At 65.1% G+C, this 57,671-nt stretch carries 38 protein-coding genes, 7 pseudogenes and 1 other annotated feature (1 of these 46 running past the window's edge); of the genes and pseudogenes, 28 read left to right on the forward strand and 17 right to left on the reverse strand.

Annotation, left to right across the window (positions count from 1 at the left end):
- A pseudogene (locus SPHPHY_RS20635) lies at positions 1–390 on the reverse strand (hypothetical protein); the annotation flags it as partial.
- Between SPHPHY_RS20635 and SPHPHY_RS0118170 the strand changes: the two are divergent.
- From SPHPHY_RS0118170 to SPHPHY_RS0118180, 3 genes are all read left to right on the forward strand, one after another.
- On the forward strand, positions 389–2,383 hold the full coding sequence (locus tag SPHPHY_RS0118170) for an energy transducer TonB (protein ID WP_156025185.1): 1,995 nt from the start codon (positions 389–391) through the stop codon (positions 2,381–2,383). The pseudogene SPHPHY_RS20635 and the gene SPHPHY_RS0118170 sit on opposite strands and share 2 nt — an antisense overlap.
- 593 nt (positions 2,384–2,976) lie before the next feature.
- Positions 2,977–4,536 (forward strand): cryptochrome/photolyase family protein, encoded by a 1,560-nt coding sequence (locus tag SPHPHY_RS0118175; RefSeq protein ID WP_022688114.1) that lies wholly within the window; start codon positions 2,977–2,979, stop codon positions 4,534–4,536.
- Positions 4,537–4,611: 75 nt separating this feature from the next.
- Positions 4,612–5,892 carry an O-antigen ligase family protein gene (locus SPHPHY_RS0118180; protein WP_022688115.1) on the forward strand — a complete coding sequence of 427 codons (1,281 nt, stop codon included), beginning with the start codon at positions 4,612–4,614 and terminating at the stop codon, positions 5,890–5,892.
- A gap of 10 nt (positions 5,893–5,902) precedes the next feature.
- On the opposite strand, the gene SPHPHY_RS0118185 is transcribed toward SPHPHY_RS0118180, so the two are convergent.
- The 3 genes from SPHPHY_RS0118185 to SPHPHY_RS0118195 form a co-directional block, all read right to left on the reverse strand.
- Complete coding sequence (locus SPHPHY_RS0118185) at positions 5,903–7,429, reverse strand: amidase (RefSeq protein WP_156025186.1); 1,527 nt, start codon at positions 7,427–7,429, stop codon at positions 5,903–5,905.
- Between the two features lie 111 nt (positions 7,430–7,540).
- Positions 7,541–7,957 carry a cupin domain-containing protein gene (locus SPHPHY_RS0118190; RefSeq protein ID WP_022688117.1) on the reverse strand — a complete coding sequence of 139 codons (417 nt, stop codon included), beginning with the start codon at positions 7,955–7,957 and terminating at the stop codon, positions 7,541–7,543.
- 106 nt (positions 7,958–8,063) lie between these two features.
- Positions 8,064–15,038: an autotransporter outer membrane beta-barrel domain-containing protein gene (locus tag SPHPHY_RS0118195; RefSeq protein WP_231370502.1), complete on the reverse strand. Its 6,975-nt coding sequence runs from the start codon at positions 15,036–15,038 to the stop codon at positions 8,064–8,066.
- Between the two features lie 747 nt (positions 15,039–15,785).
- Between SPHPHY_RS0118195 and SPHPHY_RS20640 the strand changes: the two are divergent.
- The 13 genes and pseudogenes from SPHPHY_RS20640 to SPHPHY_RS20655 all read left to right on the forward strand — a co-directional run.
- A pseudogene (locus SPHPHY_RS20640) lies at positions 15,786–16,097 on the forward strand (integrase core domain-containing protein); the annotation flags it as partial.
- 236 nt (positions 16,098–16,333) lie between these two features.
- Positions 16,334–17,593 (forward strand): hypothetical protein, encoded by a 1,260-nt coding sequence (locus SPHPHY_RS0118205; protein ID WP_156025187.1) that lies wholly within the window; start codon positions 16,334–16,336, stop codon positions 17,591–17,593.
- Positions 17,590–18,720 carry a glycosyltransferase family 4 protein gene (locus SPHPHY_RS21585; protein ID WP_156025188.1) on the forward strand — a complete coding sequence of 377 codons (1,131 nt, stop codon included), beginning with the start codon at positions 17,590–17,592 and terminating at the stop codon, positions 18,718–18,720. The genes SPHPHY_RS0118205 and SPHPHY_RS21585 overlap by 4 nt, the downstream gene beginning before the upstream one ends.
- A gap of 70 nt (positions 18,721–18,790) precedes the next feature.
- Entirely contained in the window at positions 18,791–19,567 is a 777-nt protein-coding gene (gene rfbF / locus SPHPHY_RS0118215) for a glucose-1-phosphate cytidylyltransferase (protein WP_022688121.1), read from the forward strand.
- Complete coding sequence (gene rfbG / locus SPHPHY_RS0118220; RefSeq protein WP_231370503.1) at positions 19,564–20,613, forward strand: CDP-glucose 4,6-dehydratase; 1,050 nt, start codon at positions 19,564–19,566, stop codon at positions 20,611–20,613. The genes rfbF and rfbG overlap by 4 nt, the downstream gene beginning before the upstream one ends.
- Positions 20,614–20,625: 12 nt before the next feature.
- A complete protein-coding gene (locus tag SPHPHY_RS0118225; RefSeq protein WP_022688123.1) occupies positions 20,626–21,177 on the forward strand; it encodes a dTDP-4-dehydrorhamnose 3,5-epimerase family protein in 552 nt (183 codons plus the stop codon).
- Positions 21,177–22,403, forward strand: a complete 1,227-nt coding sequence (locus SPHPHY_RS0118230) for a class I SAM-dependent methyltransferase (RefSeq protein ID WP_022688124.1) — start codon at positions 21,177–21,179, stop codon at positions 22,401–22,403. Before SPHPHY_RS0118225 ends, SPHPHY_RS0118230 begins: the two co-directional genes overlap by 1 nt.
- The gene (locus SPHPHY_RS0118235) at positions 22,400–23,500 is read left to right on the forward strand and encodes a DegT/DnrJ/EryC1/StrS family aminotransferase (RefSeq protein ID WP_022688125.1); all 1,101 of its coding nucleotides are present in this window, start codon (positions 22,400–22,402) and stop codon (positions 23,498–23,500) included. The genes SPHPHY_RS0118230 and SPHPHY_RS0118235 overlap by 4 nt, the downstream gene beginning before the upstream one ends.
- Position 23,501: 1 nt before the next feature.
- Positions 23,502–24,152 (forward strand): NeuD/PglB/VioB family sugar acetyltransferase, encoded by a 651-nt coding sequence (locus SPHPHY_RS0118240; RefSeq protein ID WP_022688126.1) that lies wholly within the window; start codon positions 23,502–23,504, stop codon positions 24,150–24,152.
- Positions 24,149–24,772: a hypothetical protein gene (locus SPHPHY_RS20650; RefSeq protein ID WP_022688127.1), complete on the forward strand. Its 624-nt coding sequence runs from the start codon at positions 24,149–24,151 to the stop codon at positions 24,770–24,772. Before SPHPHY_RS0118240 ends, SPHPHY_RS20650 begins: the two co-directional genes overlap by 4 nt.
- Entirely contained in the window at positions 24,750–26,288 is a 1,539-nt protein-coding gene (locus SPHPHY_RS0118250; RefSeq protein WP_022688128.1) for a lipopolysaccharide biosynthesis protein, read from the forward strand. The genes SPHPHY_RS20650 and SPHPHY_RS0118250 overlap by 23 nt, the downstream gene beginning before the upstream one ends.
- A 17-nt stretch (positions 26,289–26,305) precedes the next feature.
- Positions 26,306–27,439, forward strand: coding sequence for a glycosyltransferase family 2 protein (locus tag SPHPHY_RS0118255; protein WP_081645460.1), 1,134 nt, complete (start codon positions 26,306–26,308; stop codon positions 27,437–27,439).
- Positions 27,440–27,833: 394 nt separating this feature from the next.
- Positions 27,834–28,795: pseudogene (locus SPHPHY_RS20655) on the forward strand (IS481 family transposase).
- Here the strand turns inward: SPHPHY_RS20655 and SPHPHY_RS21590 are convergent.
- Positions 28,784–29,708, reverse strand: a protein-coding gene (locus tag SPHPHY_RS21590; RefSeq protein WP_156025190.1) for an IS630 family transposase whose coding sequence is annotated in 2 segments (ribosomal slippage) — positions 28,784–29,371 and positions 29,373–29,708 — 924 coding nt in all. Because the reading frame shifts where the segments join, the coding sequence is not laid out codon by codon here. The pseudogene SPHPHY_RS20655 and the gene SPHPHY_RS21590 sit on opposite strands and share 12 nt — an antisense overlap.
- A gap of 154 nt (positions 29,709–29,862) precedes the next feature.
- A complete protein-coding gene (locus SPHPHY_RS20660) occupies positions 29,863–30,990 on the reverse strand; it encodes a glycosyltransferase (RefSeq protein ID WP_022688130.1) in 1,128 nt (375 codons plus the stop codon).
- A 159-nt stretch (positions 30,991–31,149) separates the two neighbouring features.
- Here SPHPHY_RS20660 and SPHPHY_RS0118280 point away from each other — a divergent pair, with 159 nt between their 5' ends.
- Both SPHPHY_RS0118280 and SPHPHY_RS0118285 read left to right on the forward strand, forming a co-directional pair.
- A complete protein-coding gene (locus SPHPHY_RS0118280) occupies positions 31,150–32,679 on the forward strand; it encodes a glycoside hydrolase family 55 protein (RefSeq protein ID WP_231370504.1) in 1,530 nt (509 codons plus the stop codon).
- Positions 32,654–33,211 carry a DUF4214 domain-containing protein gene (locus SPHPHY_RS0118285; RefSeq protein WP_022688132.1) on the forward strand — a complete coding sequence of 186 codons (558 nt, stop codon included), beginning with the start codon at positions 32,654–32,656 and terminating at the stop codon, positions 33,209–33,211. Before SPHPHY_RS0118280 ends, SPHPHY_RS0118285 begins: the two co-directional genes overlap by 26 nt.
- 110 nt (positions 33,212–33,321) lie before the next feature.
- On the opposite strand, the gene SPHPHY_RS0118290 is transcribed toward SPHPHY_RS0118285, so the two are convergent.
- Positions 33,322–34,590: a sugar transferase gene (locus SPHPHY_RS0118290; protein WP_022688133.1), complete on the reverse strand. Its 1,269-nt coding sequence runs from the start codon at positions 34,588–34,590 to the stop codon at positions 33,322–33,324.
- 211 nt (positions 34,591–34,801) lie between these two features.
- Here SPHPHY_RS0118290 and SPHPHY_RS0118295 point away from each other — a divergent pair, with 211 nt between their 5' ends.
- From SPHPHY_RS0118295 to SPHPHY_RS22115, 5 genes are read left to right on the forward strand one after another with little or no spacing between them, the layout of a single operon-like run.
- Entirely contained in the window at positions 34,802–36,205 is a 1,404-nt protein-coding gene (locus SPHPHY_RS0118295; RefSeq protein ID WP_022688134.1) for an O-antigen ligase family protein, read from the forward strand.
- Positions 36,206–36,243: 38 nt separating this feature from the next.
- A complete protein-coding gene (locus SPHPHY_RS0118300; RefSeq protein WP_022688135.1) occupies positions 36,244–36,954 on the forward strand; it encodes a polysaccharide biosynthesis/export family protein in 711 nt (236 codons plus the stop codon).
- A gap of 9 nt (positions 36,955–36,963) precedes the next feature.
- Complete coding sequence (locus SPHPHY_RS0118305; RefSeq protein WP_028057125.1) at positions 36,964–39,156, forward strand: GumC family protein; 2,193 nt, start codon at positions 36,964–36,966, stop codon at positions 39,154–39,156.
- Positions 39,156–40,412, forward strand: coding sequence for a hypothetical protein (locus SPHPHY_RS0118310; protein ID WP_156025191.1), 1,257 nt, complete (start codon positions 39,156–39,158; stop codon positions 40,410–40,412). The genes SPHPHY_RS0118305 and SPHPHY_RS0118310 overlap by 1 nt, the downstream gene beginning before the upstream one ends.
- Before the next feature lie 13 nt (positions 40,413–40,425).
- Positions 40,426–40,725: a hypothetical protein gene (locus SPHPHY_RS22115; protein ID WP_156025192.1), complete on the forward strand. Its 300-nt coding sequence runs from the start codon at positions 40,426–40,428 to the stop codon at positions 40,723–40,725.
- A 220-nt stretch (positions 40,726–40,945) separates the two neighbouring features.
- Here SPHPHY_RS22115 and SPHPHY_RS22605 read toward each other — a convergent pair.
- The 8 genes and pseudogenes from SPHPHY_RS22605 to SPHPHY_RS20680 all read right to left on the reverse strand — a co-directional run.
- Positions 40,946–41,077 (reverse strand): annotated as a pseudogene (locus tag SPHPHY_RS22605) (integrase core domain-containing protein); the annotation flags it as partial.
- Between the two features lie 211 nt (positions 41,078–41,288).
- Entirely contained in the window at positions 41,289–42,311 is a 1,023-nt protein-coding gene (locus SPHPHY_RS20665) for an IS110 family transposase (RefSeq protein ID WP_231370505.1), read from the reverse strand.
- A 128-nt stretch (positions 42,312–42,439) separates the two neighbouring features.
- Positions 42,440–43,064 (reverse strand): annotated as a pseudogene (locus tag SPHPHY_RS22610) (DDE-type integrase/transposase/recombinase); the annotation flags it as partial.
- A 120-nt stretch (positions 43,065–43,184) separates the two neighbouring features.
- Positions 43,185–44,621, reverse strand: a complete 1,437-nt coding sequence (locus SPHPHY_RS0118325) for a glycosyl hydrolase family 28-related protein (protein ID WP_022688138.1) — start codon at positions 44,619–44,621, stop codon at positions 43,185–43,187.
- 542 nt (positions 44,622–45,163) lie between these two features.
- On the reverse strand, positions 45,164–45,349 hold the full coding sequence (locus tag SPHPHY_RS20675) for an integrase core domain-containing protein (protein ID WP_051148473.1): 186 nt from the start codon (positions 45,347–45,349) through the stop codon (positions 45,164–45,166).
- Positions 45,350–45,356: 7 nt separating this feature from the next.
- Positions 45,357–45,476, reverse strand: a pseudogene (locus SPHPHY_RS22840) (IS481 family transposase); the annotation flags it as partial.
- A gap of 38 nt (positions 45,477–45,514) precedes the next feature.
- Positions 45,515–46,743, reverse strand: a protein-coding gene (locus SPHPHY_RS0118335) for an IS3 family transposase (RefSeq protein WP_156025195.1) whose coding sequence is annotated in 2 segments (ribosomal slippage) — positions 45,515–46,455 and positions 46,455–46,743 — 1,230 coding nt in all. Because the reading frame shifts where the segments join, the coding sequence is not laid out codon by codon here.
- Positions 46,346–46,462 (reverse strand) — a sequence feature (AL1L pseudoknot). Its footprint overlaps the gene before it by 117 nt.
- Before the next feature lie 54 nt (positions 46,744–46,797).
- Positions 46,798–47,669, reverse strand: a pseudogene (locus SPHPHY_RS20680) (IS481 family transposase); the annotation flags it as partial.
- 233 nt (positions 47,670–47,902) lie between these two features.
- On the opposite strand from SPHPHY_RS20680, the gene SPHPHY_RS20685 reads away from it, so the two are divergent.
- From SPHPHY_RS20685 to SPHPHY_RS0118360, 3 genes are all read left to right on the forward strand, one after another.
- Entirely contained in the window at positions 47,903–48,493 is a 591-nt protein-coding gene (locus SPHPHY_RS20685; RefSeq protein ID WP_022688139.1) for a hypothetical protein, read from the forward strand.
- A gap of 83 nt (positions 48,494–48,576) precedes the next feature.
- On the forward strand, positions 48,577–50,973 hold the full coding sequence (locus SPHPHY_RS21090) for a M10 family metallopeptidase C-terminal domain-containing protein (protein WP_022688140.1): 2,397 nt from the start codon (positions 48,577–48,579) through the stop codon (positions 50,971–50,973).
- Between the two features lie 331 nt (positions 50,974–51,304).
- Positions 51,305–54,394: a TonB-dependent receptor domain-containing protein gene (locus SPHPHY_RS0118360; protein ID WP_231370506.1), complete on the forward strand. Its 3,090-nt coding sequence runs from the start codon at positions 51,305–51,307 to the stop codon at positions 54,392–54,394.
- 110 nt (positions 54,395–54,504) lie between these two features.
- Here the strand turns inward: SPHPHY_RS0118360 and SPHPHY_RS0118365 are convergent, their stop codons facing one another.
- Positions 54,505–55,062 carry a septal ring lytic transglycosylase RlpA family protein gene (locus SPHPHY_RS0118365; RefSeq protein ID WP_022688142.1) on the reverse strand — a complete coding sequence of 186 codons (558 nt, stop codon included), beginning with the start codon at positions 55,060–55,062 and terminating at the stop codon, positions 54,505–54,507.
- A gap of 82 nt (positions 55,063–55,144) precedes the next feature.
- Here SPHPHY_RS0118365 and SPHPHY_RS0118370 point away from each other — a divergent pair, with 82 nt between their 5' ends.
- Positions 55,145–56,056, forward strand: a complete 912-nt coding sequence (locus tag SPHPHY_RS0118370) for a DNA/RNA non-specific endonuclease (RefSeq protein ID WP_022688143.1) — start codon at positions 55,145–55,147, stop codon at positions 56,054–56,056.
- Between the two features lie 26 nt (positions 56,057–56,082).
- On the opposite strand, the gene SPHPHY_RS21095 is transcribed toward SPHPHY_RS0118370, so the two are convergent.
- Positions 56,083–56,805: a LuxR C-terminal-related transcriptional regulator gene (locus SPHPHY_RS21095; protein ID WP_028057130.1), complete on the reverse strand. Its 723-nt coding sequence runs from the start codon at positions 56,803–56,805 to the stop codon at positions 56,083–56,085.
- A gap of 168 nt (positions 56,806–56,973) precedes the next feature.
- Between SPHPHY_RS21095 and SPHPHY_RS0118380 the strand changes: the two genes are divergently transcribed.
- Positions 56,974–57,671, forward strand: the 5' portion of a protein-coding gene (locus SPHPHY_RS0118380; RefSeq protein WP_022688144.1) for a hypothetical protein. The gene runs 310 nt beyond the window's last position; 698 of the gene's 1,008 nt are visible here — the first part of the coding sequence; the start codon lies at positions 56,974–56,976; its stop codon lies off the right edge, out of view.

Genomic DNA, 57,671 nt, shown 5'->3' on the forward strand with positions numbered 1-57,671 from the left:
CGCCAGCGCGTCGCTGCGGTAGCGGCGCTCCTCGCCGGGCGGGGGCGTCCAGCGATAGGCCTCGGGAACGTTGCGCCACATCGCGCGGGCGCGCGGGCCGTCCTCGACCATGAACACGCGCACCGCGCGCGGGCGCGCCGCAGCGGCGATCGTGTCGATCCGCGCCAGCTCGGCATGGCACGGCGCGCACCACGGCGCGACGAGCAGCAGCACGCTGTCGGGCGGATAACGCAGCGGCGACTCCGCGGCGGACGCGGGCAGCGCCGCCAGTGTTGCCAGTGCCGCGAGCGTTGCGACGAACCGCGGCGCGATCGTCCGCTTCGGGCCGCTTCCCCCCTCGACAGCCCGCGGCGGCCGTGATGTGTTCGCCGCGACAAAGGGAGGCTTCATGTCCGTATCCATGCTCGCGCTGGCGCTTGCCGGTCAAGCCGCGACCGCGGCGCCCGCGCCGGCGCCGCCCCCGCCTGCACCGCCCCCGCCTGCACCGCCCCCGCCTGCACCGCAAAGTGCGCAGGCGCGCTTCGACGCCGCCAGCCTGGCCGCGGCCGAGGGGCGGTGCAGCGAGGCGGTGCGGGGTTTCGCGACGCTGACCGTCAGCCGCAACCCGCTGCTCGCCGCGACGGTGGACGTGCGCAACGGGCGCTGCCTGGTCGAGCTGGGGCGCGTCGACGAGGGCAAGGCGGCGATCGCGCGCGGGCTGCCGGTGCTGGTCGCGAAGGGCGAGGCGTTCACCGGCGACGTCTATGATGCGCATCTGACGCTGGGGCGCGCGGCGCAGCGCGGCTTCGACTATGACACCGCGGCACGCGAATATCGCACCGCGGTCGAACTGGTGAAGGGCGGCGCGCGCATCCCGGTGCTGCTGCGGCTGGCGCAGGTGACGATGTTCGACCGCGACGGGCGCGCGCTGGCCGCGGCGGAGGAGGCGCGCACGCTGGCGCTCGCCGAACCCGATCTCGGCAAGAAGAACCTCGCCGCGGTGCAGACCGTCCATGCGCGCGTGCTGCTCAACGAAGGCCGCACCAGGGAGGCCTATGCCGAGCTGAAGGACAGCCTGGCCAAGCAGGGCGGGCTGACCAGCCGCGTCGGCGCCTCCGACATCACCACGCGGTCCGACCTCGCGATCGCGGCGCTGAAGAACAAGGATCGCGACAATGCGCGGCTGTACCTTGCCTACACCGGCGCCGGGCGGATGCGCGACACGCCGTTCACCACCGCCGCGGCGATGAACCCGCCGGCGTGCGGCGAAGGCGGGCTGCTGCCAGAGGACGAAGCGATCGTCGAATTCTCGCTGGAGAGCGACGGGCATGTCGCGGGGGTCGCGCCGATCTACACCAACGGCGGGCGCGCCAAGGCGCTGGCGTTCGCACGCGCGGTCGCCGACTGGTCGTGGCGCGCCGAGGATGCCGCGAAGATCCCGCCGCTGTTCCGCTACACCACGCGCGTCGAGCTGCGCTGCGTGAAGGCCGATGGCGCGCCGGGCACGATGCGCCCGCTGGCGGAGGCGTTCGACGCGTGGCTGGCGGACAAGGGCGCGGGCACGCCGGCATGGGACGAACGGCCGGCGGCGCTGGCGCTGCCGATGCAGCGCGCCGCGCTGGCCGCGGCGACCGCGAAGCGCGACGCCGCCGCACAGCTGCAGGCCGCGCTGGCGCTGGGCGGCAACCCGGTGGTCGACGGGAAGGAGAAGCCGGCATTCTACGCGACCGCGCGCGCCGCGGCCGCGTCGCTGTCGCCGCCGGTGCCGGCGCGCACCTTCGTGGCGATCGCCGCGCCCGAGGATGACGACGAGCACGGCGACGCGCGGCGCACGCGACTGCGCACGCTGCTGGCGCAGCCCGACGTGGCGCGCGATCCGCTGTCGGCGGCGACGCTCAGGCTGCTGATCGCGCAGCCCGATTACCGCAAGGGGCCGCCCGCCGATGCCGGCGCGCTGCTGGCGGCGGTCAGCGGCGATGCGGCACTGCCCGCGCGTCACCCGCTGAAGATCGCGGCGTTGCTGGCGGAGGCGAACGTGCTGGCGGCAAAGGGCGACCTGCCCGGCGCGCGCGCGGTGTTCGACCGCACCGGGCTGACCGCCGAGCAATGCGCGACGATCGGGGTGCAGCCGGCGGTGCAGCGGATGAGCGCGGGGGCGAGCGACTTCCCGATGGAGGCGCAACGGCTGGGGTTCGAGGGCTGGGTGCGCACCGCGTTCGACATCGCCGCGGACGGGCGGACGGTCGCACCGCGCGCGGTGATCGCCTATCCGCCGTTCATCTTCGACGAAGCCGCCAACGGCATCATCCGCGGCGCACGCTTCAGCAGCACCTTCCGCCCCGAAGGCGCGCTGGCCTGTTCGGGGCAGCAGCAGTCGGTGCGGTTCCTGCTGCCGGGGGGATGAGGGCGCGGGTGCGTCGTTTCGACGACGCGCCGCGGTGACGGATCGAGTGCCGGTCGACAGCCGGATCGGGCATCGAGGTCAGCTGGTTTCACGACCCGGACTTACCAGCTCCGTCACTCCGGACCTGATCCGGGGTCCCGCTTCTCGTCGACGACCGCAGAAGCCGGGCCCCGGTCCCTGTCCCGGTCCGGGTCCGGGGCGACGCTCGACGCCGATGGTCGGTGATGCCATCGTAGCCGAGGCGTTCCGGTGTTGCTCGGGGCGGTGACGGATCGAGTGCCGGTCGACAGCCGGATCGGGCATCGAGGTCAGCTGGTTTCACGCTCCGGACTTACCAGCGCCGTCACTCCGGACCTGATCCGGGGTCCCGCTTCTCGCCGACGACCGCAGAAGTCGGGCCCGGGTCCGGGGCCACGCTCGACGCCGATGATCGGTGATGCCATCGTAGCCGAGGCGTTCCGGTGTTGCTCGGGATGGATCCACTACGCTCGCGATGACAGGCGGGGGCCGCAGCGTTCGGCACGCGAAGAGCGGCATGACGGCCCGACCGAACAACGCACGCCGCCTTCGCGCGCCTCGTGCGTTGCCGTCGCATGACCATGCTGATCCCGGTGCTGGGCGACCAGCTCACCCACACGCTCGCTTCCCTGCGCGATGTCGATCGCGCGCAGGCGGTGGTGGTGATGATGGAGGTGGGCGACGAGACCACCTACGTCCGCCACCACAAGAAGAAGATCGCCTTGCTCTTCGCCGCGATGCGCCACTTCGCCGAAGAATTGCGCGGTGACGGGTGGACGGTCGATTACGTGACGCTCGACGCGCCCGGCAACACGCACAGCTTCACCGGCGAGGTCGCGCGCGCCGCCGAGCGGCATGCGGTCACCGCGATCCGCACCGTCGCGGGGGCCGAGTTCCGCGTGCGGCAGGCGCAGGACGACTGGGCGTTGCGCACCGGATTGCCGGTCGACATCCTCGAGGACGATCGCTTCGTCTGCCCGCTGCCGGACTTCTATGCCTGGGCGCAGGGACGCCGCGCGCACCGCATGGAATATTTCTACCGCGACATGCGCCGCCGCACCGGGCTGCTGATGACCGCGGACGGCAAGCCCGTCGGCGATAAATGGAATTACGACCACGACAATCGCGACACGCCGCCGCGCGGGGTGAACTATCCCGCCCCCGAGCGCTTCGCGCCCGACGCGATCACGCAGGACGTGCTGGCGTTGGTCGGCGCGCGCTTCGCCGCCCATTTCGGCGATCTCGAACCGTTCGCGTTGCCGGTGACGCGCGCGCAGGCGCTGACCGCACTCGACCATTTCATCGCCGCGGCGCTGCCCGATTTCGGGCGCTACCAGGATGCGATGATCGCCGGGCAGGATTACCTGTTCCACAGCAGCCTGTCGCTGTGCCTCAACCTCGGGCTGCTCGGGCCGGTCGAGGTGTGCGAGGCGGCGGTCGCGGCCTATGATCGCGGCGACGCGCCGCTGAACGCGGTCGAGGGCTTCGTGCGGCAGATCATCGGCTGGCGCGAATATATGCGCGGCATGTATTGGTGGGACATGCCGAAACTCGCCGCGCGCAACGCGCTGGAGGCGACGCGCCCGCTCCCCGATTTCTACTGGACCGGCGACACCGACATGCGCTGCCTCGCCGAAAGCGTCGGCCAGACCAAGCGCGAGGCCTATGCGCATCACATCCAGCGGCTAATGGTGCTCGGCAATTTCGCGCTGCTGGCGGGCATCGACCCGAAGGCGGTGTCGGACTGGTTCCTGGTCGTCTATTTCGACGCCTACGAATGGGTCGAGATGCCCAATGTGATCGGCATGAGCCAGTTCGCCGACGGCGGCGCGATCGCGTCGAAGCCGTACGTGTCGAGCGGCGCGTATATCGACCGTATGTCCGATTATTGCGGGCGCTGCCGGTACGACGTGAAGAAGAAGACCGGCGCGGACGCATGCCCGTTCAACGCGCTCTACTGGGATTTCCTGGCGCGCCACGAGAAGCGGTTCGCGGGCAATGCGCGGATGCGCAACATGTACGCGACATGGGGCCGCTTCGACGACGCGAGGCGCGCCGAGTACCGCGAGAGCGCCGCGGCGTTCCTCGCCACGCTGGTGCCGGCGGGGGAGGGATGGGCGCGCGTGGGCGATTAACCATTCCGCAGCCCGACCGCTTTATCGTGCCGCGCAGCGCGGCCCGCGGGTGGGCGGCGAAGGCATGGCGGACGCATGAACCACGCGGCGACGATCAGGGCATCGGTAACACGCTGGGGCCTCTACGACTGGCTGGGCGTGGTGCTCGGCATCGCGATGCCGGTGATCGCGGCCTTGCTGTATCCGACCTACATGCACCGCGTCAGTCCGGGATGGGCGGAATGGTCGCGGTTGCTCGAGTTGCCGTTCGTCGTGTGCGAGCTGGCGTTCGTGCATGTCGCGGTCCGTGCCGGTTACCGCGATGCCGCGCTCTGGCAGCGATTGCCGCGCGACGTGAAGGCAGCCTTCGCACTGTTGCTGGTCGGCCTGACGGTCGGCAGCGTGTTAGTGTCGAGGAAGCCGTTCGATTCCGTGCTGATCTCGCTCATCACGCTTGTCCATCTGCGTTTCTGCGCGGCGATCTGGTTCTTCGCGCGCGCCGAGCCGGTCGCGCGGATCCGCACGCTGTTCTCGTGGCTGACGCTCGGGCTGGTCGCGCTGGCGATGCTGACGACGTGGCGGTTCCAGCTGCCCCCGCCCGCGGCGAGCGTGCCGGGCGGAGTGATCGAGCTGGGTTCGGCGCTACCCGGGTTCATCAACGTGCGCCATTTCGGATCTTGGACCGGGGCGATCGCGGCCGGGCTGATGCTGGGCTTGCTCTATGGCGATGAGGGGGAGGATCATCGCCTTGCCAGCGTGGCCTATCTGCTGGCGGCGGGGTTGACCTGCTGGTCGGGAACGCGCGCCGCGATTCTCGCGATGGTGGTCGTGGCCGCGGTGGCGCTGGTCAGTCTGCGGCGCTGGCCGGAGCGGGCGCGGCTGGTGCATGTCGCCGGGCTGAGCGCGCTGGCGCTGGGGCTCGCGTTGCCGCTGCTGCCCGACAATCCGGATTTCTATCTCTATGCGAGCGGTGATGCACAGGATGCCAATATGGCCACCGGCGGGCGGCTGGCCTTGTGGCACGCCACGTTCGCGCGTTGGCTGGACGCGCCGCTGTTCGGCTGGGGGTCGGGATCGACCTTCTGGGAAGTGTTCGTTGGCTGGACGCACACGCAGCCGCATAACGCCGTGTTGCAGTTCCTGATCTCGTGGGGCGTCTTCGGTGCGGCGGGCGCGCTGTGGCTGCTCGGCCGCGCGATCGTCGCGACGCATCGCACGGGCATGGACGACGCCGCGCTGCGACCGCTGACCGGCATGCTCTACTCGTTGCTGTTCATGAGCCTGCTGGAGGGCATGCTTCATTACCCGCGCTTCATCATGATGATCGCGGTAGGCTTCGCGGTGCTGTTCGCCGCGCGGGAGCAGCGGGCAGGGTAGGGCCGCAGCCCTACCGTCCCTCCGTCCGCGGCAGGTAACGCGGCGCGACGCGGGCGTGCGCGCGCTGTTCGTAGGCATAGCCGGCGCCCAGCACCGTCGCGTCGGCGCCCTTCGTCGCGATGAACGACAGGCCGACCGGCAACCCGCGCACCAGCCCCATCGGCACGGTCAGGTGCGGGTAGCCGGCGACCGCGGGGAGCGTGGCGGCGGACGGGCCGTCATATTGGTCGCCGTACACCGGATCGCTCAGCCACGCCGCGCCGTAGGTGGGCGCCACCAGCAGCCGCGCGCCGGCCTTCGCCAGCAGCGCGTCGATGCCCTGCCGGCCCGCCAGCCGCAGCGACGTCGCGCGCGCCGCCTTGTACGCCGGGTCGTCGAGCCCCCTGGTCTTCACCGCCGCCTCGAAGAATTCCTGCGCGAAGTACGGCATCTCCTCGGCCGCGTGCGCGCGGTTGAACGCGATCACCTCCGCCAGCGTGCGCGTGGTCACCGCGGGCGGGGTGGTGGCGAGATAGGCGTCGAGATCCGCCTTCAGTTCGGTCTCCAGCACCAGTTGTTCGGCCGCGCCGAGCCCGTCGAGGTCGGGCATCACCACCGCGACCGGCACCGCGCCCGCCGCGCGCAGCACGTCGACCGCCGCGTCGAAGCGTGCGGCGAGATCGGGGCGCAGGTCCTTCGGGCGGATCACCCCGACGCGCACGCCGGACAGCGCGCCGGCGGACAACCCCGCCGCGAAGGCGTGCGTGCCGCCGGTCATCGCATCGAGCAGCAGCGCGGCGTCGCGCACGCTGCGCGCCATCGGGCCGGGCGTGTCCTGGCTGTGGCTGATCGGCACGATCCGCGCGCCGTCGATCAGCCCGAGCGTCGGCTTCAGCCCGACCAGCCCGTTCACCGACGACGGGCACACCACCGATCCGTCGGTCTCGGTGCCGACCGCCGCGGCTGCGAAGCTGGCCGCGACCGCCGCGCCCGATCCCGACGAAGAACCGCAGGCGGTGCGATCGAGCGCATAGGGATTGCGCACCAGCCCGCCGGTCGCGCTCCACCCGCTCATCGAGTGCGTCGAGCGGATGTTGGCCCATTCGGAGAGATTGGTCTTGCCGAGGATCACCGCGCCCGCGCGGCGCAATGCGGCGACCAGCGGGGCGTCGCGCGCGGTGACGTTGCCGGCGAGCGCGAGGCTGCCGGCGGTGGTCGCGGTGCGATCGGCGGTCTCGATATTGTCCTTGATGAGCAATGGCACGCCATGCAGCGGACCACGGACGCGGCCAGCCTTGCGCTCGGCATCCAGCGCCTTGGCCTGCGCCAGCGCAGCGGGGTTGAGCGCGATCACGCTGGCGAGCGCCGGGCCCTTGCGGTCCATCGCCGCGATCCGCGCGAGATAGGCGCGGGTGAGCGTGACGCTGCTCGCCCTGTGCGCGGTCATCTGCGCCTGGAGTGCGTCGATCGACGCTTCCTCGACGGTGACGCGGCCGGCGGATGCGGCGGAGGGGATCGCCACGGCGAGCAGCACGGCGGACAGGATCGGATGGCGCATCATTTCCCCTCTGGCATTCAGCGAGTTACGATGCCGCGTCCGATCCGCGCTGCGCAAGCGGCATCGTGCGCCGCCGTGTCGCGCCGTGCCGCGCCGTGCCGTGCCCGTGCGTCAGCCGCCGATGACGTCCTTCACCTTGTCGGCGGCCTTGGCGAGCAGGCCCTTCTCGGCTTCCTCGGCCTCGGCCTTGGTCTTGAACGCGGCACCTTCGGGCTCGGCGGGTGGGGCGTAGACCGAGAACAGCTTCAGGTCGCCGGTGCCCTTGTTGACGATATTGTGCTCGGCGCCCTTCGGGACGACGACCAGATGGTTGGGGCCGGCGGTGGTGTTGTGGCCGTCGATCGTCACCTTCGCCTCGCCCGCGACGATGAAGGTGGTCTGGTCGGCGCGGTGCGTCTCCAGCCCGATCTCCTCACCGGCGGGGATGCTCATCAGCACGATCTGCACCTTGGCGTCGCGGTACACTTCCTTCTGCCACAGCGCGTTCTTGCCCGCGAGTTCGACCATGTCCTTGTTGAAGATCGCCATGTCCGATCGTCCTTTTTCCGAATGATGTCGGGGGACGAACGGCGATGGGCGCGAAGGGATGCATTGCAAAAGCCGCGGGGAGCGAACGCCGCCCCCCGCGGACCCGTCAGAAGCGCAGCCGCACGCCGGCGGTGATCGTCTCCTGATGGTCGTCGCGCCCGGTCTGCGCCGAGGCCGAGGCGAACAGGTCGAGCCCGCTCGGCAGGCGATAGGCGACACCGCCCGCCGCGGTGCCGACCAGTTCGCTGCGCTGCGCACCGACCGCGGTCAGCCCGAGGCCGCCCCCGGCATAGCCCGCCAGCGCGTCGGCACGCTGGCCCTCGATCTGGTAGCGCGCGCCCAGCGTCACCGACGGGCGGAAAGCCGCGTCCGAGGCGTCGCTGCGTGCGAACGTCAGCCCGGCGTCGGCGAAGCCCGCGACGTGGCGGTCCTGCGCGACCTGCAACGCGAACGCGCTGCCGCCGCCTTCCGCGACGGCGGCGCGGGTGGTGCGGATGTACGTCACCCCGAGGCGCGGGCGCAGCGACCAGCCCTCGCCGGTTTCGATCCCGTACGATGCCGCGATGTCGCTGACCCAGCTGTGCAGGTCGTAGCGCCCGGTCGCCGCCGCGACGGTACCGGGCAGCGCGCGGTCGGTGCGCGCCTTGCCGCCGTCATAGAGCAGCGAGGCGCTGAAGCCCCAGCCGCTGTCGGCGCCGTAGCGGCCGTGCACGCCCGCCACCACGCCGTCGGCGCGGGTGCGTGCGCCCAGCGCGCCGATCTGCTGCCGTCCGTTGAGATAGCCGCCGAACGCGCCGACCATCCAGCCGCGATCGCCGTAACCGACGCCGCCGAGGAAGCCGTAGCTCTGCGCGCGCGCCGCGTTGCTGCCCTGCGCCGCATCGCCCTGCAGCGTGTGCCACTGGCCGATCGTCTGCGCGAAGGTGAACGCGCCGGCATCGTCGCGATCGGTCGCGAACGCGTTGCCGCGCGCGACCTGCGCCAGCGACAGCGCATGGTCGATGCCGAGCTGCGTCGCCGAGGCATAGGCCTCCGGCGTCAGCTGCGCGAAGCCGCGCGCGTTCGAGGCGCCCGACGCCTCGACCAATGCCGGCAGACTGTTGAACAACGTGCTGGTCGCCGGCTGCACCGCCAGCGTGGCGTTCGCATAGGCGATGCTGCGCGCCACCTGGGCCGAGAAGCGCGCGTCGGTCAGGAACTGGCCGAGCAGCTGGATGCGGTCGGCACGCTGCACGATCACGCCGAACAGCGACGCCGGTTTGGTCACGGTCGTGAACCCGCCGGTGATCCCGCCGCTGGCGGTGATCAGGTCGTAGCTGGTGCCGGCGCGGAGCGTGCCGACCGGCACGATCTGCAACGTGGCCCCGCTGGCGATCTGCAACGCGCCGTTGACGACCAGTTTGTCGGAGACGGTCGGGGTGAGTTCGAACACCGACAGCGATCCGCCGGCCAGCGTGACGTTGCCGTTGACGGTCATGATCCCCGGCGACGCGCCGGGGCTGAGCGTGCCCGCGACGACGACATTGCCGTTGACGGTGCCTGCCGACCCGAACGTCGCGCCGCTGGCGACGTCGAAGCGGCTGGCGGTGAGCGTCGAATTGGCGAGCCCGACCAGCCGCCCGCCGCCGAGGTTCACCGCGCCCAGCGCGGCGTTGCCCGCGACCGTCGCATAACCGGCGCTCATCCCGAACGCCTCGACGCCGGCGACGTCGGTGAAGGCGACCGGCGCGCTCGCGCTGCCGCCCGACACCGCGACCGTGTCGGTCCCCGCGCCGCCGTCGACCGCGCCGGCGAAGCCGCCCGCGATCGTCAGCCGTTCGTTGCCGGCGCCCATGCGCAGCGTCGACGTGGTCAGTGACCCGCCGTTCGCCACCGTCAGGTCGGTGCCCGACAGCACCTGCGCATAGCGTTGCGCGCCGGTCAGCGTCAGCGTGCCCGTGCCGGTGCTGGCCAGCGTCTCGAACCCGGTCAGCGCCGCCGCCAGCGTGCGGTCGCCCGCCAGCGTGACGGTGGCGATGTCGTCGCCGGCGCCGCCCGCGACGGTGCCGGCGAGCGTGCCGCCCGGCGCGAGGCTGAAGTTGTCGTTGCCCGCGCCGAGATCGACCGTCCCGGCAATCGTCCCGCCGTTGGCGAGTAGCAGCGTCTGCGCGCCATCGCCGAGCGTCATGGTCTCGCCGGTGGCCCCCAGCGTGCCGGTGACGGTGAGCGCGTTGCCGGTCAGCGCGATCGTCTCGAAGCCGCTGACGGTGCCGGCGAGCGTGGCCGGCCCAGCGGCGGTGAAGCGCAGCGTGTCGCTGCCCGTACCGCCGGCATAGCTGCCCGCGGCGGTGGTGGTGCCCAGCGCCAGCCTATCGTTGCCAGCGCCCAGCGCGACGCGCGCGATGTCGCCGTCGACGTCCAGCGTCTCGGCCGCGTCGGAACCGGTCACCGCACCGACGGTGTTGCCGGCCAGCGTGAGCGCCAGCCCGGTGCCGGCGAGCGCGACAGTGTCGAAGCTCTGGTCGAGCGTGAGCGCCAGCGCGCCGTTGCCGGTGACGGCGAGCTGCTCGAACCCGCTGCGCGCGCCGATCCCGCTGCGGTCGCCCGACAGCGCGACGCGGTACGTGTCGATGCCGGTGCCGCCGTCGAGCGTCCCCAGCACGCTGCTGCCGGCGCGGTCGACATAGGTGTCGTCGCCGGCGCCCAGCTCGACCGCGCCCGCGATCGTGCCGGCATTGTCGACGGTCTCGGCCGCGTCGCTGCCGGTGATCGTGACCGGACCGGTGCTGCTCAGCGTCTCGCCCGCGGCTACCGCGACGGTGCCGCCCGCGACGCCGATCGTGTCGGACTGGAACGCGCCGACATAGTCGACCGCGCCCGCGCCGATCTGGCTGAAGCGTTCGAAGTTGACGAACTGGCTGGCGCGCACCGTGCCGCCCGCGGTGGCGTCGATGATCAGGCTGTCGAGGCCGATGCCGGCGTCGACAGTGCCGGTCAGCGTCGCCGAGGCGCGGTGGAGGAACGTGTCGTCGCCGTCACCCAGGAACACGTCGCCGGTGAGCGTGCCGTAATTCTCGACGCGGTCGTCGCCCGCGCCGGTCGCGATCGAGCCGATGATCGTGCCGGTGTTGACGATGCGGGCACCGTCACCTGCGAATTGCGTGTCGATCGCGCCGGCGACAGTGGAGGTGGTGCCGTAGTTCTGCGCCGTGAAGCTGCCTCCGCCGCGCACCGTACCGGCATTGGTCAGGTCGAGCGCGCCGCCCGATACGAGGACCGCGCTCGACAGTGCGCCGGTCGCTTCGATCGTGCCCGTAGCGGTGTTGGTGATGGTTATCGTGTCGTCGGCAAAGAGGAGCAGCCCGGCACCGATGTCGGTATAGGTCTGGTCGGGTCCCGGGAAGAAGGGATCGGTCAGGACCGTGCCGCCATCGTTGGCGCGGATCGTGCCACTGTTGGTGATGGTGATCTGCCGCGTGCCTGACAGCGGAAGACTGTTCTGGCTGTAACCATAGGAGGCCAGATAGGCGGCATTGCCGCCCGCACCGGTTGCCTCGATCGTGCCGCCATTGTCGAGCGTGACGTTGGCATCGATGATGCCGGCGCCGTCGATAGCGTACAGCTCGATCGCCGCCGCGCTCCGGTCGGTCGAGATCGTGCCGCTGTTGACCAGCGACACCGCCATCGGCTGCGGCGCGGTCATATCGCCGGAGGTCTGGGTGGACGCCTCGAAGCCACCGCTGATCGCGCCGCTGTTGCGTGCCGTCACAACCGTCTGTGCGTAGGCACCGACGGCGCTTCTGCGCGCGCCGCGATCGATGCGCCCGGCGTTGACGAACTCCAGCGTCTCGCCCTGGCTGAGGTTGACGGCCCCGGCCTGGGAGGCGGTCTGCGCGGTGACGACGCCGCCGGCGTCGTTCTCGAAGCGCAGCACCCGCCCGTCGAAGCCGTCGTGCAGCGTCGCCCGGTTGGTGAATCCGGCCAGCACCGGCGTGGACCACGAGGACCAGCCGTCATTCCGGTAGGTCGTCACTTGGCCCGTGATATCGGCGGTGTTCACGATCGCCCCGTCGCCGAATACCGACAGCCCGGTCGCGACCGGCGCGGCTGCGGCGATCGTCACGACCGTGTCCGCACCCAGCGTGCGGACACCCTCGACCTCGAAGCCGCGCGGGAGCGCCGTTCCCAGCGTGACCGTGCCGGTCGTCTCGCGCGCATGCACGTACGTGTCGGTGCCGTCGCCGCCGTCGATTATCCCGCTGACACCGGTCACGTCGTCATAGGCGATCAGCGTGTCGTCGCCGCGGCCGAACAGCAGGTCGCCGGCGATCGTGCCGCCGCGTGCGCTGTAGGTCGCGCTGGAGAACGACCGATCGTTCCAGCTGCTTCCCAGGTCGACCGTGCCGGTGATCGTGCCGGCATTGTCCAGCGTACCGCCGCTGATGCGGATCGCGGTCCCGCTACCCGCGATCGTGCCATCCGCCCGGTTCGTGATCGTGGCGATCGCATAATTGTCCGAACCGATCGCGACGTCGCCGCTGCTGACGATGCGGCCTTTGTTGTCGATCGTCAGGCCGTAGCTGCCCAGGACCGCGACCCCGGCGACGTCGATCGTGCCGGTGTTGGTCAGCCGCATCCCGCCGCCCCAGCTATACAGCCCGCGGCTGGTGGCGCCGCCCGCGACCTGCGCGATCGTGCCGTTGTTGGTGACCTGCGTCGCGCCGATCCCGGTCGCGCCGTCCAGCGCGATGGTACCGTCGTTGACGACGGTGCTGCCGGATATCGCATAGAGGGTGCCGAAGGTGCCGGCGTCCCGCTTGCGCACGGTGATCGACCCGGCATTGGTGAAGCTGCTGCCGTCGTCGAGCGACACGGCGCTGTTCGTGGTGTTCGCGGCGCCCTGCTCCAGTGTCAGTGCGCCGCGGCTGGTGATTGCCAGCGTGTTGCCGTCCGACGAATATTCGCCCGGATTGCGCGTCAGGCCCAGCACACGGATCGCGCTGTTCGTGGTCGCGGCGATGTCGCCGGTCACGTCGATGGTGCCGGTCCCGGCGAGCGACAGCGGCACGTTCGCACCGGTCAGGGTCAGCGCGGCATCGTCGTACAGGTCGTAGCCGACCGACGAAAAGCCCGTGGCCGCCGTACCGGCGATGCTGGCATTGCCCCGCACGCGATAGACCAGCGTGGCATCGGTCGCGGTGACGGTGCCGGTGATCCCGGCGAAGGTGCCGGGGCCGTCGTTCGCCAGCTCGGTGACCAGCGTAGTGCCGCTCCCCAGCGTCAGGTTACCGTTCAGCACCCCGCCGACCACCGCGAAATAGCGGTTGTTGGCATAGCTGAAGCCGCTCGATCCATCGAAGCGGACGTTGCCGTCGACCGTGCCGGCATTGACCACGGCAGCATTGGTGACGGTGAAGAAGGACTGCACCTGCGGGACGATGTCGCCGCGGACGCGCGCGCCGGCGCGGTTGTCGAGCGTGCCGCCCGAGCCCAGGATCACGCCCGCGTCGGTGCCGGCGATCGTGCCGCTGTTCGCCAGGTTGCCGAACAGCCGCACGCCGGCGGCGACGCCGGTAATGGTGCCGTTGTTGGTAGCGGTGCCGCCGGAGGCAAGGCTCGCGCCGATCCCCGCGTTCGAGGTGATCGCGCCGTCGTTGGTGAAGCGGCCGCCGGCGAAATTCACTGCGGTACCCGCGGCGGTGATCGCGCCGCTGTTGTCGAACGAGCCGCTCGTGACCGATACGCCGTTGACAGCCGACGTGACCGTGCCGCTGTTGCCGAACGCCCGCGCCCAGTTCAGCGTGACCGCATAGGACGCGGCATCGCCGCCGGTCGCGTTAATGGTCTGCGCGTTGACGAACGCGACCGATCCGTTGCCGACGAACGTGTCCGACACGATCGACGCGTTGCCGCGCAGCACGCCGTCATTGATGACCCTACCGCCACCACTGATCTGCAGGAGCCCGCCCAGCACACCGAAGGTGCTGTCCAGCGTCACCGTCCTGTTGGCGGTCGTTATCAGGCCAAGCCGTTCGAACCCGGTCGGCAACGCCACGGCGCCGAGCGTGGCGTCGTCCAGGATCGAGGCGCTGAGCGTGTCGATGCCGGCACCACCATCGATCGCGCCGGTAATGCCGGTGACCAGCCGCCCGCCATCCAGCCGCGCCAGGATCGTGTCGTCGCCCGCGCCGAGCGTCAGATTGCCGTCGATCGTACCGGACAGGGTATCGATCGTGCTGTTCTGCCCGCTGGACGCGCGCGACACGACCGCGCCGGTGATCGTGCCGCTGTTGGTCAGCGCAAGCGCGCCGTCGACGCTGATCGCGGTAACACCCGGCGTTGCGATCGTCCCGGTGTTGGTGACGACGGCGCGTCCGACGCGCGACGCGAACCCGATGCCGCCCGCGGCGGATACTGTGCCTGCGTTCGTCAGCTGCGTGATCTGTCCCTGCATCCCGGCGATCGTGCCGCCGGCCAGGTTGATGACCGACAGGCTGGTGTTGCCGACATCGCCGTCGGTAAGGATCGCCGGCCCGGCGGTTCCGGTCATCGTGCCGGCGTTGGTGAGGGTCGCGGAGGCGATCCCGACGTGATTGTACAGGTTCGGCCGCAGCAGCAGCGCCTGCGTGCCCGTGACCGTCGCACCGGTGCCCACCGTGATCGACGTGCTGGAAGACGGATAGACAAATTGATAGCTGCCGGGCCAGCAGAAGGGGAAGGGGAAGGGGACCGATGCCCCGGCATAGGGATCGTCCGGGCAACGTTCGTAGCCGGGCTCGGCCGTGTTGACGAAGATTCCGGCGCCGCTGCCGCCGTCGATGCGTCCCTCCAGCGCGATCGCCGTCCCCGTCGCACGATTCACGATCGCACCACCATCGTTCCCGCCCAGGACGGTTGCCCCGGCACCGATTGCCACGCGCGTGCCGAAGGTGGTGACGGTCAGTCCGTCAGCGTCGGTCCCGGTGCAGGTGGTGGTGCCGTTCGCGACAACTGGATCCGGCGAACATTGCGCTTGCGCCGCCGAGGCCGCGCTCATCGCTACGATGCTCGTCCCGAGCGCGAACGACCACCGGCGCAACCGCACCGAACGCTGAACTGACATCAATCTTCGCCCCTGTTCCCTACGGCGTCCCCACGCCATCGCAGTGTTTCTATGATACGATATCATGAACGTCTACACCGACCTCTTGGCTTGGACGTCATTTTGGTAAAGCCTGTGAAGCGCAAGATCGGCAGGCCTGTGCCGGCGCGATCTCTGTGACCTTCCGGCACAGTCCTGATCCGAAAAGATTCTTCCACGACATCTTGGCTAAAATCCGATTGACGCCGCCGCGCGGACACGACAGTCTCCTACGATACTTCCAATAGAGAAACGGGAGTGGCGGTGGACTACCGGTCAGGAGCACGGATCGCGGCGGCGGCGTCGTCGCCGACGCTTCCGCGCAACCGTCCGCGATCCAGCCCCCCCTCTGGGGCGCAGCCTTCCGCCAACTCGTCAGCTGCCGAGCTGACCGTGCCGGCACCCCGCCACGCCGGCGCTTTTGTGGCAGGACGTAACCTTGATCGGCGTCACTAGCCTTGTACACACCGCCGACGGCATTGCCACCGGCGCGATCCATGACCGCCTCTGCGCCGCCGTTACTGCGCAGCCGCAAAGGGCACGCCGGTGCCTGCCGCGGCGCTCGGCGGGGCACCGCTGGCGCCGGCGCGGGTCACCTTGCTGGTGCAGGCCTCCGTCGCGGACGTGCCCGGCGCCGGGGTCGTCGCCTGGCGATCGACGTCGATTAGGGCATAAAGGCGAGCAGTGTGGTCGAGGGTGATGACGCAGATCACATCGTAGCGCGAGGCACCGCAAAGCATTCGTGTGAACAATGGGCCAGAGTTCATCTCGAAGGCGCTCGACCGCTGGGCATACGAGAATGGCGTGACCTTGGACTTCAGCCGGCCGGGTAAGCCGACCGACAACGCCTTCGTAGAGTCGTTCAACGGCCGCCTTCGCGACGAATGCCTGAACACGCACTGGTTTCTGTCCCTCGAGGACGCACGGGCCAAGATCGAGGCTTGGCGGCGCGATTACAACGAGAGCAGTCCTCACACATCGCTTGGCTGGCTGACGCCGCTCGAATATGCTGCTGCCGCGGCCAAGATCGCGGCCGAATGAACGCCGGAAACTCACCCCCGACCTGGATGAGAAACCGGGAAACCCTCAAACCAACCCTGGACTCTAGTTATGACTGGTAGAGCTTTGGGAGATACGTCTATACATGCTACATCATCCGCGATTTAGTCATGATGGAGCGCGGTCAGCATCGCTGGGCTGGCAGTAGTGAATGCACATGGCCGTTTGACTGATAGGCTTCGTTGCTACGGTAGCGCGCTGCTGCTAGGACGCCCGCCATGTTTGCTAACGCACCTACCCGGGGACGCGCCGCTTCGCTGTGGGCGGGACTTTTGATCGGCGCGTTGCTGTTCGTGCCGGGGGCGCTCGGCTATCTGTATGAGGCGTCTTCGTTCGCGCCGGGCACCTCCTTCATTGGAATATTGGCGCTGGCATTAGCGGCGACCGGTAATATCCCACTGACCTCGACCGACATCCAGACGGCGTTCGCGGCAGCCGGCGTGACGACGCTGGTGCTGCTGATCCACCTATTGCTGGCCACTGCAATCGGCAACGACCCGAGCTTAGACGTTTCGCGCGCCTTTCTGTCGATTATCTTGCTAGGCCTCATCATCGTGTCTGTCCCGGCAGTGCGTGAGGGTGTCATGGGCGAAGATACTCGCATCACGGCCGCGATCCGGATCGTATGCACGCTGTTCGCGCTTAGCGCGATTTTTTCCCTCGCGCAGATCCAGCCTGAGACGGCTAGCCTCGGGGCCAAGCCAATTTTTCCCTATACGGAGCCGTCATTCCTAGGTTTCTCGCTGCCAGCAGCGCTAATTTTTACGATGTTGCGTGCGCCGCGTTTAGTGCGGCTGGTAATAGTGCTGACATTCTTCGCCCTAGGTTACGGGCTCGGCAATTTCACAATCATCGTAGCCTGCGTGCTGGCTGCGGCGACGGCACTGCCGCTATCGTGGTTGGTGGCGGGATTAATCGTTGGGGTGATCGGCAGCGCCAGCCTCGACCTGAGCTATTACGCCGAACGGCTTGACTTCAATTGGGCGACCAGCACCAATCTCTCGGCGCTGGTCTATGTGCAAGGCTGGCAGATGCTGGGCGAGTCACTGCATAAATCGCTGGGATGGGGCATAGGATTTCAACAGCTTGGCATCGTGTATACGAATGTTCCGGCATCAATACGGATTAATCTATTGCTTGGCCGCGACGCGAATCTGCAGGATGGCGGTTTCATCATGTCTAAGATTGGCAGTGAATTGGGATTATTAGGGATGCTACTGATAGTAGCATATTTTTATACTGCGGTTCGGAGTTTTTTGCGGCTGCGCACGATTGCTAAACCTGGGGTAAAGATCACCGATGCCGAACTATTCGCACGTGCCTGTGTGGTTGGATATCTAGTTGAAATGGCAGTTCGCGGCACTAACTACTTCACTGGCACCTTCATGCTGTTGTTGGCTGCGCTGTCTTATCTGGTGCGGCGGCGCGTTGCGTCGGGCGCTCGGCCTGCGACGCGCGCGGCGGGGCAGCCGGCGTGACCGTAATTGCCATTAACTCCATGATCCTCGACGAGCGACTTTCAGGAATTGGCCATTACATCGTCCAGTTACTGACGCACTTTGCGCGTTTTAATCAATCGACTGGTAATCCGCACCGCCTACTCGGCATCGTACGTGCGCAGGCCGCGCATCACCTGAACGCGATTTCAGGGGTCGAACCGATTGTACTGTCAGGCCACGGTGGCCGGATAGCGCGCGTGTTGGCCGAGCAGACCACGATTCCGCACAGGCTGCACCGCGAAGGCGTCGATGTGCTACTAAACCCTGCATTTACGGGGCCAATCTGGGGAGCGCGGCGGATCGCGTTTACCGTTCACGACATATATTTCCGCGTTACGCCCGAGTTGCTACCGCGCGCACAGCGCCTATTCCTGTCGACGCTGGTACCGTGGTGCTGCCGCCGCGCGGATGCGGTGATTGCGCCGTCGGAGGTAACTGCCTGCGACCTGCTACGCTATTATCCCGATCTGTTGGGTAAGGTTTCGGTCATCCCGCTCGCCAGTCGCTTTCCGGGCCCCTTGACTCTGCCAAACGTGTCCCCGGCAGTGCCCCCGTTCGTGTTGCTGGTGGCCGCGCTAACCGGCAACAAGAATCCCTTGCCGCTGGTCGCCGCAATCAAATTGCTGCGCGCGCGGCATCCCAACCTGTTTCTGTTACACATCGGCTCTGATCCTGAGGGGCGACTGGCGGCGGCGCGCGTGCGCCATGGCGCGGACGCATGGATTACCAGCCGATCGGGGGTGAGCGACGCTGACCTGTCTGCTGCCTATCGCGATTGCCTGTGTTTCGTTATCCCGTCGCTGTACGAGGGCTTCGGGTTGCCGCTGCTGGAGGCGCAGGCACTGGGCGCGCCCGCCATCGCCTCAGATCGTGGTGCTTTGCCGGAAGTGGGCGGGGAGGGTGCGCTGTATGTCGATCCGACGGACCCAATGGCGATCGCCGCTGCGATTGGCGACCTGATCGACTTCCCGGCGCGGCGGCAAGCGCTGCGCGTCACGGGGTTCGCGAACCAGGCGCGTTTCTCTTGGGAACGGACTGCGCGGGCGACATGGGAACTGCTGTTAGAAAATGGCGTGGGTCGCCCTGCGCAGGTGGAAAACGCTTGAAATCGGGCAAGGTGCGGGCCAGTGGGCCTCAGGTGGCAGGCAAGTGCCCGCATATCATTCGGGGATATCGATGAAAGCCGTAATTCTCGCGGGAGGGCTGGGCACGCGTCTGAGTGAAGAAACCGCGACCCGGCCCAAGCCGATGGTCGAGGTCGGCGGCCGCCCTATCCTGTGGCATATCATGAAAGTCTTTGCAGCGCACGGCGTCAACGACTTCCTGATATGTTGCGGGTACAAAGGCTACGTTATCAAGGAATATTTCGCCAACTATTTCCTCCACATGTCGGACGTCACGTTCGACATGGAACACAACACGATGCACGTCCATCAGCGCAAGGCCGAGCCATGGCGCGTAACGCTGGTCGATACCGGCGAGCTGACGATGACCGGTGGACGGCTGGGGTACTTGCGGCCTTACCTGGAGGATCAGGAGGCGTTCTGCATGACCTATGGGGACGGGGTCGCCGATGTTGATGTTGGCGCGCTGATCGATTTTCATCGCGCGCATGGGCGCAAGGCGACGGTCACCGCGGTGCAGCCATCTGGGCGCTACGGCGCGCTGCTGATCTCGGGCGAACATCAGGTTGACGGCTTTGTCGAAAAGCCGCGCGGCGACGGCGGCTGGATCAACGGCGGCTTCTTCGTGCTGTCGCCGCAGGTGCTGGACCTGATCCAAGACGATACGACCGTATGGGAGCAGTCACCGCTGGAGACGCTGGCGACCACCGGTGAACTGCGCGCCTTCCATCACACCGGCTTTTGGCAGCCGATGGATACGTTGCGCGACAAGGTCCACCTCGACCAGTTGTGGAGCTCGGGCCAAGCGCCGTGGAAGGTCTGGTCGTGACGCCGGCGCTTTGGCGGGGACGGCGCGTCCTCGTCACCGGACATACCGGGTTCAAGGGCAGCTGGCTGACGCTGCTGCTGCGCTCAGTCGGCGCGGAGGTAACAGGGCTTTCGCTGGCGCCGCCGACCACGCCGAACCTGTTCGACGTGTTGGGGCTAGCGGGCGAAATCCACCATATCGTTGGGGACATCCGCGACGCCGCGAAGGTCGCGGCGGTGATGGCCGAGACTGCACCCGACACGGTGCTGCACCTCGCTGCGCAGCCGCTGGTGCGCCGGTCGTATCGCGATCCGTTGGAAACCTACGCCACCAACGTGATGGGCACCGCGCACGTTCTGCAGGCGGTGCGCGACGTCGCCTCGGTGCGGCATGTCGTCAGCGTGACCACGGACAAATGCTACGAGAATCGCGAATGGTTGTGGTCATATCGCGAGGACGAAGCGCTGGGCGGCTACGACCCATATTCCAGCAGCAAGGCGTGTGCGGAGCATATCACTGCCGCCTATCGCAGTTCCTTCCTACGTGAGCGCGGCGTCCATGTCGCGAGCGCGCGCGCTGGCAATGTGATTGGTGGAGGCGATTGGGCAGCGGACCGACTGGTTCCCGATTTCTTCCGCGCTGCCGATAACGGGCAGCCGGTGGTGTGCCGCTATCCGGCCGCACTGCGTCCATGGCAGCATGTGCTGGAGCCGGTGTCGGGCTATGTTGCCTTGGCGGAGGCGCTGTTTGACCGTGGCGACGCAGTGGCCGAAGCGTGGAATTTCGGTCCGTCGGAAGAGGATGCGCTGCCGGTCGGTTGGGTCCTCGACCAACTGACGCGGGTCTATGGCGGCCCTGGCTGGCGGCACGATCCCGCGCCGCAACCGCACGAGGCAGGGCTGCTTAAGCTTGACAGCAGCAAGGCACGCCAGCGGCTCGGCTGGCGGCCGCGCTGGCGGCTGAAACAGTCGCTCGCCGAGACCGCTGTCTGGCACCGCGCGTGGCGCGGGGGCGAGGACATGCGGCACGTGACGCTGGCGCAGATCAAACGGTTCATGGGCGGCTGACCTTACACGATCATGAGCAACCTCGCGATCCATCCGACCCCGCTTGACGGGCTGTGCCGCATCGCGCGGCTGCGGCACGGCGACGCGCGCGGGTTCTTCTCCCGCTTCTTCGACGCTAATCGCTTGGCCGAACTCGGCTGGCCGGGGCCGGTCGTGCAGATGAATCATACGCAGACCGGCTCGACCGGGACGATCCGCGGGCTGCACTTCCAGCGAGCGCCGCACGGCGAATGGAAATACGTCAGTTGTCTGCGCGGATCGGTGTTCGACGTCGCGGTCGACCTTCGGCGCGGCTCGGTGACTTACGGCCGCTGGTATGGTGCGGTACTGTCGGCGGCCAACGGCCACAGCCTATGCATTCCCTCCGGGTTCGCGCACGGGTTCCAGACGCTGGAGTCAGATTGCGAAATGATTTATCTCCACTCGGCGGCCTATGCCCCGGCATACGAAGGGGGTATCGACGCGCTTGATGCCACTCTGGGGATCGCCTGGCCGCTACCGGTATCCTCCCGGTCGAACCGGGATATCGCCCTTCCAGCCCTTGACCAAGAGACGGGTTTGTAATGCACTGTCGTCACTGCCATCAGCCGCTCGACGTGCCGTTCGTCGATCTTGGCGCTTCGCCACCTTCCAATTCCTATCTGACTACCGCCGCGCTCGATCGGCCGGAGCGTTATTATCCGCTGCGCGTGGCGGTCTGTTCGTCGTGCTGGCTGGTGCAGACCGAGGATTTCACCGACCGCGAAGAGTTTTTCTCCGAGGATTACGCTTATTTCAGCTCGTTCTCGACCGGCTGGCTAGATCATTCGCGTCGCTATGTCGAGGCGATGCGCGACCGGTTCGCACTGGATTCCGGGTCTCTAGTGGTGGAAGTCGCCGCCAATGACGGTTATCTGCTCCAATATGTGACAGCGGCCGGCATCCGCGCGCTGGGAATTGAGCCCACCCACAGCACCGCCAACGCCGCGCGCGCCAAGGGAATAGAGATTGTCGAGGAATTCTTCGGGGTGGCGCTGGCCGAACGGCTGGTTACAGAAGGACGCAGCGCCGATTTGACCGCTGCGAACAACGTGCTGGCACATGTTCCCGACATCAACGATTTCGTAGCCGGATTCGCCCGGTTACTGAAGCCGGCCGGGGTCGCGACTTTCGAGTTCCCGCACCTGCTGGAGATGGTAACCCATGGTCAGTTCGACACGGTCTATCACGAGCATTACTCTTATCTGTCGCTGACTGCCGTCGATCGCATCTTCGCCGCGAACGGACTTCAGGTGTTCGACGTCGACCAGATCCAGACTCATGGCGGCAGCTTGCGCGTCTATGCGCAGCGCCTCGATACGGGTTTGCGAACGCGAGGGGGCGTTGTAGAAGCGTTGTTACGGACCGAAGTTGATCGCGGCGTCGCGACTGCGGCCTTTTACAAAGGCTTTCAAAGCCGAGTTGATCGACTGAAGGATGAATTCGTCCGCTTCCTGCTCGATGCCAAGCGCGACGGACGGAAGGTTGCCGCCTATGGCGCCGCGGCGAAGGGCAACACGCTGCTCAACTTTGCGGGGGTGCGGCACGACCTTCTTCCCTGGGTAGTTGATCGCAATCCTGCCAAAGCGGGCAAGTTTATGCCGGGCAGCCATATCCCGATCGTGGACGAGGATCGAATCCGCGCGGAGCGACCCGAGCTGATCGTGATCCTACCCTGGAACATCAAGGACGAGGTCATGGAGCAGTTGAGCTATGCGCGCGAATGGGGCGCCAAGTTCATTACGGCTATTCCGGAACTAGAAATCCGATGAGCCGTATCCATTACACGAAGCCTTCGATCACGGATCTTGAGGTCGAGTTCGCGTCCGATGCCGCACGCAACGGCTGGGGCAGTGCATGCTATGCCTATATCGAACGGTTCGAGCGCGAGTTCGCCGCGTTTCTTGGCTGTCGCCATGCCATTGCCACGTCCAGTTGTACTGGGGCCTTGCATCTCGGGCTCGCGGCAGCGGGCATCGGCGCGGGTGACGAGGTGATCGTCGCTGACACGAATTGGATCGCCTCCGTTGCTCCTGTCACCTACCTCGGTGCCACGCCGATTTTCGTCGACGTTCTGCCCGATAGCTGGTGCATCGATCCGGCTGCAGCCGAGGCGGCGATTACGTCTAGGACGAAGGCGATCATCGCGGTACACCTGTACGGCAATCTGGCTGACCTACGCGCGCTTCGGGCTGTCGCCGATCGGCACGGCCTGTTGCTGATCGAAGATGCCGCAGAGGCATTCGGGTCGATCTATCACGACACGCGCGCGGGCGCGTTTGCGGACTTCGGCATCTTCTCGTTTCACGGCACCAAGACGCTGACGACGGGCGAGGGTGGGATGTTCGTGACCTCGCGTGCGGATCTGTATGAGAAGGTGCTGACGCTCAACAACCATGGGCGTGTGACGGGTCAGACCAAGCAATTCTGGTCAGATATAATTGGCTATAAGTACAAGATGTCGAACATGCAGGCTGCGATAGGTTGTGCGCAGCTTCAGCGTGCCGACGAGCTGATCGCGGGCAAGCGCCGTGTGTTCGAAACGTATCACGACTTATTGAGCGACTTGCCGCTTAGCATGAACCCCGAACCGGAAGGATGCGTCAATGGCTATTGGATGCCGACGATCGTCATCGACGAAGGAGCAGCGTTCGACCGCCAGGTCGTACTGGACGCCTTCAAGGAGGATGAGATTGATGGGCGCGTGTTCTTCTGGCCCGTCAGCATGCTCCCCATGTTCGAGAGCCGCCCGGAAAACGCGATCAGCTATTCTCTTTACCGGCGAGCGCTGAACCTTCCCAGTTATCACGACTTGACCGAGGAGGAGATGGCGCGGGTCGCCAACGTGATCCGTACCGTGGTTGGATAGGATGCGCGACTACATTCTCTGGGGCGCGACGGGCCAAGCAAGGGTCCTGATCGAACTCCTCGCGGGCCAGTCGATGCAGCTGGTCGCGTTGGTGGATCGCGCCGTGGCGGAGCCTCCGCTCCCAGGCGTGACGATGCTGCGCGATGCTGAAGCATTGGACACGTGGCTAAACGAACGAGAGGCGCCGCTGCCCGGCGCGCTGGTCGCGATCGGCGGTCATCATGGTGCGGAGAGGCGCCGATTGCAGCAGGCGCTGCAGCAGCGCGGGGTGAAGATCCTTTGCGCCATCCATCGTGCCGCCTATGTGGCCACCGACGCGATGGTCGGGGCGGGTAGCCAGGTGTTGGCTGGCAGCGTGGTCGCCGCCCGAGCCCAACTGGGCGAGGCGGTCATCGTTAATACCGGCGTAACTGTAGATCATGATTGCGTGATCGATGCAGGAGTTCACCTCGCTCCAGGTGTCACGCTCGCCGGCGAGATAATGGTCGGCAGGGATGCCTTCGTCGGCGCCGGGGCGACTGTGCTGCCCCGTCTGCGAATCGGGGCGGGGGCGATCGTCGGGGCCGGCGCGGTGGTGACGCGCGACGTTGTCGCGGGCGCGACCGTCGTCGGAGTTCCGGCGAGGGCGATTTCCGCAAGCGGATCGGCATGACGATCGCGCGTATCCTTCAAGCTTATGTAGAGCGGCAGATCGCCCATGTGGTCCCAGGCTTTTCCGATGCGATCTCTCTTCCCCTCGCTGCTGTCGAGGAGGCGGTGGAGCGGATCGAGTGCAACGTCCGCGCGCAGCATGGCGGCGAACGAGGATTTGACCCGCTCATCTCCGGGCAATATGCCACCTTCCTGTATTATCTCGCCCATGTGCTTCGTATGGATCGTGAACGAGCGACGCACGTCTTCCTGCTCAACAAGGCACTGAACGGAATCGACTTATTTTACGACGTGGTTATGCCCGATCATTTCCTCATTGGGCACACGGTAGGGATGGTATTTGCTAAGGCCGACTATGGCGATTACTGCGTCTTTCATCAGGGATGCACGGTCGGACGCATCTTGGCGGATCGCCCGATACTAGGCGAGGGAGTCGTCATCTATCCTGGCGGTGCTATCATCGGGCGCTGTCGCGTCGGGCCGAACACTGTCGTGTCAGCCGGCGTCCAGGTTATTAACACGGACACACCAGGCAACTGCATCGTGTTCCAAGGCGAGAATGGCCGGCCGTTCTTCAAGCCAATCAGGGAGCGCTTCTATGCGCGCTATTACCGGGCTTAGGCGACTGGCTGGTAGGTCGGCGGGCCTGCGCGTCAATCTCGTCGCGAACTATGTGGGTCAAGGATGGACTGCGATCGCCAACATCGCGTTCATCCCAGCCTACATCCATTATCTTGGCGTTCAAGCCTATGGGCTAATCGGCGTATTCGCTATCATCCTGTCGACCGCCAGCCTGCTTGACGGGGGTTTAACACCGACATTAAATCGAGAACTGGCGACCTTCTCCGCAGGAGGGCATACCGTCCAATATGTCCGCAACCTGCTGCGCACGATCAATCTGATCTGCGCGGCTGGGTTCGTTCTGGTGACGTTGGCGGGCTTGGCTGCAGCCCCGGCGCTGGCGGCGCACTGGATCGGCGATCGGTCGTTGCCGCCGGGGACGGTGGTTCAGTCGCTCTTTCTCATGATCTTGATGGCGGCTCTGCGTATCGTCGAGGGAGTACAGCGGAGCGCGTTGCTGGGTCTGCACCGACATGTCCTGCTGAACTTGCTGTCGATGATTACGGTGACTTTGCGTGCGGGAGGGGTCATCGCGCCGCTGGCACTCGTGTCGGCAACTCCGCAAATGTTCTTCTGCTGGCAGGCCACAATATCGGCAGTGTCAGTCGCCGCCTTCGCCGTGGCGGTGCGTAAGAGTATTCCTTCGTCCGAGCGCCGACCACGCTTCGACCCGGCGATCGTGCGAACGCTGCGGCATTTTGCGGGTGGCGTCCTAGGGGCGACGGCCTTGGCCGTGGTCCTGACTCAGGCGGACAAGATCCTCTTGGTCAAGCTAGTTCCGCTGGACCAGTTCAGCGCTTATGCCTTGGCGACCGCAATCGCGAGCGGGCTGTATCAGGTCGTAAGCCCGGTGTCGCAATCCTATTACCCTGTCTTTACGAGTCGGATGGCGAGCGGGCAAAACCAGCTGGCGATGTCCTATCATCAGGGATCGCAGATCGTGTCGGCGACGGTAGGCCCGCCTGCGGCTATCCTGTCTTTCTTCTCCGGTCCGGTGCTGACGCTGTGGACCGGTAATCCCCCGCTCGCTGCTATGGCTAGCCCTATTTTATCACTGCTTGCACTGGGCACCGCGTGTCATTGTGCGATGTACATGCCCTACATGCTTCAATTGTCCGCCGGATGGTCTGGATTGGCGATGAGGATGAATATCGCCGCAGTCCTGATAGTGTTTCCGGCGTTACTAATCGTAGTCCCTCGCGCAGGTATGATCGGTGCGGCCGTGATCTGGCTGGTGCTGAATGCCGGCGCACTGGTTACCACGATCCGTATCATGCACCGACGCCTGTTGATAGGCGAGATGCGACGATGGTACGTGCAGGATCTACTGATCCCGTTCGGGGTGGCGTTCGGCGTAGCCGCGCTGTGCCGTTTCCTCTATCCCGACACAGCAACTCCTGCGGTCCGGCTACTCGCCCTTGGAGCCTCATGCGTTGTGACGCTGATCGCGGGAATTTTGACGGTTTCTTTTCTACGCGAGCGGATTAGCTCGCTTGTAAAACGGTGTCTCGCCTGAACCATCGGAGATCTCCCATGTCATCCGCCCCGACGCTCACGGTGCTGATCCCTACCCGTGACCGCTCTCAAACACTGGGCAGCACCATCCAGTCCTGTCTCGCGCAGGACTATCCGCACCTAAGGATCGTCGTGAGCGACAACTGCAGCACCGACGGGACAGCCGACATGGTGGCGGCGATTGACGATCCGCGGCTGCGCTATGTCCGCACCCCGCGCCGACTAAGCATGACGGGCAATTTCGAGTTCAGTCTCTCGCAGGTTGAGAGCGGGTATCTGATGCACCTAGGTGACGATGACGGCTTGGTCCTCGGCGCCGCGTCACAGGTTGCGGGCATCATTCAGGAAACGGGAGCGGAGGCGGTCAATTCGGCCCACGCCGTGTATCATTGGCCAAACAGTCTTTACACAGGATATCGCAATCGTCTGATCCTGCCTGTCAGACGCGGTTATCGCCGGGTGAAGGGATTGGATGCAGCGGCGGATGTAATCGCGTTCCGGCGCGGATACCCTTATCTACCCAGCACTTATTCGGGATTTGTCATGAAGGCGGTGATCGATCGCGTGGCGGCAGGCGCGAGCTATTACTCGTCCATCACGCCCGATTCTTACGCCGGTTTCGTCAACGCCGGAGTCATAGACACCTTCGTTTATTCCGAGCGGCCGTTCGCCATTGCGGGGTTATCGGGGCGAAGCAATGGAGGGTCCAATGTGAACAGCGGTGACCCCGGCGAGGCGCAACGGTACTTGGTCGAGAACGACCTGCCGACCCATCCAGACATCACCTACTGCCCCAAGTCGATCCCGCTTGTCGTGGCGGAAGCCTTTCTGCAAGCGCGAGATCGCGTGCCGCGTCTTCGCAACCTCCCGTTCGACATACGGCTTTTGTGCCGCGTCGCTATGCGCGACGTGGGCGAGGAGAATTACGCAACGGTGCGCAATGCCGTGGTCGAGACCGCGGATCGTCATGGCCTCCGCCTGGCCGTTCCGCAATCACCGACGCTGACGCAGAGGATTGATCGAGAGGCGGACCGCCTCCGAGTGCGTATACGTCGCGTGCGCGAAGGTTATCGACGCGTTGATGTGACTCGATATGGCGTTGACGACGTCGATGGCGCGGGCCGCCTGGCGTACGATTTGCTGAGTTCGTAAGGATCGGCGGATGTTAACTTCAGTTTCAAAGCATGTCATCATTCGGTCAGGGCGGGATCGAGGGCACTGAGCATGAAATAAGTAATCGTGGAATTTATCCGACAGTAGAGTAGATGATACTTTAGTAGTCGCCATCCCGCCGACCGTTCTACCGCAACGCCGCGGTGGATGATCATGCGACAGTTAGCGGCTCACGAAAACCCAGATCTTCGACTGATTCAACCTACCCACCATGCCAATCAGACCTCTACCACGATGCTAACCGCCCCGTCGGATGCTTCAGGTCGATGGCTAGAGTCGGATGACATCAAGCTGACCCATATCCTGAGTTGACTAGGTGTTTGATCCCACGGTTTGATGGTGCGATCCTTTCGTTGGAATGGAAGGAAGCCGCATGGGACAAGTTCGTCACGGGAGCGCCACGACCACGCACGCCGTCCGAGCAGCAATACAGCGATCGCAAGCTTCGCTCGCGACGCTGAGCCGTGAGCTGGGGATCAATCCGAAGACAGTCGCGAAGTGGCGTAAGAGGGCAACGGTCGAGGATATAAAGACCGGGCCGAAGGCCCCTCATTCGACTACCTTGACCGAGGCTGAAGAGGCGATGGTTGTGGCGTTCCGACGGCACACACTGCTGCCGCTCGACGACTGCCTCTACGCGTTGCAGCCATCGATCCCGCAGTTGACGCGCTCAGCGCTGCATCGTTGCCTCCAGCGGCCCGGCATATCCCGCCTGCCGGATATCGAGGGCGAAAAACCGAAGCGCCAGCGCTTCAAGCGTTATCCCATCGGCTTCTTTCACATCGATATCGCCGAGGTGCAGACTGCCGAAGGCAAACTGTACCTGTTCGTCGGCATCGACCGCTACCCGCCAAGTTCGCGGTCACCCAATTGGTTGAGAAGGCTGACAGGCGAACTGCGTGGGAGTTCCTCGAACACCTGCTGAAGGCCGTGCCGTACCGCATCCACACCATCCTGACCGACAACGGCATCCAGTTTGCCGACCAGCCTCGTAACCGCAACACCGCCTGGTCGCGTCAGATGCGGTTCGACATGATCTGCGAGGCAAATGGCATCGAGCACCGGCTCACGAAACCGAACCATCCGTGGACCAACGGTCAGGTCGAGCGGATGAACCGGACCATCAAGGAGGCGACCGTCAAACGCTTCCACTACGAAAGCCACGACCAGCTAGGCACGCACCTCGCCGACTTCATGGCCGCCTACAATTTCGCCCGCCGGCTCAAGACGCTGAACGGTCTCACGCCCTACGAATACATCGCCAAGATCTGGACGTCAGAGCCAAATCGGTTCATCGTCGACCCGATCCACCAGATGCCGGGACTAAACACCTAGGTAGTTGCGGCGTTCTGCGGGGGAGAAGGCATCGAGAAGCGTGCCGACGCGTCTCCATGTTGCCTCGTGGGATCGCTCGGCGGCCTTGCGCATGAGGTGCTTGAGCTTGGCGAAGACCTGCTCGATCGGGTTCAGGTCCGGGCTGTAGGGCGGCAGGAACAGCAGCCTGGCACCGACCGCACGGATAGCGTTGCGGATGGCGGGTTTCTTGTGGCTGGAGAGGTTGTCCATGATGACGACGTCGCCGGGCGACAGCGTCGGCACGAGGCACTGCTCGATATAGTCGGTGAAGCTTTGCGCGTTGACCGGCTGGTCCAGCACGCACGGCGCGTCGATCCGGTCGCAGCGCAGCGCCGCCAGGAACGTCATCGTGCGCCAGTGGCCGTAGGGCACCTTGGCATGGAGCCGCTGGCCGACCGGTGCCCAACCGCGCAAGGGGGCCATGTTCGTCTTCACCCACGTCTCATCGATGAAGACGAGACGCGCCGGATCAAGCCGACCCTGGTATTTCTTCCACTGCGCGCGACGCCGGGCAATTGCGGGACGGAGTTGTTCGGCGGGCAGCACGCTTTTTTTTGAAGCTCAGCCCCTCGACATGGGCGAACCGCCAGACCTGAACATAGTCGACCTTCACGTCGCGGCCCGCCAACTCCGCTACCAGTCCACGCAAGGTGAAGTCGCGGGTCATCCGCTCCAGCAGCCAGTCACGTGTCGCGCCGGACAGGATGTTGGATCGGCGACCACCCATCCGGCTCGGCGCGGCGCTGCCCGTATCGCGAAAGCGCCGCACCCATTTGATCGCCGAACTCGGCGCCACCCCGAAGCGTGAAGCAGCCGCGTGGCACGACATGCCATCGGCGATTACCGCCCTGACCACCCGTTCCCGCAGGTCCATCGAATACGGCTTTGACATGCTGGCTGGCCTCCTTCGCCAGCCGGCACATTGAATCAGATCGCCAGCCCAATGGGAATCCTCAGCGATTCAGATCCACGCCATCACGCTCTAAGGGGAAGGTTCGCTTACGCAGCGCGCCTCTTGGATTCATGCAATGAGCTTGGCGTCGTGATCAGGAACAGGACACGCTTCTGATAAGATGCGCATAGCGTTCTCCCACTGAGGCCATCTCATGATCGCGCTCGATCGAGCGGAGTGCGCCTGCGGATAGGCGTTGCCAGAGCGCATCGTCGGCGACGAGCCGTCGCATGGCAAGGAGCAGTGCTTTCGGGTCGCCAGGTTCCACGATAAGTCCGGTCTCGCCGTCTTTGTTCACGAAGGGAACGCCGGATCGCTTCAGATTGGTGGACACCATCGGCAGTCCCGCGGCCATGCTCTCTACCTGCGCGATGCCATACATCTCCGCCGCCGTGATCGACGGCATAACCCCCAGCTTCGCTTGAGCGAACGCATCCGCGAGTTCGGCGGGTGTCAAGCCGCCCGCGAGCAGAACGCGATCTTTGACCCCTGCCGTTTCAATCCGGCGCCTTAGCTCATCCTCAAGCGGCCCCGAGCCGACGATTAGCGAGCAAAGCTCTTCGTCGAAGCCGCGAGCGGCCTCGACCAGAACGTCGAAGCCTTTGTAGGGGACCAGTCGTCCAATCGAGATTGACATCGCACGACCGCGGCGAAAGCGCCTGAGCGTGTCGGCAAAGGCTGTGTGTCCGGTCGCGACGGGGATCAAGGTCCGGTTGAACGGGAAAGGAATGACAACACCGTTGCGGATGGCCTTGGCCCGGCGCGAGCATTCGAGATGAATCGGCGTCGGTCCGATCACCGCGGCCGCGCGGGCCAGCAGGCGGTTGTCGACCGGCGCTGTGGCCCAGCGTATCATGGCCTGCGGAATGTCAGCATGCCAGATGAGGATCACCGGTTTGCGCCAACTGAGCGCCGCCAGCACCGCTAAGGGATTAGGCAAATGGACTAAGGCGCAGTCGTAATCCGCTTCGAGCCGGCGGCCCAGTTGGAGGTAGCGCCGGGACAGCCGCTTGTTGCCGAACGACAGATCGGCTTTGCAACGGATCACTCGATAATCGCGTTCGCGCTCGATATACGGGCCCTTGACCTCCGTGCACAGGACGTCGGCGCGGATATTATGCCGTATCAGCATCTCGGCGATGTTGAAGGTAATTGTCTCGATTCCGCCGGTGTCAGGATCGAAATGCTTGGCCAGTTGTAGCACACGGGTCGGATGGGACATGCGAGACGCGGACCTTGAACGTGGTAAGTCCGACGATGCGCAGCGACGCGTGGCGGACGAGGGATGGCGCGGGGCGACATCCCTATGAAGGCGCTCTCTCGATTGCAACAGATGCACCGGCCGGTCGCTTGAAAGAGTCACTCAAACGGAAGGATGACCATGTCCCTCGACCCCGATCGCCGCCAACTCCTGCGTGCGACAATCGGCACGACGGCGGTGCTGCCCGTGACGTTGACGGCGCGTGACACCGCCCGCACTATTCGGAACGAGGGGCTGTCCGCGCGCGACCTTGGCGCAAGGTTCGACGGACGCAGCGACGATGCGGCGGCTCTCCAGCGTGGGATCGATGAGGCGGCTCGGACGGGGCGTCCATTGGTGCTGCCTTCAGGCACCGCCGGACTGAGCCGCCCATTGGATTTGAAGGGGCGACACGTTGCCATTTTGGGCGATCCAGCCGGGCATACCGTCCTGCGCGCCGTGGGCTCGTTGACCTGTCTGATTGATGCGCAGGAAGCGCATGAGGTGATCGACAGTGCGCTCTACCTGTTCGGGCTGACTCTGGACGGGGCAGGCAAGACGGCGGCGGGGATCAACCTGCGCTATCGACACCGAACCTTCTTGGATACGCTGACAGTCGGCGGCTGTATGATTGGGATAGATGAGCGGGACGCTTGGCTGGCACGACGCATTAATTGCCGCGTACGCGGCAACGCTACCGGCTGGCGGCTGCGCGGGGCGAACCACAGTAGCGTGTGGATCGGCTGCAGCTTTAGCGACGCGCGCGACGTGCATCTTGACATCGGCGTGGATGGTACCGCGCAGGACGGCAATGACGCGCTGCTCTTCCAAGCGTGCGACGTCGAGTACGGTACCGGCGACGGTATCCGCGTCGCGTCAGGCGCGACCGCGACGTTCGATACCTGCTACCTGGGCGAGGCGATCGGCGGTGATGTGTTGCGCACAGCCGGAACGGTGCTGGTACGCGGCGGCGTACTGTTCGTCGGGTATGGCACCAAGGCACGTGGCATCGTGCCGCTGGGCGGGCGCACGACTGTGACGGACGCGTCGGTTCGTGGTCAGGAGCAGGGCACGCTCGATCGGCTGGCGGGATGTGACGTGCCCGGCGCATCGGGACGCGTGGTGTTCCGTGAAATTGACATGCAACTGAAGGTCGGGGGCGATCCGCTGTTGCACGGCGACATTCTGGGGACCCTGCCGATGCGCGTGCTGGCCCCGCTACACGGGCGCAACTGGCAGGCGAGCGCGAACGATACGGAGATCATCGACGACGCAATAGGCGACACGCGCAGCACGTGCTGTCGCGCGGCGACGGGCCCAAACCCGCTGATCGGACTAGCCGCATCGCTGCACGGGCAGGCAGAGGCGCGACGCGACGGCCCGGCCTATGTCGTGATCGTCTATGCCGCGACGCGCCCGGTCGAGCTGAAATTCTCGGGAGGTGCGATCGGGCGCATGCCCGAACGGCTGGTCGGGTTGCTGCCTGCGACGCGTGCACCGGCTACCTATGTGAAGGTTGACGTGCCGGTCGAGTTTGCGCGCTTTTCAACGGTCGAACTCATTATGCCAGGTGCGCGGCCTGGCGACGTGCTGACGCTCCACCACGCGACGATCGCCGACGCGGCGGTGCTCGAACCCGCCCCGCTTGCAAACCTTGCTCGCGCTCGGTGAGGAAGTGCGCGATTGTCCCCTTTGGTTCGGGACAGCGATTGACAGCGGGCATGCCCGCGGGGCCGGGAACGACACGCTGACCGGCGGCGCGGACGATTACCGGATTGATGGCGGCAGCGGCATCGACACCGCTGTCTTCGTCGGGCTGTGGCGTCAATCCGCGCTGATGCGCGACGGCGCAGGGGAGCGTGACCGTCATTGGCCCCGACGGAACGGACATGCTGACGAACGTCGAGCGGTTCGCATTCAACGACGGCCATTCCGTCTTCAACGCCGAGAGTGCGTTGCGCAGATCATGCGCCGTACAATGCCGTGCCGCGCCACAACGAATGACATTGAATTCGACCTCTACCTCGATATGTCCGACGATCGCGGCGGCACCATGGCCGGCGTCGCAGGCAATCTAATCGGATCGGGCGAGTTCCTAGGCGCGGCCGGCGAGTTCGAGAACGTCAGCTTCGTCGATTACCTGTATCGGAACAACCTCGGCAGGGCGCCCGACAGCGGAGGTCGCGCTTTCATTTTATATTGACCAATTGGCACACAGCGGGAGCGCTGCTCGATGTCGCGCTGGGCATCAAACATTTACAGTTTGTTCGGCGCCCATATCGGAGCGAATATCAACTTTCCTTTGACGCCGGATCAGCGCGCACCGAAGCCGGTTAGCATCGTACGGATGGTGCGTGCCACGATCAGGATGTCGAGCCACGGCGAGAAATGACGGATGTAGTAAAAGTCGTAGTGCAGCTTGTGGCGCACGTCCTCCACTTCGGCGACATGGCCTTGATTGACCTGCGCCCAGCCCGTGATCCCCGGCCGCACAATGTGACGATAGCGATAGAAGGGGATTTCCGCCTCGTACCAGCGCGATAGTACCACCGCCTCCGGACGTGGACCGATCCAGCTCATCTCACGCTTGAGCACGTTCAACAATTGCGGCAATTCGTCGACGCGCGAGGGACGCAGGAAGCGCCCGATCCTTGTCACGCGCTGATCGTTCGATTGCGTCATCGCATGGCTGCGCGCATCATCTTTCGTGTTACGCGTAATGGTCATTGAGCGGAACTTGTAGACCGTGAACGGCACGCCCTGATAACCGATACGGCGTTGTCGGAAGATAGCGGGTCCCGGAGAATCGAGCCGGATTGCCAACGCAATCGACAGTAGTGCCGGCGACAGGATTAGCAGCGCGGCTGCCGCCGCTGCCCAGTCAATCAAGTGCTTTGCCGTCATATATGCCGATACCGGCACCAAGCTTCCGAAGCTGTTTTCGGACAGATGCTCTAGTTCGACTTTCCCGGTCAGTGATTCAAGTAGATGTTTGCTGTGATAGACTGGTAGCCCGGTCAGCGCACAATCAGTAAGGCGGCGTTCCCACTCGTCGGGTAGATCAGCGCGCAAGTCCGCCGCGATCGCCGAGAGGTCAGACGCATCGTCGTTCGGCGTGTTCAATATACGCCATTCGATCCGTTCGATCTCGGTTAGTTTCACGGCATTGCCGATTGGAATAATTCCGATTACTAATCCGGCACGGCGTTGCGCCCGGAAATAAGCGATGTAGAACCATGCAACACACAAAATGAAGCTGGTGATAAATACCGAGCGAGAATAAGAGAAGCGGCCTAATAGGAAGATTACGAATCCCAGACTATAGCTCGAAAAAAATGAGGGCACGATATATACGCTGCCTTGCACGCCGGGATAATTGCTAAGACTGCGCAACAGGAACACCCCGAGCAAAGACGCGAGCAACGTACCCATTAAGGTGATGTTTAGTAATCCCGCGTCATCATTGAGCGGATTAGTCATCAGCCGGACGACATAGGGCGTTGCCGAACATAGTATCGCGCCCAGAAGGTTCCATCGTAACCGCTGCCAGCTGACATGTCGGCGCAAGATTTGTTCGGCCACCTATTATACTCGCTATAATTTCTTCGAGGTCGTCAATCGGCTGGACATTAGTTACAGATTACCTGCCGAATGATGCAATGATCTGTAAAGGCACTTGAAAATGACGGATCGTTCTTACCTTGATGTCCTTTACCGATTTGGCGGAAAAGTGTAAACCGATGTGTCGCCACGCGACTTGTTGCGGGCGCGCCTAGATCCTACACGACGCTTCATGCCCACTCGTCACCGCCCGCTGCCGTTCCCGCTTCCGGGGATCGCGTTCGCCCTTTTGCTGGCATTGCTGGCGATGCTGTGGCTGGCGGGGGGCGCATCGCGGGCCGACGTTTCCGGGCAGGTGGTGGTGCGCGTCGCCGCTTGGGGCGCGCTGATCGTCGCCGGGCTGCTCGCGCCGCGCCCGAATGTCACGCGTGACTTGCGCCCGGTCGCGTGGCTGCTGGCGTTCGGGGTCGTGCTCGTCGCTTTGCAGCTGATTCCGCTGCCCGCCGACCTGTGGCTGCGGTTGCCGGGACGCGCGGTGTTGACCGAGGCGGTGCCACGCGGCGCACCACAACCGTGGCGGCCGTGGACAATGACGCCGGGGGCGACAGGCAACGCGCTGTCCGCGCTGGTGGTGCCGGTTGCGGTGCTAGTGTTGCTGGTCGCGATGCGCCCGGCCGAGCGCGCCTTGCTGCCGGGCGTGCTGCTAGTGATGGTCACGATCGCGATGCTCGTGGGGCTGCTACAGGTATCGGGAGCCCGGCTCAGCAATCCCTTCGTCAACGATACGGTCGGGCAGGTCAGCGGCATCTTCGCCAACCGCAATCACTTCGCGGTGTTCTTGGCGTGTGGCTGCCTGCTGGCACCCGCTTGGGCGTTCCGGGGCGAGCGGCATGCGCGCTGGCGCGGGCCACTGGCGTTAGGATTGATCGTGCTGTTCGTGATGACAATTCTGGCGACCGGATCGCGCGCGGGAATGCTAACTGCTGTGCTGGCGGTTCTGATCGCGCTCACGATGGTGCGTCACGAACTGCGTCGGCAACTATCGCGCGCGCCACGATGGGCGTTCCTGGCGCTGATCGCGAGCGTGCTGGGCTTGCTGGCGGTAGTGGTCGCGGCCAGCGTCGCGGCGAACCGCGCGGAATCGATCCACCGTACCTTCGCGGTTGACGTTGGCACCGACATGCGCAACCGCGGGCTGCCGATCGTGCTGAAGATGATCAGTACCTACCTGCCGCTTGGCAGCGGGGTTGGCGGGTTCGACCCGATGTTCCGGATGCACGAACCGCTGGCGTTACTGAAGCCCACCTTTTTCAACCATGCGCATAATGATTTCCTGGAAGTGGTTCTAGATGCCGGGGTGCCAGGCGGGCTGTTGCTGGGCGCGGCGCTGTTCTGGTGGCTTTCGGCTAGCATCCGCGTGTGGCGCGTGCGGGGGGGGGCAATAACCGGTGCAGGGCGGCTTGGTTCGGCGATCCTGCTGCTGCTAATCGTGGCGAGTGCCTTCGATTATCCACTACGCACCCCGACGATGATGGCGCTGACTGTGATCGCTGCGGTGTGGCTGGCAGACGGGCAGGGGAGTGGTGACGAGGCCGGCAAGCGCTCGTCTTTACCTGAAGCAGGCCAGCACCTATAGCACGCCAGCCCATCTGGTTCGGGACATTATCCGTCGACATGCGTAAGCTCTGTATACTCCTGTCCTTCGCGGCTGCGCTGTCGGCTTGCGGGGGCCGACAACCCCTGATCTCCACCGCACGGCTGACAGTCGTCTCCGACAGCGCGGTGCTGCCCGCACCCGACCGCAACGACCTGACTGCGCCCGATCGCCCCTCGCTTGTCGGGCCGCTTGATACGATTCAGGTCGATGTCTTCAACATCCCCGAACTGAGCCGCGAAATGCAGGTCGACGCCAGCGGGCGAATCTCAATGCCGCTGGCCGGCACTGTCGATGCGCGCGGCAAGACCGCTGCGGAACTGGCCACCGCAATCGAGGCGACGCTGCGCGGTCGCTACGTCCGTAACCCGGAAGTAACCGTCAACATTCGCAGCTCGGTCAGCCAAGTGGTGACCGTCGATGGCCAGGTGGTCGAGCCTGGCTTATATCCCGTAACCAATCAGATGACGCTGATGCGCGCCATCGCCTCTGCAAAGGGGTTGTCTGAATTCGCGCGACAGGACGATGTGGTGATCCTGCGCACTGTCGCCGGGCACAAGATGGCCGGGCTCTACAATATCGACGCGATCAGGCGCGGCACGTACGATGACCCTCCGATATACGCTAATGATGTGATCCTTGTTGGCGATTCCCCACAGCGTCGCCTGTTCCGCGATTTCGTGTCGCTCTCGCCGATCGTTGCGGCGCCGTTAATTGCGATTCTCCAGTAAGGCGCCTGCATGACTACTGTTACATCCAACATGCGCGCCGCGCCGCCTGTCGCCTCACCCGCGGCCTCGGGCGACGGGATGCCGCTGATCCGACAGTATCTGCGCATTGCGATGCGCTGGCGCTACGTCATTATAGGCACGACGGCGGCCTGCGTGCTGCTCGGGCTGGTCGCGACCTTGTTGATGACCCCCAAATATACCGCGGTCTCCACGGTCGAAATATCTCGGGATTCGGACAAAGTGACCGATTTTCAGGGTGTCGAGCGGGAGACGAGCGTCGCTGATCAGGAATTCTACCAGACGCAGTACGGCCTGCTGCAGTCGCGCTCGCTGGCAGAGCGGGTCGCGGTGCAGCTGCGAATGGTCGACGATCCGAAGTTTTTCGAGATGTACGGAGCGGCGAAGGACGAGCCGGCGTTCGAGTTGGTGGGCGGTCGCTATCCCGCCAGCGGCCGGAGCGTGCGGCAACGGATCGCGGGCGAGGTGCTAATGAAAAATTTGGCAATTGCACCAACGCGCTTGTCGCGACTGGTCGACATCCGGTTCACCAGCCCGAACGCGGATTTCGCTGCGAAGGTCGCCAATGCTTGGGCGGAAAACTTCATTCAGACTAATCTGGAGCGCAAGATTCAGGCGACCTCCTACGGCCGAAACCTGCTTCAGCACCAGCTTGGGCAAATCAAGGAGCGCCTCGACGAGTCGCAGCGCCAGCTTGTCGGCTATGCATCGGCACAACGGATCATTAATCTGCCTGCGCAGACTGGCGGTGACGGACGCACTACCTCCGAACGCTCGATCGTCGCGGACGATCTGGCTGCGCTGAACGCCGCGTTGTCGCAAGCGACCGCCGACCGCATCCAGGTCGAGGCTCGATACCAGCAGGCGGGGCGTGGTGGCGCGTCGACCGAGGCACTGCGCAATCAGGCGATTAACGCTCTGCGTCAGAAACGCGCCGAACTGGCCGCCGAATATCAGCGGCTTATGGTACAATTCGAGCCCGGCTACCCGACCGCGCAGGCGATCAACTCACAGATTGATCAGCTCGACCGGTCGATCGCGCGCGAGGAAGGACGCGTGTCGGGCTCGCTGCTTGCCGATTTCCGCGAGGCGCAGGAGCGCGAACATGCATTGGCGAGCAAGGTCGATCAGTTAAAGTCGAGCTATCTCGACCTGCGCCGACGATCGATCCAATACAATATCTACCAGCAGGAAGTGGATACCAATCGCGCGTTGTACGATGGCCTGCTTCAGCGCTTCAAGGAGATCGGCGTCGCGGGCGGTGTGGGCGTCAATAATATCTCAATCGTGGACCCCGCTAATGTTCCGCAAAAGCCGTCGAGCCCGCGGCTCTTATTGAACTTGGCGTTGGCGCTGCTGGCCGGCTTCGGACTTGGCGTGCTGCTGGCGCTCGGGCTCGAACAGATTGATGAGGCGATCGCCGATCCAGCGGAGGTCGAGCGACGACTCGGCCTACCGCTGCTAGGATCGGTGCCCAAACTACAATCGGGGACGCCCAAGGAAGCGCTGCTGGATCGCAAGTCCGATCTGTTCGACGCCTACCTAGCTGTGCAGACCAACTTGGCCTTCACCACCGAACATGGCGTACCGCGTTCCTTCGCGGTCACCTCGACCCGTCCGGCTGAGGGCAAGTCGACGACGGCCCTGGCGTTGGCCACCACGCTGGCGCGTGCGCACCGGCGCGTCATCCTGGTCGACGGTGACATGCGTTCGCCCTCGATACACCATTTGGGTGGGGTCGATCACGACCGTGGGCTCAGCAACTTCCTCACCGGGCAGGATAATATCGATGCGTTGATCTTCCCTATGCATGATCTGGGCATCACCGCCATGTCTGCCGGCCCTATCCCGCCGAACGCGGCGGAGCTGCTGACTGGCAATCGTTTGTCGACACTTATCGAAAGGTTGCTGCAGAGCTACGACCATGTGGTGATAGACAGCCCGCCGGTCATGGGGTTGGCCGATGCGCCACTGATTGCCAGCCGCGTTGAGGGTGTGATTTATGCGGTTGAATCGCATGGAATTCGCTCCAGCATGGTTAAGACCGCTCTTGGCCGCCTTGCCAGCGCCAATGCACGCGTCATGGGCGGCGTATTAACCAAGTTCGAGAGTCGAAAGGCTCATTACGGCTATGGCTATGAATATGGCTATGGCTATGGTCGCGATAAGGGTACATCCGCCTGATGTCTGCGCGCGCCCGGTCGCCTTCCCGCACCCGCACCCACACGCGCCGAACGCCCGTCGAGTGGGCGATGCGCGGCGTGCTGGCGGTCGTGCTGCTGGCGCTTGCGTGGGCATCGATTGCGCGAACGCTGGGCTTTATGTTGCGCACCGCCAACGTTGAGCGCGCGCACAGGCTGGCCCCGCACGATGGGCGCGTCACTGCGCTGCTGGCACAAAAACTGGTGAGGCCTGATGCGGATGGCGCCTCGCGCCTGCGCGCCGACCAGCTAGCGCGCCGCGCACTGCTGCAGGAACCGATGGCGGTGGTTGCGGCCGCGACGCTGGGGCTGAACGCGCAACTGCGTGGCGATGTCGCGGGATCGCGGCGGCTATTCAATTACGCCGGGCGATTGTCGCGCCGCGATCTCCAGACGCAGGTCTGGGCGATCGAGGACGCGGTAGCGCGCGCCGACATCCCAGCGGCGCTGCAACACTACGATATCGCGCTGCGCACCTCGCGAGAGGCGCCTGACCTGCTGTTCCCAGTGCTGAGCTCGGCAATTGCGGAGCCCAGCGTGCGTGCCGTGCTCGTCGCGACTATGGCGCAGGCACCGGTCTGGCCGGGCGCCTTCATCGATTACGTGTCAGGCAATGGCCCTGATCCGCTGGTGACGGTGCAGTTCTTCCTTAAACTGCGTCGCGCCGGAGTCGAAATCCCGCCAGGTGCGGGGGCGACGATTGTAAGCACGTTAATCGGCAAAGGCCGGATTGCAGCGGCTTGGCGTTATTATGCGTCGATGCACCGTCATGCCGATCCCCGCCGTTCGCGCGATCCTGATTTTGCGGAACAGCCGATCACACCGTCGCCGTTCGACTGGGTGACAATCAGCGATGCGAGCGTCAACACTTCGATTCAGCGCGGCACAAATGGCGGGGTGCTCGATTTCTCGGCTCCGACCAGCGTCGGCGGACCGGTCGTGCAACAGATGCAGATTTTACCGCCAGGCCGATACCGGCTGGAAGGGCGAAGCACCGGGATAAGCCAGGCGCCCGCCGCGCTGCCTTATTGGGTGTTGACCTGCGGTGATGGGCGCGAGGCCGGGCGGGTAACCGTCCAAAATTCGGGCGCTGATCCGAAGGGGGACCTTTTCGGCGGGGAGGTCGTGGTGCCTTCCGATTGTACCACGCAAACGCTTCGCCTGATACTCCGCGCCTCCGATAAGGTCGATGGCGTCAACGGTCAGATCGAGACGGTTCGGCTCGCACCGTCCGCGTGATGGGAGTGGTGTGATGCAGCGACAACCGATCTGGATGACACGATTGACTGTGTTGCTCGCCCTGGTTGCTGGTGCCGAGACGGTGCGCGCGCAAGCTCTGCCTTCCGGGCATGTCGCCACCTCTGCGGTTGGACAGGTCGGACAACGGCAGGTTGCAGACGTAACCGATCCGCTGGGGCGAATTGACAGCCGCATCCCCAGCCGTATCCCGTCGCGGCTGCGCTCTCGTATTGACCGTGCCTACGATCCGGAGGCGAAAGCCACAACGCCGGCTTTTGCACCCAAGTATCCAGCAGGGCGTCGACAGTTCTGAAATTCTGTAATTAACGTCTGACATGTTCAATCTCAGCAAGTCCATGCTGCGTGGGTGTCGTCTCGTTGTCGCTCTTAGGTGCTGCTCAGCGTCGGCATGCTTTGACGATATCAGGAGCAAGGGTCAGGTCGCGATGGGCGTGACGTGCTCCCCATTTTCAGGCCGCTGATAAGTTAGGTTCGGTTACCTCATGCCTTTGGTGGGAGCGGTCCATAAACTCGGCGGGTACCATGCCGCCAAGGCTGCTGTGCGGACGCACAGTGTTGTAGTCCGTCCGCCATGCCTTGATGATCCGCCTCGCTGCAGCCAGCGATGGGAACAGGTGCTCGTCGTCTAATCGCATCCGGTGCAAGGGGTTTCTGAGATGGCGTTGCCGTGAGCATGGTCGTCTTCGCGGTTGGAATGTGCCGCCGCATGATGGGGCTTCGCAGGGCGACCTCTCTAAGGTTCAGGACGCATTCCATTCCCGTGTGGGTGTCGGATGCAACGAGCGTCTCGGAGTTGGTCGGCCTACGTCCTGGCAGGACGTCTCGCTGCGCCTTGCGACGCGGACGAACTCGGTATCAGGCTGTGGCGCGTGTCTCCTTGAACGGCTCGCCAGTGATCAGCATGCTGTGCATGATGACGGGGAGCTTTGGGGCGACGGCAACCGCGACGCGCTTGAAGCCGAGCCGCTCGCGCAGCTGCAGTCCCGCAGAACCCACTTGCGCAGATCGCACTCGGACCGGCTGCGGGCCAGCAACACCGTCGCTGCCTCGTAGAGGAGCCCGCAGGTGCCTGTCGCTACGTCGGGAGATATGTCCGTCAAAGTCGATCTCGCCCGACTGATAGCGCCGGGTTGTCAGCGCGACCCAGACGCCCACGGACCGGGAGCGCTGGAAGTTGGTCGGGTCCTCAATTGCGGTGACGAAGGAAGTGACCGTCACAACGCCGACGCCGGGAATGGTCATGAGCAGCTGGCAGGCATCGCCGCGCCGAGCATCGGCCAGCAGCTTGCGCCCCAGCTCCGCGGCACGAAGGCGGACCGCGTGCCAAGCCTCGAGCTGCGGCCGGATGATCCGGCCCGGGTCGGCATTGTCGGCCAGCAGAGCCTCCACTTGGCGCTCGAACTTGCTTCCAGAGGCAGGCGGGACGACGAGACGGAACGTCTTCATCAAGCTCCGGACCTGGTTCGACAGCTCGGTGCCGATCCGCACCAGGCGCGTTCGTGCCGCCAGCAGCGTGCGCCCGAGCATGCTGTGGAAGCTCTTGACCCGCACCTCCTTGTAGAACCCGACCTCGGCCAGATGCGCCAGACTATCAGCATCGTTGGCGCCGGTCTTGTTCGCCGCCAGATCAAGCGCAGCCTTGGCATGGCACGCATCGATGCATATCGTCGGCAGCCCCTCCGCGGTCAGCGCATGATAGAACCAGATCGACAGCGGTCCCGTCTCGAACACCACCCCCTCCGCTTCACGAACATGCTTGCGGATCAGCGCTGCAAGCAGTTGCGGGTCGAGGCACACTTGTGCGGCAAATGCACTTGCCGTCACGCCGAATAGATACCGCCGTCTTTTTCCGCGAAACGTCGAGCCCGATATACTCACCTATGGCTGTTCTCCGTCCGATGTTGGGGCCCGACTGTCAGTCGTGAGCCCGCACCTTTTTCTATCCAGGAACAGCCACCTTTCGCACTATCGCTGATCGAGGTGCCGCGCTCCAGCGACTACCCCGTGTTCAGGCATTTGTCGCGCAAGCGACCATTGAACAATTCCGCGAAGCCATTCTGTTGCGGCTTGCCCGGAGCGATGTAATACTATTAGACCCGAGTGTCCTGGCACCAAGCGAGAACGGCATGACTGGTCAGCTCGGTGCCGTTGTCGCTGACCACCATACACGGCAGCCCGTAACGCTCGGCGATGGCCGTCAACTCTCGCACGACGCGGCGACCTGACAACGAGGTATCGACAATGTAGGCCACGCATTCTCGGCTGTAATCGTCGATGACGTTGAGCACGCGGAACCGACGGCCGCAGGCCAATGCATCCGACACGAAGTCAAGGCTCCAGCGCTGGTTGGGTTCCTGCGGGATCGCCATCAGTGCCCGCGTGCCCAACGCTCGGTTCCTGCCGCCGAGTCAGCCGCTCTTTGCGATACAGCCGGTACACCTTCTTCAGGTTCATGCCCTTGCAATCCCGCCTGAGCAGGATCGCCAGTCGCCGGTAGCCGAACCGCCGACGCTCGTTCGCGATCTCGCGCATCCGTTCGCGGACAGCATCGACCTTCCCGCAAAACGGTTCATATCGTCATGCCGACCGGTTGACCCCGATCAGCCTGCAGGCGCGACGCTCGGAGAAGCCGTGGTCGGCCGTCAGAAACTAGCGGGCGTCGATACACGCTACGACCGCCGCCCGCCTTCTTCTCTGGCGTCGGCTTTGCTGCCACCGTCATCTTTGGACTGTGATCACCGAACCTTGGTTCTAGCACTTACTTAACCTATTCACGGGCGCAATTCCTTTGGCAGCCGCAGTCGCGTCAGTCAGGAAGCACTCGCTGATCTCGATGAAGTCACCGGCCGCCGCATTCGGCATCAGAATATCAAGTACCGCGCCGGTTGGCACGGGCGGCAGTGGGGCGTCTAACTTAATGAGCGTCGCGGTTGACGTGCTCGCTGGCGGGAAACTTAGGAGAACCACGTCCGCACCCAAGGGAGACGCGTCCACCCTAATCTGGAGCGGCCTTGATGCGCGATAGACGAGCACGAGGTAGAACGGTTCGGAGACGCGGTAATCGCGCGATAGCGGGGCGTATAAGCCGATGATCGGGTTGCCCCCGCTCACGGTCGAGCACGTGACCCGTTGGGCATTAGGTTTGGGATTAGAAACCGCTAGTGTGACGCTGTTGCCGATCGCTGTGAATTGACGACCCAACCTGGGAACGAGGACGTTCCGCTGCTCGCCGTAGCCGAGCACGTCGCCTTGGACGATTTGGTCGCCTCCGGTGATGAGATAGGCCTTTGTATCATCCAGCCGGAAGGTGCCATGCGCCGCTGCCTGCTGTGCCGGACTAAGGTAGCTGAGGAGGTTCACCGACCCATAATCTTGCCCGTTCAATTGAGCCCCATTCTGGATCAGCGTCTCGCCGCCAGCCGGAATCACAAGGTAGCTTTGCGGCGTCCAGCCAAACGAGAGCGTACCACCTTCAAAAATCGCGACCGCACCGTTATTTACGACCGTGGCCCGGTCCAGGTTCTCGCCGAAGTAGCAGGCGTGGAAGTTCGCGACGACTTGGCCGTTGAGGACCACGCCCCGACCCGAGCCATCCGTCGCGCCGCAATTCGAGAAAAGCAGCGAGTTGTTTCCATTCAGTAGTGTGCCATTGTTGTTCAGAAGCCATTGGGTGTCTGAGCAACCGGCGATGTAGCAGCCGTAGAAGGCGCTATCGAAGTTGCTTCCTTCAAGTTGCCAGCCGACGGGGCCTCCCTCCACGCGGCAATTATAGCGACGGGAGACCCATGTCTCGCGCTCCCAAGCATTCGCCACCCGTGCCGAACTAAGAAATACTCCATTCAACTCTGAGTGATGCCGGTTGCGGATCCTAATACAATAGTCGGCCCTATTTGCGCCGTCGAGCTGGATGCCATTTATCTTGAAAGGCGAGTAGATGATCTCGTCGGGGCTCTCCGCGTCGATCATGGTCATGCCAACCGTTGCAGCGCGGAGCACGGTCTTTTTCATAGTCCCATAGATCTCGACCGTGCGGTTTCTTAGGTTAAGCGCTGTCCTGATAACGGCGGTTCGGCCGGGAAAGGAGAGCGGCTCGCCTTGCGCGTCGGCAGTATCGATCGCGGTTTGGATCGCCTGGCTGTCGTCGGTCACGCCATCGAACTTCGCGCCAAAGTTGGTCACGTACAGCATCACTCGTGTCCTCGACCTGTTTATTTCGGGAGGACCCTCAGCATAGGCTTACGAGGAAAGGAAGGCGCTTTTTTCAGCCACACTCCGCGCGTCATCAGCGTCGATCAAGACGGCAATCGAAGGAACGCTGATTCGGTTTTGGAGCGAAGGTCCTTGGAGTGGCGGCATCGATCGGAACCGGTGTCGTCATCCTCCATACGGCTTCGCATAGCGAGAGCACGCCCAAGGCGGCGGACCTGATACTGCGCTTGTGTCAGCCAATCTACATGGACCTTCGTGCCATGTAGAAGACGGTTGAGTTGTTGAAGTTAATTGGGAAAGCCGCGTTTGCTGTCCTCAACAGCGTGCCGCATCAAAGCACTGACGGCCAAGAGGGGGCTGACATGGTCATGTTGTTACTCGTGCTTGAGGTAACGGATGCTTCGTTTGGCAATGGCGTGGCGTTCGGCCGCTGCATGATTTCAGGCCAAGCGGCACAGGGGCTCGAACCGCATAAGTTACCGGCATTTATGTTGCCCGTGGCGCAGTATTTTCGACCGGTGTCACCGGTCAAGCGATGTGTAAGGACCGCTCTCGCTATAATCCCGTCGCCGGCCATCGATCTTGGTCCGATCATCCGCCAACGACAGGTGCCAGTGTACGTTCATCCTGCTGCGAAAGCGGCCGTTCAACGTCTCTACGAAGGTATTGTCGGTCGCCTTTCCCAATCGGCTGAACTCCAACGTCACAACGTTGTCATAGTCCAGCGATCCAACGCGTGCCGCTGGTGTTTAGTCCCGGCATCTGGTGGATCGGATCGACGATGAACCGGTCTGGCTCTGACGTTCAGATCTTGGCGATGTATTCGTAGGGAGTGAATCGCCCCGGGTCTGCCGGAGGCCTTGAGTTGTGAGTCACGCCGCCATATCGATGTTGTTCACGGCAGCATAATATTGATCTTCGGCTTCGGCCGGCGGGATGTTGCCGATGGGCTCCAGCAGCCGGCGATGGTTGAACCAGTCGACCCATTCGAGGGTCGCGTATTCCACCGCTTCGAAAGATCGCCAGGGCCCACGGCGATGGATGACCTCGGCCTTGTAGAGGCCGTTGATCGTCTCGGCCAAAGCGTTGTCATAGCTGTCGCCGACGCTGCCAACCGAGGGCTCGATCCCGGCCTCGGCTAGGCGCTCGGTGTACTTGATGGACACATATTGCGACCCCCGGTCGCTATGATGGATGAGGCCGCCCCGATGGGCCGGCCGACGATCGTGAAGCGCCTGTTCCAAGGCATCGAGGACGAAGCTGGCATGCGCCGTCCTGCTGGCCCGCCAGCCGACGATCCGCCGAGGATAGGTATCGATGACGAAGGCGACGTAGACGAACCCCGCCCAGGTCGCGACGTAGGTGAAGTCTGAGACCCACAGCATGTTCGGCGCTGGTGCGTAGAACTGGCGGTTGACGTGATCGAGCGGGCACGGCGCCGCCTTGTCGCTGATTGTGGTGCGCACCGGCTTGCCCCGGATTACGCCTGCCAGGCCCATCTCGCGCATCAGTCGCGCGACCGTACAGCGGGCGCCGGGCACTCCCTCCCGTATCATCTGCCGCCAGACCTTGCGCACGCCGTAGACCGCGAAGTTCTCGGCGAACACGCGCGCGATCTCGGGCTTGAGAGCAACATCGTGCCGTGCCCGCGCCGACAGGCGTGTCGGATCCTGTCGCTGCGCGATACGCTCGTGGTAGGTGGATGGGGCGATCGGCAGGACACGGCAGATCGGCTCGACCCCATAGGCATCGCGGTGATCGTCAATGAACGCGATCATCGCCGGAACGGGCGGTCGAGCTCCGCCTGCGCAAAATATGCGGACGCCTTGCGCAGAATCTCGTTGGCCTGCCGCAGCTCGCGGACCTCCCGCTCTAGCGCCTTCATCTTGTCGGCAACCTCGGTCGGGACACCGGCACGCTTGCCGCTGTTGACCTCAGCCTTCTTCACCCACTCATGCAGCGTCTGCGGAACGCAGCCGATCTTCTCCGCGATCGACACCACGGCTGCCCATCGAGAAGAATGATCCCGCTCGTGGTCGAAAACCATCCGTACCGCGCGTTCCCGAACTTCCGGCGCAAACTTGTTCGTCGTCTTGCTCATACAGGCTCCACCTTCTCAGGAGTTGGAGCCTCCGGCAAACCCGGGGCGGTTCAGAGTGAGGCCGCTGAGCGTCTTAAGCCGGCGGGCGAAGTTGTAGGCGGCCATGAAGTCGGCGAGGTGCGTCCGCAGCTGGTCGTGGCTCTCGTAATGGAAGCGTTTGACGGTCGCCTCCTTGATGGTCCGGTTCATCAGTTCGGCCTGCCCATTGGTCCACGGGTGGTTCGGCTTTGTCAGTCGGTGCTCGATATCGTTCGCCTCGCAGATCATGTCGAACCGCATCTGACGCGACCAGGCGGTGTTGCGGTTACGAGGCTGGTCGGCAAACTGGATGCCGTTGTCGGTCAGGATGGTGTGGATGCGGTACGGCACGGCCTTCAGCAGGTGTTCGAGGAACTCCCACGCAGTTCGCCTGTCAGCCTTCTCAACCAATTGGGTGACCGCGAACTTGGCGGGTAGCGGTCGATGCCGACGAACAGGTACAGTTTGCCTTCGGCAGTCTGCACCTCGGCGATATCGATGTGAAAGAAGCCGATGGGATAACGCTTGAAGCGCTGGCGCTTCGGTTTTTCGCCCTCGATATCCGGCAGGCGGGATATGCCGGGCCGCTGGAGGCAACGATGCAGCGCTGAGCGCGTCAACTGCGGGATCGATGGCTGCAACGCGTAGAGGCAGTCGTCGAGCGGCAGCAGTGTGTGCCGTCGGAACGCCACAACCATCGCCTCTTCAGCCTCGGTCAAGGTAGTCGAATGAGGGGCCTTCGGCCCGGTCTTTATATCCTCGACCGTTGCCCTCTTACGCCACTTCGCGACTGTCTTCGGATTGATCCCCAGCTCACGGCTCAGCGTCGCGAGCGAAGCTTGCGATCGCTGTATTGCTGCTCGGACGGCGTGCGTGGTCGTGGCGCTCCCGTGACGAACTTGTCCCATGCGGCTTCCTTCCATTCCAACGAAAGGATCGCACCATCAAACCGTGGGATCAAACACCTACGGCCGCGCGATCCTGCGCGCCGTGGAGGACCTGCGCGCCGTGGAGGATCGGGTATCGTTGTCCGCAATATCAAAATGATTTGCGCATGACATCTTGGTTAGAATCCGATTGACGCTGCCGCGGCGACGGGACAGTCTTCCACGAAACTTCCCATAGGGAGACGAAAGTGGCGGTGGACTACGGGTCAAGGGCACGAATTGCGGCGGCATCGTCGCTGGTTCTGGTTGCCGCCGACGCTGCCGCGCAACCCGCCGCGATCCCGTCCGCTCCCAGCCAGCCTTCCGCCAACCCGGCAGCCGCCGACCTGCCGGCGCCGGCAGCCGCCACGCCCGCGCTGCTGTGGCAGGACGTCACCTCGCTCGGCGTCACCTGCCTCGTCCACACCGCCGACGGTATCGCCACCGGCGCGCTCCACGACCGCCTCTGCGCCGCCGTCACCGCGCAGGCCGCGAAGGGCGCGCCGGTGCCCGTCACCGCCGCGGCGCTCGGCGGTGCGGCGCTGGCGCCGGGGCGGGTCACCTTGCTGGTGCAGGCCTCCGTTGAGGACGTGCGCGGCGCCGGGGTCGTCGCGCTGACGATCCGCCCGTTCCGCAACGCCGCCGAGGCCGGGCAGCTGTTCGGCGCGCCGCCGCGCGTCGTGGCGGCCGACGACCTGCCGGCGCTCGAGCGCGCGGTCGCCGGGCTGCTCGCCGCGACGCTGCCGTGGCAGGCCGCGGTGGGCTCGCATGCGCGGCCACTGCCCGCCGGGCGCCCGCGACGATGATGCTTCGCGTCTGGCCGACGCCCACGGCACGCCGAAATCACATGATAAAATCACACGATAAAATCACACAGGGAGTCGAGTAGATGACGATCGGGAACACTGCCGAGATCGAACAGCTGATCCGGCATTCGGAACACCAGACCGAGCTGCTCAAGGGCGTCGCCTGCACCTGTCCGGCCTGCACCGGGGGCATCCAGAAGGACGTCGGGCTGGTCGATCCGATGGCCGGGCTGAAGCTGACCGGCGAGCAGGGCTCGGTCGATTACCTCGCCGGCACCACCGCGGCGAACGGCAAGCAGATCTGGTCGGCCGATCAGATCGCCGCCTATCTCAACCGCTCGGGCGCGAGCTGGGTCGGCGGGCCGGATCCGGCGCGGCAGGTCGACAGCAACGTGCGCGAGATCACCTTCGGCTTCTATGAGAACAAGGAGCAGCTGCTCGACAACGGCTACGCCTATACCGAGAACGGCCAGGACTACGCCTTCGACGAATATTTCAACTTCGCCGCCTTCAACACCGATCAGCGCGTCGCCGCGCGGCAGGCGATGGGCTTCTGGGACGATGTCGTTTCGGTGACGTTCAAGGAAGTCAGCAACGTCTATCGCGCCGACATCACCTTCGGCAGCCTCGCCAACGCGCCGCAGACGCAGGCCTATGCCTATCTGCCGCAGGGCACGCTGGTGGACGGTGACGTCGCGCTCAACGCGCAGATCGAGCGCGTCGCCGGCGACGTGTGGGTGTCGGCCAGCCAGGCCAGCAACTTCCAGCTGACCCCGGGCGGCTACGGCCTCAACACGCTGACCCACGAACTGGGCCATGCGATCGGCCTGTCGCATCCGGGCAATTACAACTTCGGCCCCGGCTTTGCGGTGAATTACCAGAACGGCGCCGAATATTACCAGGATTCGCGCAACTACACGATCATGTCCTACTGGAACCCGGGCGACATCGGCGCGGGCGACATCGACTGGAACACGTTCGCGCGCGCCTATGGCGGCACGCCGATGATCCACGACATCCTGGCGGTGCAGAAGATGTACGGCGCGGACACCACCACGCGCACCGGCGACACCGTCTATGGCTTCAACGCGACCGCCGGCAAGGACGTGTTCGACTTCACGGTCAACAAGGCGCCGATCGTGACGATCTGGGATGCCGGCGGCAACGACACGCTCGACGCCTCGGGCTATCGCACCGATCAGGAGATCAACCTGAACCCGGGCTCGCTGAGCAGCATCGGCGGCGTGACGCTGGCCGACGTGCGTGAGCGGCTCGGCTTCGAGCAGGTCAACGCCAACCGCGCCACGCTCGGTTACCCGCCGCTCACGCGCGCCAATTACGACTCGCTCTATGCGCAGTTGATCGCCGGGCAGCGCAACCTGAGCCTGACCGACAACGTCGGCATCGCCTATGGCGCGACGATCGAGAATGCGGTCGGCGGCAGCGGCAACGACCTCGTGATCGGCAATGCGGTGGTCAATCGCCTCGACGGCGGGCTGGGCACCGACATCGTCAGCTACCGTGACGCGCAGGCCGCCGTTTCGGTCTCGTTGCTGAACGGGCGCGGCTATGCCGGCGACGCACGGGGCGATTATTATCGCGGCTTCGAGGGCGTAGAGGGCAGCCGGTTCGACGACGCGCTGGCCGGCGACAACGCCAGCAACGTGCTGATCGGCGGCGCGGGCGCGGACTCGCTCAACGGCAACGGCGGGTTCGACACCGCCAGCTACCGTTATTCGACGACGGGCGTCACCGTTTCGCTGCTGTCGAACCGCGGCACCGCCGGCGACGCGCTGGGCGACAAGCTGATCAGCATCGAGGCGCTGGAAGGCGGGCGCGGCGATGATGCGCTGACCGGCTCGAACAACGCCGACACGCTGACCGGCAACGCCGGCAACGACCAGCTGTTCGGCAACGGCGGCGACGATACGCTGGACGGCGGGGCCGGGAACGACATCCTGTACGGCCAGGCCGGCGACGACTGGCTGGCGGGCGGGAGCGGCGCGGACCAGCTCTATGGCGGCGCGGGCATCGACACGCTGTACGGCGGCGATGGCGACGACATCCTGGACGGCGTGTTCGACAATGACGTGCTGTTCGGCGGTGCCGGCAACGACACGATGCAGGGCGGCGCTGGCGATGACCTGCTCTACGGCGGTGCGGGCAACAACATCATGACCGGTGGCGCGGGGGCCGACACCTTCCGCTTCACCGATCTGGGCGCGAAGGACACGATCCGCGATTTCACGCGTGGCGTCGACTTCCTCGACCTCAGCCTGCTCGACGCGAAGACCGGCGGCGCGGTCGATCCGTTCAAGTGGGTCGGCGCGGCGGCGTTCAGCAACACCGCGGGCGAGCTGCGCGCGTTCACGCTGGACGGCCTCAACTATGTCGAGGGTGACGTGAACGGCGACGGCGTCGCCGACTTCTCGATCCAGACCAACATCAAGATCATCCAGGCCGACATCCTCTTCGCCTGATCGACATCGCCGCGGGCAGCGACGCCCGCGGCACCGGCATGACGCGCACGGCGCGGGGAGGGCGACCTTCCCGCGCCGTTCGCATGGATGCGGGATGGGACCAAAGCCGGCCCATAAACCGCTTCGCTTCCGAGTGCCTCGTAGACGCAGGTCGCCGAAGACGTTTGAATAACAAAAAATGGTATTGTTTAAGTATTCGAATGGTGACACATCCGTGAATGCTGACGCCGGGGAGATCAGCGAACATCGTTCCAGCGTAGACCCTGCCGGTAAAGGCGGGCGGCGCGAGCATCTCCGGCGCTTCAGGGAGCGTGCAAGGGGAGATACGATCATGACGTTGAGGAGTTTGCTGGCCGGCGGTTGCTGCATGGCCGCACTGGTCGCGATGCCGTCGCTTGCGGCGGCGCAGACCGAGACCGCACCGGTCACCACGCAGGCGGATACCGCGATCGGCGACCCGGTCGCATCGGCCAAGCTGGCCGCGGACGTGGGCCGCGACAACACGAGCGCCGCCGGTTCGGGCGACGTCGTCGTCACCGGCACGCGCATCACGCGTCCCAACACGCGTTCGGCCGCGCCGATCGTCACCACCACCGCGTTCGACATCGCCGCGCAGGGCGCGACGACGATCGAGGAAGTCGTCAACCGGCTGCCGCAGGTGCAGGTCAATTCCGAGCAGAATTTCAGCGATTCCGAAGGACGCCAGCGCATCAAGCTGCGCAGCCTCGGCTATGAGCGCACGCTGACGCTGATCGACGGCCTGCGCATCGGGTTGCCCAACACCGTCGACGTCGGGATCATCCCCAATGCGCTGGTCGAGCGGATCGACTTGCTGACCGGCGGCGCGTCGTCGGTCTACGGCTCGGACGCGATATCGGGCGTCGTCAATTTCATCCTGAAGAAGAATTTCGAGGGCATCCGCATCGATGCCAATTACAGCTTCTTCAACCACGACAACGGTTCCAACGCAGTCACCGCCGCCGCGGAGCGCGCCGGGTTCAATTCGGGCAACGGGCTGACCAACGACGGCGGACGCAGCGACATCAGCCTCGCGGCGGGCGTCAACCTGTTCGACAACCGCGTCAATTTCAGCAGCTTCATCAACTATCGCCAGTCGGATCTGGTCCAGCTGGTCGATCGCTCGAATTCGGTCTGCGAAGTGACGCAGCCGTCGAACACCGCGCCGCTTTCGTGCACGCGCGCCAGCTATACGCCGGCCGGCACGATCATCCCGCAGTCGGGGCCGCGCGCCGGGCAGCAGCTGGTCAACAACCCGAACGGCAACGGCACCTTCATCCCGATCAACAGCGGCCCGCCGGGTACCTCGGCCAACCCGTATGACGATTGGGCGTTTCAGCGGCCGTTCGAGCGCGTCAACGTCGGTGGCTTCCTGAGCGCCGAGCTTACCGATGACATCGAGCTTTACGCGAACGCGTTGTTCTACCGCGACAAATCCTACAACACGCAGCTGAACCGCACATTCTCCTACACCGCCTACGGCAACGGCGATGTGCCGTTCCAGGTGAATTGCGACAATCCGTTCCTGTCCGGCGCGCAGCGCGGCGACCTGTGCGGCACGAACGCGGGCGTGGCGGGGCAATTTGCGCCGATCGACGTCCGCTACCGCTTCGACGGTCAGCCGCTGGTGCAGCAGAAGTTCACCAACGAAGGCTATCGTATCGTTGCGGGGCTGCGCGGGCGCGGTCTGAACGACGTGTGGACCTATGACGTCGCCGGGATGATCTCGCGCGCGCGGCTCGACACGATCGACGTGCCGTTCGCACAATTCGCCAACATCAACCGGTCGCTCGACGTCGTCAACGTCGGCGGTGTGCCAACCTGCCGGGCGGTGGTGAACGGCAGTGACCCGAATTGCGTACCGTTCAACGCCTTCGCGCCGTTCAACAAGGACCAGGCGCTCAACCAGTATCTGTACGGCGGCGCGACCGGCGGGATCAGCACGCGCATTCCGCGCCTGATGCAGTTCCTGGGCACGATCAGCGGCGACCTCGGCAAATATGGCATCACTTCGCCGCTCGCCGAGCAGGGCCTGGCGGTCGCGATCAGTGCCGAATATCGCGACGAGATGGAGCGGACCGACGTCAACCAGGTCTTCATCGACAACAACGGCGGCCAGAATCAGCGCGTCACGCAGAACATCCTGGAAGCGAACGCCGAAATCCAGGCGCCGCTGGTCGAGAACCAGTCGTGGACACGGCTGTTGCAGGTCAACGGCGGCTATCGCGTGTCGAAGTACAACCGGCTCGACAACCGCTTCACCACCTGGAAGATCGAGGGGCTGTGGTCGCCGATCGAGGACGTCACGTTCCGCGCGTCCTACAACAAGGCGCAGGCCGCGCCCGGCGTCGGGGCGGCGGCCAATGCGGCCAACGTCACCTGGAACCAGGGCTTCTATGCGGATCCGTGCGCCCCACGCATCGACCCCGCCAACCCGAGCGGACCGCGGCTGGCGCCGATTGCCACCCAGGCGCAATGCGGGAACACCGGGCTGCCCGCCAACCTCTATGGCAGCGCGTCGCTGATCTGCCCGAACGATGCGTGCACCGTGCGCGAGGGCGGGTTCAACCTGAAACCGGAAACCGCCTATACCAAGACGTTCGGCGTCGTGCTGCGCCCGCGCTTCATCCCCGGACTGGTCGTGTCGGCGGACCGGTGGTTGATCGATCTGGAGGACCAGCTGGTGTTCCTGCAACCGCAGGATCTCATCAACGAATGTCTCAACACCGGACTGGAATATTTCTGCAGCGGCATCGTCCGCAACGCGGGGTCGGGGACGCTGTCCAGCCCCGCCGGCAGCCGCCCGGCAGCCGGCTGGGTCGCACGCGGCTCGTCGAACGGCTACAAGGAGCAGTCGTACGGCTGGGACTTCCAGGGCCAGTATAACGTCCGGCTGGGTGGGGCGGGCTCGCTCGACGTCAGCTTCAACGGCACGCTGATGACGCGCAACGGCGGACAGGCGTCGCCGGCGGCGATCAAGCGCAATTGCACCGGCTATTTCGGTTCGGGCTGCGGCGAGAGCATGCCGCGCTGGGCGCATCAGCTGCGCGCGACGTGGTTCGCGCCGGAGCGGATCGCCAACGTCTCCGTCAACTGGCGCCATCGCAGCGGCATGCCGACGACCTTCTACGCGCCCGCCGACACCGGCATCCCGGTGCAGGACGAAAGCGCGCGTCGCGACCAGTATCCGGGCATCGCCGCCTATGACTGGATCGACCTGGCAGTCGGCTTCGACATCAACAAGCGGATGACCTTCCGCATCGCCGCGAACAACCTGTTCGACCGCGACCCGCCGCTCGTCCCCGACAGCCGTTCGCGGATCGGGTTGCTGCGCGGCAACACGATCATGGGTTATGACCTGCTCGGCCGGCAGATCGTTGCAGGTGTCTCGCTGAAGCTGTGACCTGACGCCGTCGGCACGTCGATCCGTCGACGTGTCGACACAGCGGTTCAAAGCCGTCGCAACGCCATCCAGGCCGCCGCACGGCGAACCGGATGGCGTTGTCGTTTCCGCTACATCCCCGACGCCGCCAGCTGCGATCGCCAGAACGCCAGCGATTGCGGGTCGGCGTTCGGGCGCGACGCCGCGGGCTTGCCGTGGCGCAGCCGTTCGCGGTCGCGCTCATCCGGCGCGACCACGCGCACGCGCACCGCGCCGTGCCCCCCGGCGCGCATCCCCAGCGCTTCGGCCGCGCCCTTCGACAGGTCGATGATCCGCCCGCGCGCGAACGGCCCGCGATCGTTGACGCGCACCACGATCACCCGCCCGGTGTCGAGCGAGGTCACCTCGACATAGCTCGGCAGCGGCAGCGTGGCGTGCGCGGCGGTGAGCCAGCCCGGCCGGAACTTCTCGCCGCGCGCCGTGCGGTTGCCGCTTTCGCTGCCATACCAGCTCGCGCGCCCGAGCATGTCGTAATCCGGTGCGGGCGCAGGGACATAAGTGATCCCGCGCACCACGTACGGTCGCCCGACCGTCACCGGCGTGTCACTGACCGCGCGGTATCGTCCGCCGCACGCCGTTAGCGCGAGCGCGAGCGTGCCGGCAAGCAAGGCGGGGCAGGGAAGGCGCATCCCGCATCCGCTACCGGCCGGCACGCGTTGGGGCAACCGGTGCGCGCGTCGGGCGTGCCGCGCGCGCGATGGAGGACACGGCATGACGATCGATCTCGAAGCCCGCCCGCGACTGGCCGACCTGCGCCCGCTGCTGCGCGAGGCACCCGCCTTGCTGGCGGAGGCGCGCGTATCGTCGCCGGCGTCGCTCGCCGACCGCGCGGGCTATCGCAGCGACCATCTCGGCGCGTTTGCGGTTCCGCTGCCGGTTGCGCCCGCCGCGGTCGTGCTGCCGGTCGCCGGGCGCGACGATGCGCGGCTCGATTACGAGCACTTCACGGTGGTGATGGCGCGCGGACGGCGGCTGGCGCTGTTCACCGCCGCCAATCTCGACGGCGCGGCCAGCGTGGCGGTCCCGCGCGGCGGCGATGCATGGGCGTATGACGGGCGCATTCCCGAGGAGGCGCAGGCCGGCGACGAACTGTACGCCGACAACGATTTCGATCGCGGGCACCTGGTGCGCCGCGAGGATCCGAACTGGGGCGCGACCGCCGCGACCGCCAACCGCGACACCTTCCACTTCACCAATTGCGCGCCGCAGCTGTCGGCGTTCAACCAGCGCACGTGGCTGGAACTGGAGGATTACATCCTCGTCAACACGCGGCGCGTGCGCGAGCGCGCCAGCGTGTTCACCGGGCCGGTCTTCCGCGCCGACGATCCGGTCTACCGCGGCGTGGCAATCCCGCTGGCCTATTGGAAGGTGGTGGCGTTCGTCCATGACGACGGCCGCCCCTCGGCGACCGCCTATCTGATCGACCACGACGTCGACCTGAGCGAGCAGTCCCTGCTGTTCGGCGCGTTCCGCACCTACCAGCGCTCGATCCTGTCGATCGCGGCGCTGACCGGGCTCGATTTCGGCGCGCTGCCGCAGTTCGACGGCTTCTCGAACGAGGAACGCGCGATGGGCGTGACGGTGAAGCAGCGGATCACCGGGCCGGCGGACGTTCGGGTATGAGCGGCGGGTGTGAGGGGGCGGGCCCGCTATCGACCGCGCACTGCAAAGTGCAACCCGAATGGCACAGCCGGCACGCCACCTGGATCCACGAAATTACGGTACGGCGGATCGTTGAACCAGATTTCGTAGCGGCCGCCGGGGCGCACCATACAGGTCAGCGTGAAGGTTCGCCCATCTGCCGATTGCTCCGGCCGGTTCGCGCCGCAATCGGGATAGGTCGCGGCGCTCTTCTGCACGAAGGAATAGCTTTGCGCGCGCATCGGACGGTCGAAGGATACGCGCAATCGCAGCGTACCGGCATCGATCGTCGCGCCCTGCTTTGGGTAGGTGGAGACCACGCGCGGCGCGGCGGGCGCAGCGCCGTTCGCCGCGCCGATCTGCGCTCCGATCGCGATCATCGCGGCGGCGAAGACGGTCAGCATGGCAAGCAACTCCCATCGGCCCGGTAAGCGGGGGTCCTCCGCGGCCACGCGGCGTGGCACCATCGAAGGCTCGCGCATCGCCGGGTCGGCGCGAACCCGCATTTTCTCGGATACGAAATTTTCGGGGCCGTCGCGGTCGGTCAGCAGCCGCGCCGCCGCCCGGCTGCTCCCCGCGCCGGTCTTGGCGCGCGCCTCGCGCAGCCGCTCGTTCACGGTATGCACCGACACGCCCAGCGTGGCCGCGGCGCTCTTGGCATCGTGTCCGCGCGCCAGCAGCCGCAGGACCGCGCATTCCTTGTCGCTCAGCCCGAAAGGCGCGTCTGACACGATGTTCTCACCGGTTGCGGGTTGATCGGTAAAGCGATGCGTACGTCACCGCGCCGTCGAACGCCAAGCGCCCGCGCGTACCAGCAGGTAAGCCGTTCGAAACGCTGTCCTACATCGCACGACTGTGGAAGATTGCCACCGACTCGCCGATCCCGAAGGAGAGTGCGCATGCGCCGTCCCGTCCTGTCGTTGCTGCTGTTCGCGTCGCTCGCGGGCTGTGCCGGCAATGCGCTCCGGCTCGAGGCGGCGGGTGCGGTGCAGCGCGACAGCCGCGTCGCGGTCGCGGCGGCCGCGCGCTATTTCGACGGCATCGAGCAACGCCGCCGCGCCGCGGCCGCCGCGTTGGTCGCCAGCGACTCCAGCTGCCTGCCGCTCACGCCGCTGCGCCTCCAGGTGCCGGTCGCGCCCGGCGCCGCCCCTGCGCCACTGTGCCTGTCCGACGCGGCTCCCGCGGCGGGGCATACCGCGTTCACGATCGATATCGCCGACAGCCCGCGCGCGGTGCTCGAACCGCGCATCGCGTTGCTCGCCGCGGTCGCCGATTATGCCGATGCGCTCGCCGCGATCCTCGACGCGCCGAAGCGCGACGTCGCTGCCGAGCTGACCGCCTTCGCCGATCAGGCCGACCGGCTGGCGCGCTTCGCCAACTTCGCTGCGGGCACCGACATCCCCGGCATCGGCGCCGCGGCGGCGAGCGAGCAGGGACAGAGCCTGATCGCGCTGATCGCCTTCGCCGATGCACTGGCGCGCGAGGCGCGCGACACGCGGGCGGTACGCGCGCTCGTCGTCGAACGTGGGGCGACCGTCGATCGCGCGCTCGCCGCGCTCGTCGTGCAGGTCGATGTCTGGGGCACCGGCGCCGCGCG

Origin of the sequence: Sphingomonas phyllosphaerae 5.2 (assembly GCF_000419605.1) — a bacterium.
Lineage (GTDB): Bacteria > Pseudomonadota > Alphaproteobacteria > Sphingomonadales > Sphingomonadaceae > Sphingomonas > Sphingomonas phyllosphaerae_B.

Coding starts and splice junctions, on each gene's coding strand:
- SPHPHY_RS0118170 (WP_156025185.1), top strand. CDS start 389: ATGTCCGTATCCATGCTCGCGCTGGCGCTTGCCGGTCAAGCCGCGACC.
- SPHPHY_RS0118370 (WP_022688143.1), top strand. CDS start 55,145: ATGACGATCGATCTCGAAGCCCGCCCGCGACTGGCCGACCTGCGCCCG.
- SPHPHY_RS0118295 (WP_022688134.1), top strand. CDS start 34,802: ATGCCCACTCGTCACCGCCCGCTGCCGTTCCCGCTTCCGGGGATCGCG.
- SPHPHY_RS0118175 (WP_022688114.1), top strand. CDS start 2,977: ATGACCATGCTGATCCCGGTGCTGGGCGACCAGCTCACCCACACGCTC.
- SPHPHY_RS0118240 (WP_022688126.1), top strand. CDS start 23,502: ATGCGCGACTACATTCTCTGGGGCGCGACGGGCCAAGCAAGGGTCCTG.
- SPHPHY_RS0118225 (WP_022688123.1), top strand. CDS start 20,626: ATGAGCAACCTCGCGATCCATCCGACCCCGCTTGACGGGCTGTGCCGC.
- SPHPHY_RS0118365 (WP_022688142.1), bottom strand. CDS start 55,062: ATGCGCCTTCCCTGCCCCGCCTTGCTTGCCGGCACGCTCGCGCTCGCG.
- SPHPHY_RS0118300 (WP_022688135.1), top strand. CDS start 36,244: ATGCGTAAGCTCTGTATACTCCTGTCCTTCGCGGCTGCGCTGTCGGCT.
- SPHPHY_RS0118255 (WP_081645460.1), top strand. CDS start 26,306: ATGTCATCCGCCCCGACGCTCACGGTGCTGATCCCTACCCGTGACCGC.
- SPHPHY_RS20650 (WP_022688127.1), top strand. CDS start 24,149: ATGACGATCGCGCGTATCCTTCAAGCTTATGTAGAGCGGCAGATCGCC.
- SPHPHY_RS21090 (WP_022688140.1), top strand. CDS start 48,577: ATGACGATCGGGAACACTGCCGAGATCGAACAGCTGATCCGGCATTCG.
- SPHPHY_RS0118250 (WP_022688128.1), top strand. CDS start 24,750: ATGCGCGCTATTACCGGGCTTAGGCGACTGGCTGGTAGGTCGGCGGGC.
- SPHPHY_RS0118230 (WP_022688124.1), top strand. CDS start 21,177: ATGCACTGTCGTCACTGCCATCAGCCGCTCGACGTGCCGTTCGTCGAT.
- SPHPHY_RS0118180 (WP_022688115.1), top strand. CDS start 4,612: ATGAACCACGCGGCGACGATCAGGGCATCGGTAACACGCTGGGGCCTC.
- rfbF (WP_022688121.1), top strand. CDS start 18,791: ATGAAAGCCGTAATTCTCGCGGGAGGGCTGGGCACGCGTCTGAGTGAA.
- SPHPHY_RS22115 (WP_156025192.1), top strand. CDS start 40,426: ATGCAGCGACAACCGATCTGGATGACACGATTGACTGTGTTGCTCGCC.
- SPHPHY_RS0118310 (WP_156025191.1), top strand. CDS start 39,156: ATGTCTGCGCGCGCCCGGTCGCCTTCCCGCACCCGCACCCACACGCGC.
- SPHPHY_RS0118195 (WP_231370502.1), bottom strand. CDS start 15,038: ATGTCAGTTCAGCGTTCGGTGCGGTTGCGCCGGTGGTCGTTCGCGCTC.
- SPHPHY_RS0118325 (WP_022688138.1), bottom strand. CDS start 44,621: ATGCTGTACGTGACCAACTTTGGCGCGAAGTTCGATGGCGTGACCGAC.
- SPHPHY_RS0118205 (WP_156025187.1), top strand. CDS start 16,334: ATGTTTGCTAACGCACCTACCCGGGGACGCGCCGCTTCGCTGTGGGCG.
- SPHPHY_RS0118305 (WP_028057125.1), top strand. CDS start 36,964: ATGACTACTGTTACATCCAACATGCGCGCCGCGCCGCCTGTCGCCTCA.
- SPHPHY_RS0118360 (WP_231370506.1), top strand. CDS start 51,305: ATGACGTTGAGGAGTTTGCTGGCCGGCGGTTGCTGCATGGCCGCACTG.
- SPHPHY_RS20660 (WP_022688130.1), bottom strand. CDS start 30,990: ATGTCCCATCCGACCCGTGTGCTACAACTGGCCAAGCATTTCGATCCT.
- SPHPHY_RS0118185 (WP_156025186.1), bottom strand. CDS start 7,429: ATGCGCCATCCGATCCTGTCCGCCGTGCTGCTCGCCGTGGCGATCCCC.
- SPHPHY_RS0118235 (WP_022688125.1), top strand. CDS start 22,400: ATGAGCCGTATCCATTACACGAAGCCTTCGATCACGGATCTTGAGGTC.
- SPHPHY_RS0118280 (WP_231370504.1), top strand. CDS start 31,150: ATGTCCCTCGACCCCGATCGCCGCCAACTCCTGCGTGCGACAATCGGC.
- SPHPHY_RS0118190 (WP_022688117.1), bottom strand. CDS start 7,957: ATGGCGATCTTCAACAAGGACATGGTCGAACTCGCGGGCAAGAACGCG.